General features: G+C 48.2%; 51 protein-coding genes (2 of these 51 cut by a window edge). 39 read left to right on the forward strand and 12 right to left on the reverse strand.

The features are described 5' to 3' along the window. A protein-coding gene (locus VK70_RS27075; RefSeq protein ID WP_046723051.1) for an S-layer homology domain-containing protein crosses the window boundary here: on the forward strand, positions 1 to 769 show its end. It extends 2,639 nt beyond the left edge of the window; 769 of the gene's 3,408 nt are visible here — the last part of the coding sequence; its start codon lies beyond the left edge, outside the window; the stop codon is at positions 767 to 769. Positions 770 to 838: 69 nt separating this feature from the next. On the opposite strand, the gene VK70_RS06980 is transcribed toward VK70_RS27075, so the two are convergent. Further along, positions 839 to 1,714, reverse strand: coding sequence for a LysR family transcriptional regulator (locus tag VK70_RS06980; protein WP_025700517.1), 876 nt, complete (start codon positions 1,712 to 1,714; stop codon positions 839 to 841). A gap of 134 nt (positions 1,715 to 1,848) precedes the next feature. Between VK70_RS06980 and VK70_RS06985 the strand changes: the two genes are divergently transcribed. Next, the gene (locus tag VK70_RS06985) at positions 1,849 to 3,006 is read left to right on the forward strand and encodes an MFS transporter (protein WP_025700516.1); all 1,158 of its coding nucleotides are present in this window, start codon (positions 1,849 to 1,851) and stop codon (positions 3,004 to 3,006) included. 113 nt (positions 3,007 to 3,119) lie between these two features. On the opposite strand, the gene VK70_RS06990 is transcribed toward VK70_RS06985, so the two are convergent. Further along, positions 3,120 to 4,496 (reverse strand): aminotransferase-like domain-containing protein, encoded by a 1,377-nt coding sequence (locus tag VK70_RS06990; RefSeq protein ID WP_025700515.1) that lies wholly within the window; start codon positions 4,494 to 4,496, stop codon positions 3,120 to 3,122. A 195-nt stretch (positions 4,497 to 4,691) separates the two neighbouring features. Between VK70_RS06990 and VK70_RS06995 the strand changes: the two genes are divergently transcribed. The 5 genes from VK70_RS06995 (at position 4,692) to VK70_RS26360 (ending at position 12,133) form a co-directional block, all read left to right on the forward strand. After that, positions 4,692 to 5,558: a DMT family transporter gene (locus VK70_RS06995; protein ID WP_025700514.1), complete on the forward strand. Its 867-nt coding sequence runs from the start codon at positions 4,692 to 4,694 to the stop codon at positions 5,556 to 5,558. A gap of 336 nt (positions 5,559 to 5,894) precedes the next feature. Then, positions 5,895 to 7,652, forward strand: a complete 1,758-nt coding sequence (locus tag VK70_RS07000; protein ID WP_025700511.1) for a sensor histidine kinase — start codon at positions 5,895 to 5,897, stop codon at positions 7,650 to 7,652. Position 7,653: 1 nt separating this feature from the next. After that, positions 7,654 to 9,264, forward strand: a complete 1,611-nt coding sequence (locus VK70_RS07005) for a response regulator (RefSeq protein ID WP_025700510.1) — start codon at positions 7,654 to 7,656, stop codon at positions 9,262 to 9,264. Positions 9,265 to 9,288: 24 nt separating this feature from the next. Further along, on the forward strand, positions 9,289 to 10,791 hold the full coding sequence (locus VK70_RS07010) for an ABC transporter substrate-binding protein (protein ID WP_025700508.1): 1,503 nt from the start codon (positions 9,289 to 9,291) through the stop codon (positions 10,789 to 10,791). Between the two features lie 283 nt (positions 10,792 to 11,074). Then, positions 11,075 to 12,133, forward strand: a complete 1,059-nt coding sequence (locus VK70_RS26360; RefSeq protein WP_025700505.1) for a nitrilase-related carbon-nitrogen hydrolase — start codon at positions 11,075 to 11,077, stop codon at positions 12,131 to 12,133. 76 nt (positions 12,134 to 12,209) lie between these two features. Here the strand turns inward: VK70_RS26360 and VK70_RS07020 are convergent, their stop codons facing one another. Further along, positions 12,210 to 13,601 carry an aminotransferase-like domain-containing protein gene (locus VK70_RS07020; RefSeq protein ID WP_025700504.1) on the reverse strand — a complete coding sequence of 464 codons (1,392 nt, stop codon included), beginning with the start codon at positions 13,599 to 13,601 and terminating at the stop codon, positions 12,210 to 12,212. Between the two features lie 108 nt (positions 13,602 to 13,709). Between VK70_RS07020 and azlC the strand changes: the two genes are divergently transcribed. Both azlC and VK70_RS07030 read left to right on the forward strand, forming a co-directional pair. Beyond that, entirely contained in the window at positions 13,710 to 14,426 is a 717-nt protein-coding gene (azlC, locus tag VK70_RS07025; protein WP_025700501.1) for an azaleucine resistance protein AzlC, read from the forward strand. Further along, on the forward strand, positions 14,417 to 14,749 hold the full coding sequence (locus tag VK70_RS07030; RefSeq protein ID WP_025700499.1) for a branched-chain amino acid transporter permease: 333 nt from the start codon (positions 14,417 to 14,419) through the stop codon (positions 14,747 to 14,749). The genes azlC and VK70_RS07030 overlap by 10 nt, the downstream gene beginning before the upstream one ends. A gap of 78 nt (positions 14,750 to 14,827) precedes the next feature. Here VK70_RS07030 and VK70_RS07035 read toward each other — a convergent pair whose 3' ends face one another. Both VK70_RS07035 and VK70_RS07040 read right to left on the reverse strand, forming a co-directional pair. Then, positions 14,828 to 16,555 (reverse strand): ABC transporter ATP-binding protein, encoded by a 1,728-nt coding sequence (locus tag VK70_RS07035; protein WP_025700495.1) that lies wholly within the window; start codon positions 16,553 to 16,555, stop codon positions 14,828 to 14,830. Then, a complete protein-coding gene (locus tag VK70_RS07040) occupies positions 16,552 to 18,366 on the reverse strand; it encodes an ABC transporter ATP-binding protein (protein WP_025700493.1) in 1,815 nt (604 codons plus the stop codon). The genes VK70_RS07035 and VK70_RS07040 overlap by 4 nt, the downstream gene beginning before the upstream one ends. A gap of 243 nt (positions 18,367 to 18,609) precedes the next feature. Between VK70_RS07040 and VK70_RS07045 the strand changes: the two genes are divergently transcribed. Together VK70_RS07045 and VK70_RS07050 are read left to right on the forward strand one after the other, a co-directional pair. Then, positions 18,610 to 19,602 carry an aldo/keto reductase gene (locus tag VK70_RS07045; RefSeq protein WP_025700491.1) on the forward strand — a complete coding sequence of 331 codons (993 nt, stop codon included), beginning with the start codon at positions 18,610 to 18,612 and terminating at the stop codon, positions 19,600 to 19,602. A gap of 169 nt (positions 19,603 to 19,771) precedes the next feature. Beyond that, positions 19,772 to 20,221: a DUF1259 domain-containing protein gene (locus VK70_RS07050; RefSeq protein WP_025700489.1), complete on the forward strand. Its 450-nt coding sequence runs from the start codon at positions 19,772 to 19,774 to the stop codon at positions 20,219 to 20,221. Between the two features lie 158 nt (positions 20,222 to 20,379). On the opposite strand, the gene VK70_RS07055 is transcribed toward VK70_RS07050, so the two are convergent. After that, positions 20,380 to 21,147: a radical SAM protein gene (locus VK70_RS07055; RefSeq protein WP_025700487.1), complete on the reverse strand. Its 768-nt coding sequence runs from the start codon at positions 21,145 to 21,147 to the stop codon at positions 20,380 to 20,382. Between the two features lie 457 nt (positions 21,148 to 21,604). On the opposite strand from VK70_RS07055, the gene VK70_RS07060 reads away from it, so the two are divergent. Together VK70_RS07060 and VK70_RS07065 are read left to right on the forward strand one after the other, a co-directional pair. Beyond that, the gene (locus VK70_RS07060) at positions 21,605 to 22,051 is read left to right on the forward strand and encodes a DUF1259 domain-containing protein (protein WP_025700486.1); all 447 of its coding nucleotides are present in this window, start codon (positions 21,605 to 21,607) and stop codon (positions 22,049 to 22,051) included. A 99-nt stretch (positions 22,052 to 22,150) separates the two neighbouring features. Beyond that, positions 22,151 to 22,522 (forward strand): hypothetical protein, encoded by a 372-nt coding sequence (locus VK70_RS07065; RefSeq protein ID WP_144415195.1) that lies wholly within the window; start codon positions 22,151 to 22,153, stop codon positions 22,520 to 22,522. Between the two features lie 63 nt (positions 22,523 to 22,585). On the opposite strand, the gene VK70_RS07070 is transcribed toward VK70_RS07065, so the two are convergent. Next, on the reverse strand, positions 22,586 to 23,764 hold the full coding sequence (locus VK70_RS07070) for an MFS transporter (RefSeq protein WP_233277779.1): 1,179 nt from the start codon (positions 23,762 to 23,764) through the stop codon (positions 22,586 to 22,588). 242 nt (positions 23,765 to 24,006) lie between these two features. Here VK70_RS07070 and VK70_RS07075 point away from each other — a divergent pair, with 242 nt between their 5' ends. The 22 genes from VK70_RS07075 (at position 24,007) to VK70_RS29465 (ending at position 46,607) form a co-directional block, all read left to right on the forward strand. After that, positions 24,007 to 24,801 (forward strand): SDR family NAD(P)-dependent oxidoreductase, encoded by a 795-nt coding sequence (locus tag VK70_RS07075; protein WP_025694166.1) that lies wholly within the window; start codon positions 24,007 to 24,009, stop codon positions 24,799 to 24,801. 144 nt (positions 24,802 to 24,945) lie between these two features. Continuing rightward, positions 24,946 to 25,179, forward strand: a complete 234-nt coding sequence (locus VK70_RS07080) for a ferredoxin (RefSeq protein WP_025694165.1) — start codon at positions 24,946 to 24,948, stop codon at positions 25,177 to 25,179. Between the two features lie 397 nt (positions 25,180 to 25,576). After that, positions 25,577 to 26,899, forward strand: coding sequence for a nitrogenase cofactor biosynthesis protein NifB (nifB, locus tag VK70_RS07085; protein ID WP_025694164.1), 1,323 nt, complete (start codon positions 25,577 to 25,579; stop codon positions 26,897 to 26,899). Positions 26,900 to 27,053: 154 nt separating this feature from the next. Further along, on the forward strand, positions 27,054 to 27,431 hold the full coding sequence (locus VK70_RS07090; protein WP_025694163.1) for a NifB/NifX family molybdenum-iron cluster-binding protein: 378 nt from the start codon (positions 27,054 to 27,056) through the stop codon (positions 27,429 to 27,431). Between the two features lie 30 nt (positions 27,432 to 27,461). Then, positions 27,462 to 27,791 carry a hypothetical protein gene (locus VK70_RS07095; protein ID WP_025694162.1) on the forward strand — a complete coding sequence of 110 codons (330 nt, stop codon included), beginning with the start codon at positions 27,462 to 27,464 and terminating at the stop codon, positions 27,789 to 27,791. A 557-nt stretch (positions 27,792 to 28,348) separates the two neighbouring features. Further along, a complete protein-coding gene (gene nifH, locus VK70_RS07100) occupies positions 28,349 to 29,176 on the forward strand; it encodes a nitrogenase iron protein (protein ID WP_025694161.1) in 828 nt (275 codons plus the stop codon). Positions 29,177 to 29,251: 75 nt separating this feature from the next. Then, on the forward strand, positions 29,252 to 30,661 hold the full coding sequence (vnfD, locus tag VK70_RS07105) for a nitrogenase vanadium-iron protein, alpha chain (RefSeq protein WP_025694160.1): 1,410 nt from the start codon (positions 29,252 to 29,254) through the stop codon (positions 30,659 to 30,661). 30 nt (positions 30,662 to 30,691) lie between these two features. After that, the gene (locus VK70_RS07110) at positions 30,692 to 31,030 is read left to right on the forward strand and encodes a Fe-only/vanadium nitrogenase subunit delta (RefSeq protein ID WP_025694159.1); all 339 of its coding nucleotides are present in this window, start codon (positions 30,692 to 30,694) and stop codon (positions 31,028 to 31,030) included. 28 nt (positions 31,031 to 31,058) lie between these two features. Further along, positions 31,059 to 32,441 carry a nitrogenase component 1 gene (locus tag VK70_RS07115; protein WP_025694158.1) on the forward strand — a complete coding sequence of 461 codons (1,383 nt, stop codon included), beginning with the start codon at positions 31,059 to 31,061 and terminating at the stop codon, positions 32,439 to 32,441. A gap of 84 nt (positions 32,442 to 32,525) precedes the next feature. Then, a complete protein-coding gene (locus tag VK70_RS07120; protein WP_025694157.1) occupies positions 32,526 to 34,067 on the forward strand; it encodes a nitrogenase component 1 in 1,542 nt (513 codons plus the stop codon). Then, positions 34,052 to 35,395, forward strand: coding sequence for a nitrogenase component 1 (locus tag VK70_RS07125; protein ID WP_025694156.1), 1,344 nt, complete (start codon positions 34,052 to 34,054; stop codon positions 35,393 to 35,395). The genes VK70_RS07120 and VK70_RS07125 overlap by 16 nt, the downstream gene beginning before the upstream one ends. A 42-nt stretch (positions 35,396 to 35,437) precedes the next feature. After that, positions 35,438 to 36,514 (forward strand): homocitrate synthase/isopropylmalate synthase family protein, encoded by a 1,077-nt coding sequence (locus VK70_RS07130; RefSeq protein WP_051504968.1) that lies wholly within the window; start codon positions 35,438 to 35,440, stop codon positions 36,512 to 36,514. Between the two features lie 34 nt (positions 36,515 to 36,548). Continuing rightward, a complete protein-coding gene (locus VK70_RS07135) occupies positions 36,549 to 37,403 on the forward strand; it encodes a beta/alpha barrel domain-containing protein (RefSeq protein WP_025694154.1) in 855 nt (284 codons plus the stop codon). 83 nt (positions 37,404 to 37,486) lie between these two features. After that, entirely contained in the window at positions 37,487 to 37,630 is a 144-nt protein-coding gene (locus tag VK70_RS27785; protein ID WP_155986864.1) for a hypothetical protein, read from the forward strand. Between the two features lie 289 nt (positions 37,631 to 37,919). Further along, on the forward strand, positions 37,920 to 39,008 hold the full coding sequence (locus VK70_RS07140) for a FecCD family ABC transporter permease (RefSeq protein WP_025694153.1): 1,089 nt from the start codon (positions 37,920 to 37,922) through the stop codon (positions 39,006 to 39,008). Next, the gene (locus VK70_RS07145; protein WP_025694152.1) at positions 39,005 to 39,787 is read left to right on the forward strand and encodes an ABC transporter ATP-binding protein; all 783 of its coding nucleotides are present in this window, start codon (positions 39,005 to 39,007) and stop codon (positions 39,785 to 39,787) included. The genes VK70_RS07140 and VK70_RS07145 overlap by 4 nt, the downstream gene beginning before the upstream one ends. Positions 39,788 to 39,813: 26 nt before the next feature. Beyond that, positions 39,814 to 40,947 carry an ABC transporter substrate-binding protein gene (locus VK70_RS07150; RefSeq protein WP_025694151.1) on the forward strand — a complete coding sequence of 378 codons (1,134 nt, stop codon included), beginning with the start codon at positions 39,814 to 39,816 and terminating at the stop codon, positions 40,945 to 40,947. 451 nt (positions 40,948 to 41,398) lie between these two features. Then, entirely contained in the window at positions 41,399 to 42,751 is a 1,353-nt protein-coding gene (locus VK70_RS07155; protein WP_051504963.1) for a nitrogenase component 1, read from the forward strand. A gap of 4 nt (positions 42,752 to 42,755) precedes the next feature. Further along, a complete protein-coding gene (gene nifN / locus VK70_RS07160) occupies positions 42,756 to 44,078 on the forward strand; it encodes a nitrogenase iron-molybdenum cofactor biosynthesis protein NifN (protein WP_025694149.1) in 1,323 nt (440 codons plus the stop codon). A gap of 105 nt (positions 44,079 to 44,183) precedes the next feature. Beyond that, complete coding sequence (locus VK70_RS07165) at positions 44,184 to 44,633, forward strand: hypothetical protein (protein WP_025694148.1); 450 nt, start codon at positions 44,184 to 44,186, stop codon at positions 44,631 to 44,633. A gap of 288 nt (positions 44,634 to 44,921) precedes the next feature. Then, complete coding sequence (locus tag VK70_RS07170) at positions 44,922 to 45,986, forward strand: homocitrate synthase/isopropylmalate synthase family protein (protein ID WP_025694147.1); 1,065 nt, start codon at positions 44,922 to 44,924, stop codon at positions 45,984 to 45,986. 465 nt (positions 45,987 to 46,451) lie between these two features. Next, positions 46,452 to 46,607, forward strand: a complete 156-nt coding sequence (locus tag VK70_RS29465) for an IS3 family transposase (protein WP_411431700.1) — start codon at positions 46,452 to 46,454, stop codon at positions 46,605 to 46,607. Between the two features lie 93 nt (positions 46,608 to 46,700). Here the strand turns inward: VK70_RS29465 and VK70_RS07175 are convergent, their stop codons facing one another. The 3 genes from VK70_RS07175 to VK70_RS07185 all read right to left on the reverse strand — a co-directional run bounded on the left by VK70_RS07175 (position 46,701) and on the right by VK70_RS07185 (position 49,401). Next, positions 46,701 to 47,336 carry an FMN-dependent NADH-azoreductase gene (locus tag VK70_RS07175; protein WP_025694146.1) on the reverse strand — a complete coding sequence of 212 codons (636 nt, stop codon included), beginning with the start codon at positions 47,334 to 47,336 and terminating at the stop codon, positions 46,701 to 46,703. Positions 47,337 to 47,514: 178 nt separating this feature from the next. Then, positions 47,515 to 48,441, reverse strand: a complete 927-nt coding sequence (locus VK70_RS07180) for a DMT family transporter (RefSeq protein ID WP_025694145.1) — start codon at positions 48,439 to 48,441, stop codon at positions 47,515 to 47,517. A gap of 84 nt (positions 48,442 to 48,525) precedes the next feature. Beyond that, positions 48,526 to 49,401 carry a DMT family transporter gene (locus tag VK70_RS07185; RefSeq protein WP_025694144.1) on the reverse strand — a complete coding sequence of 292 codons (876 nt, stop codon included), beginning with the start codon at positions 49,399 to 49,401 and terminating at the stop codon, positions 48,526 to 48,528. Between the two features lie 378 nt (positions 49,402 to 49,779). Between VK70_RS07185 and treC the strand changes: the two genes are divergently transcribed. The 3 genes from treC to treR all read left to right on the forward strand — a co-directional run bounded on the left by treC (position 49,780) and on the right by treR (position 54,402). Beyond that, the gene (gene treC / locus VK70_RS07190; RefSeq protein WP_025694143.1) at positions 49,780 to 51,489 is read left to right on the forward strand and encodes an alpha,alpha-phosphotrehalase; all 1,710 of its coding nucleotides are present in this window, start codon (positions 49,780 to 49,782) and stop codon (positions 51,487 to 51,489) included. 25 nt (positions 51,490 to 51,514) lie between these two features. Continuing rightward, the gene (gene treP, locus VK70_RS07195; RefSeq protein ID WP_046723056.1) at positions 51,515 to 53,581 is read left to right on the forward strand and encodes a PTS system trehalose-specific EIIBC component; all 2,067 of its coding nucleotides are present in this window, start codon (positions 51,515 to 51,517) and stop codon (positions 53,579 to 53,581) included. A gap of 104 nt (positions 53,582 to 53,685) precedes the next feature. After that, positions 53,686 to 54,402 (forward strand): trehalose operon repressor, encoded by a 717-nt coding sequence (treR, locus tag VK70_RS07200; protein ID WP_025700053.1) that lies wholly within the window; start codon positions 53,686 to 53,688, stop codon positions 54,400 to 54,402. An 85-nt stretch (positions 54,403 to 54,487) separates the two neighbouring features. On the opposite strand, the gene VK70_RS07205 is transcribed toward treR, so the two are convergent. Both VK70_RS07205 and VK70_RS07210 read right to left on the reverse strand, forming a co-directional pair. Then, entirely contained in the window at positions 54,488 to 56,266 is a 1,779-nt protein-coding gene (locus VK70_RS07205) for an ABC transporter ATP-binding protein (RefSeq protein ID WP_233277780.1), read from the reverse strand. A gap of 123 nt (positions 56,267 to 56,389) precedes the next feature. Beyond that, on the reverse strand, positions 56,390 to 56,821 hold the full coding sequence (locus VK70_RS07210; protein ID WP_025700051.1) for a MarR family winged helix-turn-helix transcriptional regulator: 432 nt from the start codon (positions 56,819 to 56,821) through the stop codon (positions 56,390 to 56,392). Between the two features lie 160 nt (positions 56,822 to 56,981). Here VK70_RS07210 and VK70_RS07215 point away from each other — a divergent pair, with 160 nt between their 5' ends. Further along, positions 56,982 to 57,671: the 5' portion of a cell wall-binding repeat-containing protein gene (locus tag VK70_RS07215; RefSeq protein WP_046723058.1), read on the forward strand. The gene runs 504 nt beyond the window's last position; the window shows 690 of its 1,194 coding nt (coding positions 1–690); the start codon lies at positions 56,982 to 56,984; its stop codon lies beyond the right edge, outside the window.

A 57,671-nucleotide genomic window follows, 5' to 3' on the forward strand; every position in this document is an offset into this window, starting at 1 on the left:
TGACAGCGGCAAGCTGACGGCATTTACGTATGAAATTGATCAGAATGTAGACAACGCTGCTCCATATCTGGTTGACCAGTTCGGTATTCAAAAAATCTCCAGCACCGGTAATAGCGGTGACACTCCCAGCAATACTGGAGGTGGAGGAACGAAACCAGCGGTGCCAACTACGCCGCCAACGGCACCTGCCGCACCAACAACGCCAACAGCGCCAGCGCCAACCACCCCGGCAACAAAGCTGAAGGATATTGATGGGCACTGGGCAGCATTTGCAATCAACAAGGCCGTGGAGCTTGGATTTGCCAAAGGGTATGCGGACGGAACCTTCCGTCCGAACCAAACGGTCAACCGGGCAGAGTTTATTACTCTTCTGATGCGTGCTGTGAAACATGCGGACACCGGGAAAGCGCTGGACTTCAAAGATGCGGGCAAAATTCCGGCTTGGTCGCAATCCTTTATCGCGCAAGCTTTGGACGCGGGTATTATTGCTGGCTACAATGATAACACCTTCCGTCCCGAACAGGTCATCACGAGAGCCGAAATGGCGGCGTTGATTGTCCGTGCTGGCGGGGTCCAAGTGAACCCTAAAGCGGTGCTGTCTTTTGCAGATGCCAAAGATGCTCCGAAATGGGCGGTTCCTTACATTGCAGCGATTAAGGATGCAGGGCTTGTGAATGGAATCGGTCAGAACCGGTTTGCTCCAAATCAAAGTGTTACAAGAGCGGAGGCTGTAACCATCATTCTAGGGCTGCTGCAGCGAGCGCAATAATAGCAGTTTATCTATAAACAGGGCGTCCCATAAGCCATGCAATTGGCTAGGGACGCCTCTTTCGTGTATTCAATCCATGACAGCATGAATACACGTATCTAATATTCGCAGACTTTCTACAGCGCTTGACCTGGGGTTGCGCGGTTGAATCTGATAGCAAACCCGCTCAGGCGGAGGGGATTCCAGTTGATAAATAAAGAATTCGCCTGTTTGTTCATACCGGCGTGCCAGAGACATCGGAACAATCGCCCATTTTTCAGGACAATCCATGAATGTTTCTATCAGTGAAGCCGCATCTAAACGGATAGGCGGATAATTTCTGTCCCCAATCCACCTGTCATACCATGCCCGAAAGGAGGGGTTCCACTCAAAAAACAGCTGATTTGACGTATCTAACTCGTGATCGATTAAGGTGTTGTTTGCAACGGGTAATTTTCCTTTGCTTATCACTATCATTTGCTCGGTAAGAAACTTTTTTACAAGCATATTAGGCATAGGCTGTTCCAAATTGGCAAAAGCAATATCGATCTCACCACGTTCCAACAATTGGTACAGTTCCGTTGATTGCTGAGTGCGAATGCGAATCTCGATTTCTTTTGAATATTTGCTCAGTTCCTTGTAAATGGCAGGGAGGACGTAAGTTTGGATGCTATCTGCCGCTCCGATCGAAAGGGTCAAGTTTTTGGTGCGGGTGCGGATCTGGCTGGTCTCCTGAATAAGGGCCTCCCATCTTCTGGCCAGCGCTAAAAATTCCTGCCCGCTGGAAGTTAACGATAATGTTCGGAGTCCTCTTCCACGGTCGATTAAGCTCATCCCGACTTCCCGTTCCAGTTGAGCTAACCGGTGACTTAGAGTCGACTGGGATATAAATAAGGAGCTGGCGGCGTCGGTTAAACTACCGTGTCTTACTATAGAAAGAAAAGCTTCGATTCCTAATGTGTCCATGGCGTAACACGCTCCAAAATATCAACTTTATTAATATTAAATCACGATATATTGTATTTTACAATTATTCATGAAGGCTCTAAGATTCAATTTAAGAATGAATTTTAGCCCAAAAGAAGGAAGTGTCCTTTTTCATGAGATTGCTCATTATTTTTCTTTCCGTGACCAACGCTTTTATCATTATTTACGGTCCACAGCCCATTCTTCCTTTATTCATGCGGGAATTTGGCATATCGATTTCAACGGCCAGTTTGTCGATTTCGTTAACGATACTCGGCATTGTGTTTTCATCGCTGTTTTTGGCTGTATTTTCCGATAAATGGGACCGTAAAAAAGTGATACTATTCTCAAACCTTCTGCTGACCATTCCCAGCCTGGCCTTATTTTTTACCCATTCGTTCAGTTGGCTGCTTGTGTTTCGATTTGTTCAGGGAACCTTGATAACCGGAGTAACGACGATCCTGATGACCTACGCGGCCGAAGAATTTCCTGTCAAGAAAAAAGGAATGGTACTGGCCACGTATGTTAGCGCCACCTTGGCAGGAGGACTGCTTGGCCGGGTATTATGCGGATTGATTACGGAACACTTTAATTGGGAATTATTCTTTCTTATAACAACGGTTATGACAACTCTCGTCAGTCTATTGATTTATTTCTTTTTATCGGAATCGACTGGGCAGGTGAAAAGCGGTAAACAAAACTTCACGGATCATTTCAAAAATCTGCCTTTGCTTTCGATTTTCTTTATTGGATTTTCCCACTTTTTCGCTTTTGTCGGATTCTTCAATTACTTGCCTTTTTACGCCAGTCAGGCGCCTTTTAATTATTCCGTCACTCAAACCTCGCTTCTCTATCTAACATATATTTGGGGAATTGTATCTTCGCTGATTACGGGGATGGTCTCTAGCCGGTTTGGCCGAAGAGCAACGATTGCCACCGGACATCTGGTGGGAGCCACAGGGATTTTGGTTACGTTGATTCCTTCTCCATATACGCTTATTTTAGGCGCTTCGATACTGACTTTAGGCCAATTTTGTTCCCAATCTTCAGCCACCGCCTATATTACGGATGTTGTCACTCACTCCAAGGGTGCGGCGACTTCCTTGTACCAGTGTTTCTTTTATTTGGGAGGAAGCCTCGGGGCGTGGATACCTGGAATCCTGTGGAGACATTTTCATTGGTCCGGTATCGTCGTTACGACGGTAGGTTTTATTTTATTGGCTTTAAGCAGTAATTATTTTCTTGGGGGAAAAAGAAATCGTGTTGCTCAATCTAAGCGCGTGGCTGTATAAACTAAGTTCAAGAACCGTATCCATAATTTTTGAAGATTTATCCAGCTTAATTGGGACCTACGAATCTACTGTACTTTACGCCCCGTGGCAATGCGGGTCTTCTGCATAATTCTTCATAACCGAAAAAATGGCTTAGGGGAGCTGCTTGTATATTGGGGGCGCTCCAGTTCTTCGGCAATGATGCGCATGCCCTCTTCAATATCTTGCTCATCGGTCCGAATGATGCTAAGGCGAAGCAAATTAAGCTTAGGAAAAGATGGAAGGAACTGATTATCGGTTGCCAATACATCAACGCCACGATCCTCCAATCGCTTGACCAAATCTTCAGTATGAATGGAGTCCGGAAGGTGTATTGAAGCGAAAAGCCCTCCGCATGATTGGATGGTATATAAGCACTCTTTGGGCAATAATCGCTGTGAAATTTCTCTTAGATGTTTAATGCGCTGATTGTACAAGGATTTCATTTGCTTCGCATGATGAGCATACATCCCGGACTTCATATAAATCTCGAGTACACCTTGAGAAAGCACCGAGGTGCTCAGATCCGCCGCATGTTTATGCCATTGGAGCAAAGGAATAAACGAAGTTGGTACTGCTGCCGCAGCAAGCCTTAATCCGGGCAGCATCACTTTGGAAAAACTTCTGAGATAAATGACATGACTGGCTCCATTATAAGCGTGAATAGGATCTGCTTTACTGTTTGTTTCCAAATCAGCAAGATAATCATCTTCAACGATGTAAACGTCATTGGCTTTGGCGAGTTCTACCAGTCGCTGTTTGTCTTCCGCTGTATAAGAAGTGCCTAACGGATTATGGAAGCGCGGGATTGTATAAAAAAACTTGATCATATTACTTTGAAAATAGCGCTCCAAAGTCACCCAATCAATCCCGTCAGGAGTTCTTTCGATGCCGATTACGGTTCGTCTTTGTGTCTTAAGCGCAGCCAGCATTCCCCAGTACGTTGGTTGCTCGACCAGAATGTTAGTTTTTCCATTTGGAAAAGGCATCCCGGCTAGAAGATGGAGAGCTTGCTGGGCGCCGGAAAATATAAAAACTTGCTGAGCTGAAGGAAAAACCTGTTGCTGCTGAAAAAGCTTCACGATCTCCTGGCGAAGAGAAAGTAAACCCTGTGGATCGGGATATGTGAATATGGACGCCTCAAATAATTCCATCGCTTTGTTCAAGCATTGACGAAAGTCGACTTGCGGTATCGACGAGGGATCTGGAGCGGCTGATGCAAAATCGATTCGTTTTGTTTGCAGCAGGGGGAGGAGCGCTTCTTTGGCTACGACAAAATAACCGCTTTTCGGGCGTGAATAAATGAGATATTGTCTTTCGAGTTCCTGATAAACACGAATGATCGTGTTGAGGCTGCAACCGAATCTTTGACTCTGCTTACGGATGGAAGGCAGCTTCTGACCGGGCTTGATGATACCATTGACTATATCCGAACGGATGATTTGTTGAATGGATTCCTGTTTGTTTTTCACAAATAAGCCTCCAACTAAAAGAATTTAGTTTCTATATCTGTATCCTTACAGATGAATAAAAGGTCAATATACATAGTATTTTGTATCTATTATAATACAAATAATTCATACAGAAGTGTATTTTAAAGTTATTTTCATACTTTGTTATCTCAAAGTGTCGAGTGCATTTTTGTAAATTTTTTAGAGGTGATTGTATTGAATAAAACGACAAGCGGCTGGGTCAATGGGTTCCTGGGCGTACTCATCTTCAGCGGCTCGCTACCAGCCACACGGTTGGCTGTGATGGATTTTGATCCGTTGTTTCTCACCGTATGCCGTGCCGCAATTGCTGGGGTGCTAGCGGGAGTACTTCTCCTCATCTTCCGGCAACAACGGCCTGTCCGAAGCAACATTGTTCCGTTATTGCTAGTATCACTCGGCGTGGTAGTAGGTTTCCCGCTGCTGACAGCCTTGGCGCTTCAGTATGTCACATCCGCGCATGCAATTATCTACATTGGACTTTTGCCGCTTGCGACGGCGATTTTTGGTGTACTGCGTGGTGGTGAACGTCCCAGACCAATCTTTTGGATTTTTTCAGCTCTAGGCAGCTCCCTTGTAGCAGGATTTGCCCTAACACAAGGGGCTACATCTTCGCCGGTCGGTGATGTGTTAATGCTGGCTTCTATTATCGTGTGCGGTTTCGGTTATGCGGAAGGAGGACGACTCTCACGGAGGTTAGGAGGCTGGCAGGTGATCTCCTGGGCACTCATTCTGTCGCTTCCCGTTATGTTACTGCTTTCGTTTTATTACATGCCGGTTTCGTGGGAGGGTATCAGTGCTTCCGCACTTTGGAGTCTTGCTTATGTCTCCCTGTTCAGCATGCTCATCGGCTTTGTGTTCTGGTATCGTGGCCTTGCCCAGGGAGGTATAGCAGCGGTCGGGCAGTTACAACTTCTCCAGCCTTTCTTTGGGCTGTTACTTTCGGCTCTCGTTCTTCACGAGTCAATTGGTTGGCCTATCTTTATAGTAAATATCGGTGTCGTCCTGTGTGTGGCGTTCGCACGGCGATTCGCAACAAAATAGGGGAGGAAATATGGAAAATTAAAAATCTAAATGTGGCAATCCCTACTCCATTCCTGGAATCCTCTGGAGATATTTTCATTGGTCCGGTATCGTCGTTACGACGGTAGGTTTTATTTTATTGGCGCTATTAAAGTAGGCAGCCTGGTGATTAATTCACTCCAAGGCTGTCTTTTTTTGTTAAAATCTCTACACGTGATTGGAGTTAATTAACGATTGAGTTAAGATTGACTTTGCAATGAAGTCAGCTATAATAACGTGTATTCTATAATGTGTTAAAATATCTAACATAATTTAATCGGATGTTTTCTTGGGAAACGGGAAAGGATCGTTTTGTTAATGAGATTAAGCAGTTTTCATTTAACTAAAAACTCCATTGCCTTTAAACTAATCATTTGTATACTGGTCGTTCTAATTCCTTTGAGCGGGCTTCTGATTTATAACAATTATCAGGCCATGCAGGTTGTTCGGCAAGAGGTAGCGGAGACCAACCGGGAATTTGTGTCCGTCTATATGGAGCATATTGACAGCCGACTGGATAATTTGGAGTTTACTTTGAAGAGTTTGATGGCCCAAGACGAAGATTTAACGATCATGATGGATGAAACGAGCGGAGATCAATATCAAATGGCGAAATCCAGATTATCTCAAACTTTGGAGAAGGAGAATGACCCGAATCTGCTCACCGATATGCTGTTTGCGTATTCCATCCCCAATCAGGAATTTATTGAGGTCTTCGATAGCGAGAAAACTTCATATCAGGAAAGGCAGCAAGTTCGGGATTACATTTCGGCTTTAAAGCCAAAGGGTTCCGGTATCAATGAATTATTCCCGAAACAATGGGCGGTTCGTCAAATCGGCGGACAATATTATCTTCTGTATATTTTAGAATCAGGAGATATGCTCCTGGGTACGTGGATCAAAGCGGACAATCTCCTTAAACAGTTCAACTTGGTCATTCTAGGAGAAAATGGAAAATCATTATTTGCGACCACAAGTGGAGAGCCAATGCATAAATTTTCGTGGTTGAACGGGAATGGTGTTGATCTCTCCCGGAAACCGGGTTCTTTTTATCTATCAGGTAATCCGGTAAAATATCTGGTCGTAGGCAGTCCTTCATCAAACGGCGCTTTCAGTTTAATCGCACTTATTCCGGATAGTCAAATACGAGAGAATCTGCCCAATGTCGGAAGGCTTTCCGCTTTTATTATGATATCCTTTCTGATTGCCTTATCCGTCGTTCTGCTGCTGTTACAGAAGGTCGTTCTGGCACCTTTAAATCACATTCTCAAGGCGATGAAGCGTATTCGGGAAGGCGATATGAAAGCCAGAATCGATTCGTTTGATACTTCAGACGAATTTCTGGTAGTGAACGAAACGTTCAATAGTATGATTACCCAAATTCAAGAGCTTCGTATTAGCGTCTATGAAGAACAACTGAGCAAGCAGCAGATTGAACTTCAGAGGCTCCAACTGCAGGTCAATCCGCATTTTTTAATGAATACTTTGAATATTATTTATAACTTATCCCACTTGAAGGACTATAAGTTAATTCAGGAATTCACGCTTTGCCTGGTTCAATATTTCCGCTTTATGCTGCGCAGCAACCAAGCTTTTGTACCGCTTAACGATGAGCTGCATCACGTCAAGAATTATATTCGGATACAAGAATTGCGTTTCCCGGGAAGCTTCTCGTGGGAGATCGAGATTCCGGACTTTGCGCTTCATGTCCCTGTGCCGCCAATCTTGATTCAAACCTTTGTGGAAAATACGTTTAAATATGCCATCTCCAGCGACAAACCGATCCATTTATCCATTTCAAGTCAATTTGTTTATTTCGAGCATGTGCCATGGCTTCAAATTACTGTTCAGGATAACGGGATTGGCTTCCCAGGCAACGTCCTTCAGGCGATCCGTGAGGGAAAACCGGTTATAGATGAGATGGGCGAGCATATCGGCATTTGGAACGCACAGCGCAGGGTGGAGTTATTGTACAATGGACAAGCTTCCCTTTTGTTCGAGAATAAGGATCCATCGGGAGCCGTTGTGACAATCACCATCCCAATCTTGGATCACAATCACTTGAGAGGTGAGTGAGATGACATCATTGTTGATAGTGGATGATGAGAAACTGGCGGTAGCGGGAATAATAAGTGTCCTGAACCGTGAAAAATTGCACATTACCCAAATTCATAGCGCCTATAACATAAATCAGGCTAAAGAAATTTTTCTCAAGCAACCGGTTGATGTGATGTTATGCGATATTGAAATGCCTTCCGGATCCGGACTTGAGCTCTTGGATTGGGTAAACAACAATTATCCCAGAACGGTATCGGTGATTTTAACCTGCCATGCCGATTTTGAATATGCCAAAAGAGCGGTTCAACTCAAAAGCTTGGATTATATCTTAAAGCCGGTTCCTCCCCATGAACTGGAGGCGGTTGTAGAGAAAGCCATAGAAAAGCTGCATGAAGATCAAACGCAAGCGCAGCTTAGCATTTATGGACATTACTGGTTCCAGAATCAGCCCTTGCTTATTGAGAAGTTCTGGCTGGATGTGCTTAATCAGAATATTGAACCGGATGCAGGCGCAATTTCACGGGCGGCTACAGAGCGAAATATTCCTCTTCATGATGCTGTTGTCCCGATTCTAATCGTCTTCCAAAGGTGGCATAATGAAGTAAACCATACCGGGGAGCAAGCCATGAAAGCAGCCATAAGGAATGCTGCGGAATTTTTTGTGAATTCGATTCAGGAAAATAGCGTCCTTCTCTCTCTAGGAACAGATAAATTTTTAGCCATTGTGCCGGCCACCTCAGATGCTAAGCCAGTCATTCGTCAACTATTGAAATCCTGTGAGCGATTTATAGGTGATTGCCACCGTTATTATAAATGTGATCTGTGTATTTATTTGGGAGAAGACGTCGTTCCACATAACTTAGCTGAAATGGTCAAGAATCTTAAGGGGTTGGAAGAGAATAACGTAGCCTACTATAACAGGGTGATTCGCTTCAATTCAATCAAACCGGCAACTGGGCAGTTAGTGCCGCCTAATATGCAGCTTTGGTCGGCCATGCTTCTCGGTAACGCTGTGGAGGAAGTCATACAAGAAGCCATCCATTATTTGAATGGCTTGGTTGAGCTCTCCGCAATGAATGTTGAGAACCTAACTCACTTCCACCATGATTTCCTGCAAATGATCTACTATCTGCTAACGGAGAAAGGGGTAATGGCGCGTCAGCTGCTTAGTGACAAGCAGTCTTTAGCTTTATCCAAGAAAGCCAATCGATCTTTAGCGGATATGATCGACTGGATTCGCCATATCGTCAATAAAGCAATGCGTTGCTTGGGGACAATTGAAGAAGCTCAATCCGTTGTTGAGAGAACGAAGGAGTATATATTGAGGAATATCAATAAAGAGCTGACACGGGAAAGTATCGCAGGACATGTGTTTCTTAACCCCGATTATTTGGCAAGAATTTTTAAGAAAAGTACCGGTGTTACAATTAACGATTTTATTCTAAATGAACGGGTGATCATAGCCCAAGAACTGCTTGCCAAGACCGATATGCCAATCAGCGCCGTTGCGGCTCATCTAGGTTATCTGAACTTTTCAAAATTTTCGCAAATGTTTAAGAACAGAACGGGTTTTAATCCTGTCAAGTATCGGGAAACATCTAAAAGATTACAAGCTAAAAAAGTTAAATAACCTCTAATAAAGGGGGAGGGGTTTATGAAGAAATTTGGGTGGATGTGTTTGGTATTTCTGATTTTGTTGACGGCTTGCAGAAATTCCAAGGATAAAGCAGCCAACATGAATTCAGGTGGTGGAAATGCGGGACAGGAGACTGTGGAATTAACAATGGCCTTTCATTATTTTGGTTCGGTTCCGCAGGATTTGGGTCTTGTTGAGGAAGAAGTAAACAAGATTACGGAAAAAAAGCTTAATATTAAGGTGAAGTTCCTTCTAATTGGATTTAGCGCTTGGCAGCAGCAGATGAACTTGATGTTAACGGGCGGTGAAAGTCTCGATTTGATCGTGACCGGCACAACTCCTGTCTTCAGTTTTACCCCCCAAGTAGCCAAAGGCCAGCTGCTCCCGTTAAATGATTTGATCGGACAGTATGGGAAAGGGATTAGGAAAGTGATGGATCCTGCTTGGCTTAGTGCGGGTCAGATCCGAGGAAATATATATGGTATTCCATCATTAAGGGAAATGGCCGGTCAATCTGGTTTTATGATGCGAACAGATTTGCTTCAAAAATATAACATTGATGCAAGCAAGCTAAAAACGGTTGAAGATGTTGAAAAAGTATTGGCTCTGATTCACGAAAAAGAATCGGATTTGATTCCTTTGGCACCACATGTCCCGGACGAAGATTTCGTAAGCACCCTCTCCAATTGGGACACGTTGGGCAATGGTTTGGGTGTTCTGATGAATTACGGTGATAATCTACATGTTGTTAACCTGTACGAAACCCCAGAGTATAAACAACGAGTTGAATTGTATCATAAATGGTTTCAAGCCGGGTATATTCTCAAGGATGCCGCGACTTATAAAGAAATCACGTACGATCTTGTGAGAAATGATCGGGTGTTTGCATATGCCAGTAATATAAAGCCCGGTATCGAAATGGAGGCACTAAAACAAACTGGCAAGCAAATGACACCAGTGTCAATGACTAAACCATACACGGCCTCGGACAAGTTAGGAACGCTGATGTGGGGAATACCTGCAGAATCCAAACATCCTGTAGAGGCGATGAAATTACTTGATCTTATGTATACGGACAAAGAATTAGTTAACTTGCTGGATTGGGGTATCGAGGGTAAGCACTATGTGAAAGTATCGGATAACGTAATCAAGTTCCCTGATGGAATCAATGACTCGAACAACCGATATAGTTTGAATTTAAATTTCCTGTTTGGCAACGAAACTCTATCCTATGTGTTTGAAGGAGAAGACCCGAAACTCTGGGAGAAAATGAAAGAATACAACACAAACGCCACAAGATCTAAAGCGCTAGGTTTTACGATGGACCAAACACCGGTTAAAAGGGAAATTACCGCCGTTTCAAATGTAATTAACCAATATGCTCTGGGATTGGGAACAGGATTACTCGACCCTGATAAAGTGCTGCCCGAGTTTATTTCTAAGCTGAGAGCAGCTGGAATCGACAAGATTATAACGGAAAAACAAAGACAGCTTGACGAATGGGCAAAACAAAATAAGTAAACATTATCAATGACCCGAACCAGGTTTTTTAGGTTTGGGTCATTTTTTTGAAGTGGGAATGCAGGGAGGAAGTTTCGAAGGACTGCCAAAAGGTCCGGTTTAGAGCATTTACAAATCGGTTTTGGAGTGGGAGAGGGATAGTATCGGATATATGATTATCTTGTTAGAAAATCTATCATATCTGGGGGGAATAAAGAAATTTCGTAGATTCGCCAGCAATCAATGTCATAAAGTCTTACATTTCTAAAACAAAAATTAAAATCTGACGAAATGGGGTAGAAGGATGAAGAACGGTTGGAAGAAAATTGTTGGAACAATGATGGTTGGTTGTTTAGCGGCAGCTACAGTAATAGGTGCTGCAGATGTTATAAACAAACCTGAAACGGTATCTGCTGCTCAAAGTAATCCATTCCAGAATGAAAAGCTTGTTGATACGACACCTATTAAAGTGGCGGCTGTAAGTGCTGATACAGAGCGTTTTAATTTGAAAGCTGGGTTGATAAAAGCAGATAAAATTACGAAAGAAGCTAAGAAGGCTGGTGCAATATTAGTTGCCTTCCCTGAAGTTTGGCTTCCAGGCTTTATTAATGGAGAACCAGATCCAGATGGAATGCCGCCTAAACCTTTCCAAAAATATATTGACAATTCGATTGAAGTAGGAAGCAAGGAATGGAAGGCTCTTTTAAAAATTGCAGATGATAATAATGTTTATCTCTCTATGAGCTTTTCTGAAAAGAATACGAAAACGAAACGTCTTTATATGACGCAGGTACTTATTAATCCTGAGGGGAAAGTAATCGATAAAAGAAGCAAAATCAATCCTTCAGGTGGTGAACGAACCTATTTCTCTGACGTACCAATGAAAGATAATCTGAATGTTGTGAATACAGCATTAGGCAGAATTGGTCAGCTTTCTTGTGGTGAGCATTTCAAACCGATGATGACTTTTCCAATGATGGCTCAAGCAGAAAATATTCATATAGCTTCTTGGCCGCTTAATAATCCAGATAATGACGGAAATTTTTGGTTTAATTATCACTTGAATATGGTTAACTCTTCTTATTATGCTCAAAATTCCGGTGCATGGGTGATTGCGCCTGGTATAGGAAAAGCGGCTATTTTTAATGGTGGTGGTGAAATTGTAGCTGAGTCAGATAATAGGAATAGTGATTTTGCTATTGCAGAAATTGATCGTGCTCCATTTAAAAAATATGTTCAATTTCAGAATGAGTGGTACTCTTATAATGTTCTCGGCTTAATTGAACAGAATTATAAAGGACCTCATAAACCAAAAAAACCGGTTGAAACCCTGAATCAACCTAATTATACAAAATTTAAATAATGAAGTTTGGAAACAAAGGAGGTCTGTCATTTGCAGACCTCCTTTGTCTACGAATAAAATTAAAAAAGTCCGTATGTTAATCAAGATTTTCCTTCAAAATCTCTAACCCTTTTGTTAATCTCTCCAACGAATGAGTAGATGCAAGCGCTATTCGCAAAAACTTGTCAGGTGTACTGGCCCCGCTTAAAAAGCGGTCGGAATGAAAAACTCGAATCCCTTTGCTCTGAAAGGACTTCTCTAATTGTAATGCATTGCTGTTTCCCGAAATGGGAAGCCATCTATAAAAGCTAAGCGGATGGCCTGTATGGGAAACCTCAGGGAAAACCTCTGAAAAAATCACATTTGCTGAGTCCGCCAGCTTCTTTTTTTTCTTCACAATCTTGTTCGCATCCCCGGATAAAATGAGTTCGGTTATGATTTCGGCATCCAATGAAGAAGTCTTCACATTGACATTAAAAACAGCCTTCAAAATTCTCTCTCTGAAGCTGTCGCCAAATACCATATACGCCACTCGAAGTCCCGAGCATATGGACTTGGAGGTGCTGCAAATATAGACGGTTTGTTCCGGCAGAAGCTGAAAAATGGGCTGCACATAATCGTCAATAATGCCGGCTGTTAAAAAGGCGTGAATATCATCTTCAATTAAAATCAAATGATGCTTTCGAATCATGTCGGCCAACTCTTTTTTTCGGGTTTCTGACATCATTACAGTAGTGGGATTGGCACAAGAAGGCATTAAGAAAATACCGTGAATGCCAAGAAGAAGACATTGATTGTCAAGCTCATTCGGCAGCATTCCATGCTCGTCACCCGTGATCGGAACCAGCTTAATCCGGTACATTTTGGAGATTTCAATAAAATTGGCGTAAGTAAACCAATCGACGGCAATCCGGTTTCCCGGCTCAAATAAAGCTAACAGCGCTATGGCCAATGCATTTTGCGCTCCCGAAACAATGGCCATATTTTCCGTATCCGCTTGAACGCCAAAAGCCTTCATCCAATTGAGACCCGCCGTTTTGTGATGCGGCATTCCTGTGGGATCGTTGTAATTCAAGAGCTGCTCCAAGTAGCTTTTCTCCATCACTCTTTTGGCAGCCGCTGCCACTATGGAATTGCTTTGCTCAAAAGAGGCAACAAATCCAAGGTCAATACAATCTTCTGAAGCATTTTCTTTGGAAATGGTGATGCTGCGTGCAGCATTGGGCGAAACAAACGTACCGCTCCCGGTGACTGCATAGATCAATCCTTTTAATTCGCAGAGCTTGTAGGCGCGGGTAATTGTCGTAAAGTTTATGTCCAAAAAATCGGCCAGCTCCCGTTGGGGAGGAAGTTTGGTGCCAGGGGCTAGGAATCCGTTTGCAATATCCTGTTCCATTAATGAAGCTAGTGAAAGATAAATCGGACGTTTCAATGCGTCTTTGTCAGGCTTCCAAGACATGGGGTAATCTGTGAAGGAATTAATCGGCATATTATGACCTCGCAAAATTGTAATCCATACAATTATACCATTGATTGTATGGATTTGCATTGTTACAATGGCTTGGAAGTCATTGTGATGAGGAGATGCAAGCTGGATATGAAACATAAAAATAAACGGCTATTGGCACTGCGTACAGCCTTTCCCGCTACTACCCCCATTTTGGCGGGTTTTCTATTCCTGGGAATTGCTTATGGAATTTATATGAACGTATCGGGTTTCGGCGCGGTGTATTCCATTCTGATGAGCTTGACTATTTTTGCCGGATCGATGGAATTTGTTACTGTCACTCTGCTGCTTGGCGCATTTCATCCACTTGGAGCACTGATTCTCACTTTAATGGTCAACGCGCGTCATCTGTTCTACGGGATATCCATGCTTGAAAAGTACAGGGGGACGGGACTGAAAAAGTTTTACTTAATCTTTGGTCTTTGCGATGAGTCCTTCTCCATTAATTACACAGCCGTTATCCCGAGTGGGGTAGACAGAGGATGGTACATGTTCTTCATCACTCTGCTTAATCATGCTTATTGGGTGCTTGGAGCTGCAATTGGCGGGATTTTCGGTTCTCTTGTGCAATTTGACATGGAAGGGCTTGAGTTTGTTATGACTGCTTTATTTGTTGTCATCTTTATTGAGCAGTGGATGAAGGAGACAACGCATCACAGCGCATTACTCGGTTTAGGGCTGTCGCTTTTATGTCTTTTTATTTTTAACACTAGCAGCTTTATTATCCCTTCCATGATCGTCATTCTGTTCATTCTTACTGTATTGAGGAAGCGATTGGAGAAAAGAGGCGAACCTGCATGTCAATGACATTATTGGAGCGCATGATTACAATTGGAATGGTTGTTTTGGGAACCATGATGACCAGATTTATTCCTTTTCTTATTTTTCCGTCAGGCCGGCCTACACCAAAGTATGTAAAGTACCTTGGAAACGTATTGCCTTCAGCGGCTCTGGGGTTATTAGTAGTCTATAGTGTCAGGGATGTAAACCTAATGTCCGGCAACCACGGAATACCCGAACTGATTTCGATTGCTGTGGTTGCTTTGGTCCATATTTGGAGGAAAAATATGCTTTTTTCTATTGTGAGCGGTACGGTCGTCTATATGGTGTTGGTTCAATTGTTATTTTGATTAGGTCCGCAAATAGACCTGATGCGGAAACTCTCTATCAGGTCTGTTTTTCCCATGCTCGATAAAAGAACCTGCTTCTTAAGCACTCGCCAAGTCCTTCGCTTCTCTTTCGAAGGTTCGAACCAGTTCCGGATAAAGGTCGCCTTCCCGCAGCAGTTCCTCATGGGTGCCTTCCTCGACGACCTGCCCGTCTTTCATGACGAAGATGATGTCGGCATTCATTACCGTGGACAACCGATGCGCAATGATGATCGTTGTCCGTCCCGAACGCTTGTCATCCAGGAGCTGCTGCACCTTCCTTTCCGTCTCCATATCAAGGGCGGAGGTCGCTTCATCCAGGATGAGAATATCGGGATCTCTCAGCATCGCCCTTGCCAAGGCAAGACGCTGACGCTGGCCACCGGAGAGCTGAATGCCCCGTTCCCCGATGGTTTCATCCAGCTTGTTCGGCAGCTTCATTACCGTATCCAGAAGCTGCGCGTCCTGCAGCACACCGATAAGCTGTTCATCCGTGTCCTCCCGGCCGAACAGCACGTTCTGCCGGATCGTATCGGCGAGCAGGTAAGGCTCCTGGAATACGATCGCAATCCTGCTCATCCAGTCCTGGCGCCGAATATCGGTAAGCGGAATGCCGTTCACCAGAATTTCGCCTTCGCTTGGATTGTAGAAGCGGGTAAGCAGTTGGGCTACCGTCGATTTGCCGCCGCCGCTTGCTCCGACGAATGCGATTTTCTTTCCAACAGGCAGGGCGGCGGTAAGGCCGTTAAGTATATTTTTGTCCTCATAAGCGAAGCTGACGTTCCGGAAATGAATGGATTGAACCTCGCCGCTGAGCGGTTTCGTCCCGTAATCGATTTGCGGTATTTCATTGAAGTCTTCGATGCGGTCGATTAGAGCGAATCGCGCGATCATCATCATGACGTAACCAAACAGCCAATGGATTTTCTCCATAATTTGCAGCACCAGTTGCAGGACAACCACGAAGGTGCCGAGGCTCAGTCTGCCTTCCATCAACTGATATCCGCCTACGGCTACAACCGCAACGGAAACTCCCCACCGCAGGGGCTCGCTGAACAGCATCTGAAGGTTGACGGTCCGCCCTTCCTGCAGGATCGCGTCAAAGTATTTTTTAAACAAGGCTTGATAGCGGTTTGACTCCCATTCGGTCCTGTGAAAGGCAACGACCTCCCGTGTCGAGGAGATTCCTTCCTCCAGATGAACGGTCAGATCGGTCCGCTTTTCCAGCACGACGGCTGCCGCTCTCTTGATCCTTTTTGCAAAGAAACAGGCATTTCCGATATACAGCAAGCATACGGCCAGGATGCATACCATGACCCAAATGCTGGAGTAGCCAACAATAGCAAGCATGATGAGCGCTTCAAACATACTCCTGATCCCGGTGGGTGTAAGGTAGCTGACCAGAGAACCCGTATCCAGCACATCACTGTTCAGGTTCTGGACAAATCTGGCGGCTCTCTCCTTTTGGAAAATAGAGATGGGGAAGCGGAACAACCGGCTGAACATGTTTTTGGTCATGACTTTCGTAATGATATATTCATTTCGGACAAACGTATACGGCGTGGCGACGAACAAGATGGCACTACAGATGAAAATAACGGCGTAAACACTGAGCAGAACGGGCAGAAGCTCGAACTTTTGCTGCATGAAGAGATCGTCGATGATGTACTTTTGCACGTAAACGGAAGCGACGCCGAAGAAACTTTCCAGAATGAGCAGGACGATGGCCAATTGAAAGCCGCTTCTGATCATCATGAGATGATTCCATATCCATTTGATATATTTCATAGCGTAACCTCCGAATCAACGGTAATTGCTTCCGCCTGATCCTGTCCCTGGGCCAAATTATAGAAGACGCCTTCCCGGGCCATCAACTCTTCATAGGTACCGATCTCTGCGATTGTCCCCTCATCCATGACTACAATCCGGTCAAAATCCTTGATGGTTGATAACCGGTGTGCAACGGCGATCATCGTACGGCCTTCGAAGAGGCGATCCAGCGCCGTCTTGACCTCTGCCTCGGACACGTTGTCCAGTGCGGAAGTTGCTTCATCGAGCAGGACAATTTTCGGATTTGAGATCAGCATGCGGGCAATCGAGATTCTTTGCTTCTGTCCGCCAGACAGCTTCATGCCGCGGTCTCCGACCAAAGTGTCATAGCCCTGCGGAAGCTGAAGGATGAATTCATCCGCAAAGGCATCTTTCGCGGCCTGCTCAATCTCTTCGTCCGATGCCTCCGGCCGTCCAAACCGGATGTTCTCTCTGACGGAGAAGCCAAACAGATACGATTCCTGGAATACATAACCAATACTTCCTCTTAAATCTTGAAAAGACAGCCGGGTGATGGGGACGCCATCCAGCTCGATCCTGCCTTCCTGAGGATCGTAAAAACGGTTGATCAGCTTGAGTAAAGTCGATTTTCCGTTGCCGCTCGTACCGACAATGGCCAACCGCTCCCCGGGCCGGATGTCCAGCGTGAAATCCCTGATGACCGGCGGGCGATTCGGGTAGCGGAAACCAACTCCTTTGAAAGTGATCTGGCCGCTTATCGTTCCCACGGCAATCGGATGTTCCGGTTCCTCCACAAGGGGGTCCAGCAGCATAAGCCTGCGAATCGGATGGGCCTGCTCCAGCATCATGCCTTGCTGCGCGAGATTGCCGATCAGACTGGATAATTTAAACATGACGACAGAGTAAATGAGAAAAAAGGAAAGGAACGCGCCTACAGTTAACGTCTGATTACGGATAAACCAATATCCGAATATGAACAGCGCGACCGCTCCGGCGTCGAAGAACACCCTTCGGATGCTCCAGCGGGTATGTATGAAGAACACCCATTTCAAGGTGGTGTCCGTGACAGTCTGATAGAGCTGAAGCCCTCGCTGCAAATCCCAATGCTCTGCGGAAAAAGCCCGAAAGTCGCGGATGCCTGACACCGATTCATGGATTTTGCGGTTATAATCCATCCGTTGTTCATTCATGCGTTCATTCCACTTGGCGGTCTTACGATCAAGGCTCGGCCCTACAGCATAGTAGATCAGGAAGAAGGGGACGGCAACCAAGGTTAGCTTGAGACTGCCCGACACCATGACGGAAACGGCGAGAATTACGAACAGGGCAAGCTCCAGCATATCGGGAAAAAAGCTGGTGTACAGCTCCTGCACCGAATGCACCTGATTGTTCATTAAAGAGAGCGTTTCGCCTACAGGACGCTGTTCATAGTAAGAAAAGCCAAGCTTACGCAGCTTCTGAAGCACGGAGAACTGCAGGTCACGCGCGGCTTTGCTTCCAACAGCTCTCTGAAGCAGATTACGAAGCAGGGAAGCGCAGACGGAGAGCGCCACAATTCCAATGAGCAGGAGAAGCATCCTTGTAAAAGCGTCTTTGTTCTTAGCCGGAATGATGTTGTCAACCAGATGTTCGATCATCTTCGGGATCACCAATTCTCCCGCAGCGGCAATCAGTCCGCACAGCACGATCACCGTAAGTTGGCCCGCGTAAGGCCGAAGATAGGATACGACCCACAGATAAAGCCTGAAACGGCGCTCCTGCGGATGATCGGCCTGATTTACGGCCACAGCTTCAGAAACTTGACTCAAGCATCAACACTCCTTACCCTGATAAAAATGGCCTCAAATAAAAATCCTTCCAAAATTGGTTGCGCATACATTGAGCTCAATTACACAATATCCAATAGATTTTTTGTTCACAACTACTTTTATTGGTTATTTTGTTTAAATTTCATCGGATTAGATGATGGACTATTTCGTATATGTTATAATGACCCGGTTAGATTATTTGGGTAACTTTCCCATACAGCTCACAGAAAGGATGAAGACAAAATGGAATTTGTACAGGTATCCAATACCGGGCTTGAAGCCTCGCGAATTGGTTTAGGCACTTGGGCAATCGGCGGCTGGATGTGGGGCGGTAGCGATGACGCGGAGTCCATTCGCACCATTCACGCCGCGCTGGATCGCGGAATTAATGTGATCGATACGGCGCCCGTATACGGTTTTGGCCATTCTGAGGAAGTGGTTGGACAAGCGATTCAATCCTATGGGAAACGGGATCGCATCCTGATCGCGACAAAAGCGGCGCTGGAGTGGGTCGATGGCAACGTACACCGCAACGCGACGAAGCAACGTATTTTGAAAGAAGTCGACGACTCTCTACAGCGTCTAAAAACCGATTATATTGACATTTATCAAATCCATTGGCCGGACCCATTAGTTCCAATAGAAGAAACAGCGGAAACGATGCGGCAACTATTGGAGCAGGGGAAAATTCGCGCGATTGGTGTCAGTAATTTCACAACCGCTCAAATGGAAGCATTCCGAAAGATCGCGCCGCTGCATACGGACCAGCCTCCCTATAATTTATTTGAGCGTGAAATTGAAAAGGACGTATTGCCTTACTGTGCGGAACATCAAATCACTACGCTGCTTTATGGAAGCTTGTGCCGAGGTTTATTAAGCGGACGCATGAAGGCAGATGCGGAATTTACAGGCGACGATCTGCGCAAAGTAGATCCGAAGTTCCAAGCCCCGCGTTTTGGGCAGTATCTCGACGCCGTGCAGAAACTCGATCAATTTGCTCAGCAAAATTACGGAAAACGTGTCATTCATCTGGCTGTCCGGTGGATTCTAGCTCAACCCGGCGCCGGCATCGCCCTTTGGGGGGCGCGTAAACCCGAGCAATTGGCCCCAGTGGACGAAGTGATGGGCTGGTCACTGGATCAAAGTGCTTTGGCAGAAATCGATCGTATTATCGAAGAAACGGTGAAGGAACCGGTCGGACCGGAATTTATGGCGCCTCCCAGCCGGTCTAAATAAGGATATAATTCCGCAAGGCTGCTTTTTCGTCAGTAACGACGATAGAGCAGCCTTGTGTCTACATTTTATCCCGACAGCCCAATTTGCTTTTATACAATAAACGCCAAACGCCGTTTCCGAAAGTGTCACCTTCCCATATTATATTTTCAAAAGAGGAGGGTGATATAAATTGAGTATAAGTCCACTTTGTAGACGGTTCGCGGAGATTTTTGGCGCAGAACCTCAAGTCATTAATGGGGTATGTATAGCAACTAAGTTACGCACCAATATTAAGGTGAAAATATTAGGAAGACGTTCCAAAGGCTTGTTTACCCTTCCATTCGCTATTTCTTTCGAGAGTGTTGGCAAAGATGGCAGGGCATTATGTCTTGGGGAATCCGTTATTCTTACTCGGGAAATTAACCCATTTATCTCCAGGCTCCGTAAAGCAGGTATTAAAGTAACAGCCCTTCATAACCACTGGTTATTTACTAACCCGAACATTTGGTACATCCATTGGGAAGCTATCCAACCGCCGCTGGTATTCGCCAGAAATGTGCGGAACGCATCCAGTGTCCTGACGAACAAACCCGTAGGTCCATTTGTGTGTAAGCCTTCTGGTAAAAAAAGAAAATCATAGAAGGCCGGCAATGGTAGGCTGACTTGTTTCATAGAATACTGACTAAATTGGCTGCGGGACCGCCACACACTTTAAGATGTTTGGCGGTTTTTGCATATACCTAAAAAAGAACTGGCAGCGCTAGCCCGTTTCAAGCTCCCCTTATGAGATATTGTTTATTAGGAGCAATCCATATGATGAGACTGAAGGGCGTCCTGATACGCGGCCATTTCCACCTCGGATAACGGTGAAGCGTTGTCTGGAGTCTTCTGCCGCCCTGACGGGGCTGCCTGGTTGATGAAGGGGAGAAGCTGAACCTGTTTTACACCAATACGCTGAAGCAGTCTGGAAAATCCTTCCGCATCTTCCGGACGGTCGTTCAATCCGGGAATAAGGGTAAGCCGAACCTCAACCTCGCTTGGACTGTTGAGAGAATTCCGTAAATTTTCAATAATTAGATCATTGTAAACTCCGGTTATTTTTCTGTGCATTTCACGTTCATAGTGTTTTACGTTGAAGATCAGATGATCGATTAAGGGGAGCAGCTTGGTAAATTGACTTTGTATTACATATCCGGTAGTTTCAACTGCGGTATGAACTTCCCGTTCCTTCAAGCGTGACAGCAGTTCATAGACAAAGGAATGCTGCATCAAGGCTTCTCCGCCAGTCAACAGGACCCGTTCTGCTGTCTTTCCCAAGGAATCCGGAGTGTCGAGGCATAGCTCCAAAACTTCCTGAACGGAATAAATTCTTCCGTCTTCGAAATGTCTGGCTCTGATCGGGTCCCACACCAGCCTGACTCCGGGATTGCGGATTTCCGGATCGGGGCACGAAATACAGTACAGAGGACAGCCCTTTAGATGGACGACCGTTTGGGTACCGGAACCGTCCTGGAAGCGGTGTTTCTGTATATCACGAATGCAAGCGTTTACGTTTCTCGTTATCACAAAACTCCTCCTTAAAATGATGACAAGTGGGGTGTGAAATTTAGAAGAGCAACGATTGTTTCCGAACTATCAAATAAACTTTAGTAAGTCACATTCGTCTTTCTAGATATATTCACCAGACTGTGAAAATATAATACAAACGCCTTTAGGGCTTTTTGAGAATTTAGATGGTGTTTCCCTTGGTTCTGATGCATTTTTCCCTCAAAGGGACAATATCGATCGCGCCCAAAAAAGCGGTGTAAAATACATTGTCCAACCAGGCGGCTCAATTAGGGACGCTAAGGTTATTAACGCATGTAACGAATATGGTATGGTGATGGCGTTCTCCAACACTCGGTTATTTCATCACTAAGGTTGTCAGTATCTCACGGACAAATGGGGGAGATAGATGTCAAAACGCCGTTACTGAAACTATCGCCATTCCATACGATGTATTCGAAAGGGAGGGTGATAGAAAATGACTATAAGTCCACTTTGTAGACGGTTTGCGGAGATTTTTGGCGGAACACCTCAAGTTATCAATGGGGTATGTGTAGCAACTAAGTTACGTACTAATATTAAGGTAAAAATCTTAGGAAGACGTTCCAAGGGTTTTTTAACCCTGCCGTTCGGTATTTCTTTTGAGAGTATGGGTAAAGATGGCAGAGCATTATGTCTTGGGGAAACGGTGATTCTTACCCGGGAAATAAACCCGTTTATCTCCAGGCTCCGTAAAGCGGGTATTAAAGTAACCGCTCTTCATAACCACTGGTTATTTACAAACCCGAACATTTGGTACATTCATTGGGAAGCCATCCAACCGCCGCTGGTATTCGCCAGAAATGTACGGAACGCGTCGAGCGTTCTGACGAACCAACCCGTAGGTCCATTTGTTTGCAAGTCCTCTAGAAAAAAAGGTAAATGATAACAGCAGATCAACTATGGGTGGCTGTAAAATAAAGTATATTATAGAAAGTGATGCTGCCACACCTTCTAAGGTGTTGGCGTTTTTTTATGCGCTGAATTGACTGGGCAACGAATCGTCAAAGAGCATCTGGAGATGCAGGCGGCTTTTCGCAAGCGCGGGATCACGGATTTTGGCCGGGTGATGGTGGACCCCTGGTCGGCGGGGAACTTCGGAATCGAAGAAGAAATCGGGGCCGGCTCGTTCGCGCCATCTGCTACTACAAAACTTCGGATTACGACAATGGTTATGCGCGGCCTCTATCTTGGACTGTATGCGATTTTTGACCTGAACCGGCTGGAAGTCATGAAGGTGGTCGACAAAGGCCCGGTTCCGCTTTCCCGTCGGCTCGTATGCCAAAGAGATAGTCCCGGCGGCTATAGAACAACACATCTGGAAAGCGTTAGGGGGCATCCCGGAGGCAGTTATTAACCACTTCCTGGAAAGCCCCCTTTTTGCAGGGAGTTTATAAGCAGCACCATGATGATTCTTCAGTTATAAGTTCTGCACATGCTCAGCAGGCATCGAAGGCGCAGCCTCCCGCTGATCCAGCGACCAGCTGATTAAGGTAACCAGGAGCCCAGCGGCGGTAACGGCTGCAGCTACCCATGGCAGTGAGCCAAGCCCCGGACCGCTGTCGATCACCCATCCGCCCAGGTAAGCTCCTCCGGCATTGGCCAGATTAAATGAGCTGATGTTCAGAGCGGAAGCGATGCTTGGGGAGCCTTGGGCTTTTGCCAGTACCCGCATTTGGAAAGCAGGAACGATCGTGAAAGAGGCAAACCCCCAGACTAATACCGTAAGTACGGCAGGGATTTTATAGCTGCTGGTTAGCGAAAACACTGCCAGAACTGTGGTCAAGAGCGCCAGCATTCCTGTGATTGACGGCATCAGCTTCCAATCCGCCATTCTGCCTCCAACGGTATTGCCGATCGTCATGCCGACGCCGAATAGGAGCAAGATCGGAGTAACCGCGCGAGCGCCAAATCCCGTGATATCGGTTAATATCGGAGCGATGTAGGTAAAGGCCGTGAATACTCCGCCAAACCCCAGTATCGTCATGAGCAGTGCCAGCATAACCTGCTTGCTTCTAAGAACGCGGATTTCTTGACGAAAATCGGAAAGCGTATCTCCTTGCATTCGCGGAACGAGAAGGGCAATCCCGATTAGGGACAGGATACCGAGAGCCGTTACAACCCAGAAGGTGGAGCGCCACCCCCATATTTGTCCGATAAAGGTGCCGAAAGGGACGCCGAGAATGTTAGCGAGTGTAAGCCCTGCGAACATCATGGCGATTGCGCTCGCTTGTTTTTCACGGGGGACGAGGCGTGTCGCAACGATAGAACCGACCCCGAAGAATGTGCCATGTGAAAAGGAGGCTAGAACGCGGGCAAGCATCAAAATGAGATAATTGGGCGCTACTGCTGCCAGGAGATTACCTGCGACGAAGATAAGCATCAGACTGAACAGCAGTGACTTGCGGGACAGACGGCCGGTACATACAGTGACCACCGGACCGCCGATGGCGACACCCAGCGCATATCCGGTAACCAGTAATCCCGCCGCGCTTAAAGTGACATGCAAATCACTGGCTACATCCGGTAGAATTCCCATGATAACAAACTCGGTTGTGCCAATGGCGAACGCGCTGATCAGGAGCGCAATAAGCGCCAAAGGCAGCTTGCTTCGTTGAGTTTCTGTGTTTATTTTAATTACCTCCTTGTTTGGGGATAGGATGATCGCTTTTCAATGTTATTATATATAGTAAATTCATTTTTGGAAGTAGTGTCTTTTTATTCATATAGTTTCCCTGGAGGAATTAATGTTCTATGATTGAGCTTATTGATTATAAGATTAGGCTTTCTGGATTTAACTAGTCGAATAGGTTATCCTGTGATGGAGGAGGGAGAGTAATTATGGAGCTCAATTTAAAAGGAAAAACAGCGCTTGTCACCGGTTCGACGGAAGGAATAGGCAGAGCGATCGCCGAGGCCTTGTCCAAGGAAGGCGTATCTGTACTGATCAACGGACGGAGTGCAGATAAGGTGTCTAAAGTTGTACAAGAAATAAAGGAATTGTATCCTAATGCAAATCCTCAGCCTGCCGCCGCTGATCTGGGGACGGAAAGCGGTTGTCAGGAGCTGATTAATCGGGGATTTGACATTGATATCCTCGTCAACAACTTAGGGATTTTTAAGCCGGCGGAGTATTTCGAGATTCCGGACGAAGAATGGTTTAAGTTTTTTGAAGTGAATATTATGAGCGGAGTCCGGCTGACGCGGCACTTCCTCCAGCAAATGCTGCAAAAAAATGAAGGAAGAGTCATCTTTATCGCCAGCGAAGCCGCGATTATGCCTTCTCAGGAAATGGCTCACTACAGCGCGACTAAAACAATGCAGCTTTCGCTCTCTCGGAGTCTGGCTGAACTGACTACAGGCACCCGCGTTACTGTCAATACTGTAATGCCGGGTTCAACGCTAACCGAAGGGGTGGAGACTATGCTCAATTCCTTATACCCGAATGAAGGTCTCAGCATAGAGGAAGCGGAAGTCAAATTTATGAAGGAAAATCGGCCGACCTCCATTATAGAGCGCCTGATCAGACCCGAAGAAATCGCTAATTTCGTCACCTTCCTGAGCAGTCCGTTGTCCTCGGCAATCAACGGTGCGGCATTGCGGATTGACGGGGGATTGGTGAGAAGTGTTTTCTAATAAAGTGACTTCAATGTGCTAGAATTAGGTGTACAATATAGTATTTTTTTGACTTTTCATAAAAACTATTAACAAAATCACATCCCTATTAGAAATTTCACTTTTATAATATGACTAATCATATATTATAGAGGAGTGGGATTTATGGGAAAATATGTAGTGGTTAAGAAAGATTCTTGTATTGCTTGCGGAAGCTGCGGTGCTTCGGCTCCGGATATTTTTGATTTCGACGATGACGGTTTGGCGGAAGTCATTTACGAAGGGGACAACAACCGCGGTGTGACGCTGATTGCAGCTGATTTGCAGGAAGATCTGCAGGATGCCGTCGACAGCTGTCCGACAAGCTGTATCAAGACTTCTGCTAATGCTTTTGCATAAGGTATAATAATCGAGGGTAAACATCCCGATTCTTATCCGAATGTTGCCAAAATATAAGAATGTATAAGCTTCGCGTATATTCTTAACCTTATTTTTCTGCGAGAAACGGATGCTGTCTCACAAAGACGGCATCCGTTTTTTTATGGAGTAATGTAAGAAAATAAAGAAAACATTAACATTTTCCATTGAAAGCGCTTTATGAAATTAATATGTCATATATTCTAACATCTATTTCTACAAAAGAGTTAAACAGAGTTTGAGGTAGTTGAACTACATTTTAATGATACTATAATTAAATAAAAATAGAATTTTTTAAGGTAAAGGTTTGGATGGTTATAAATATATCTAGTTATATTTAAATATAACTAGATATAAATGATAATTAGGAGGAATGGATATGGAGCCAGCATTGGCGCGTCACCCTTGTTACAATGAAGAAGCCCATCATCACTTTGCCAGAATGCATGCTGCGGTTGCGCCGCGATGCAACATTCAGTGTCATTATTGCAACCCCAAGTTTGATTGTGTCAATGAAAGCAGGCCGGGGGTCGTAAGTAAGATCATTACTCCACAGGAAGCCTTCGACAAGGTTAGTCAGATTGCGGCAAGCTTGCCCAATCTCTCTGTAGTTGGTATCGCGGGGCCGGGCGATCCGTTGGCGAATCCTGAGGCAACCTTCGATACCTTTCGGCTCATTGCCAAGGCCTTCCCTGATATTCACTTGTGCTTAAGCACGAACGGGCTGATGCTGCCGGATTATATTGATGAAATTTGTGAACTGGGCATCCGTCACGTAACGGTTACGCTCAACGCAGTTGACGCGAATATCGGCAGCCAGATTTATGCTTTTGTAAGGTACAACGGAACCTTATATAAAGGAAAGGAAGCAGCCGCTTTATTAATGAAGCGACAGTTGGAAGGGATTAAAGGGCTGACGGAAAGAGGGATTCTGTGCAAGGTAAATTCCGTTCTCATACCAGGCGTAAACGACGCGCATCTTGTAGAAGTTACCCGGGAAGTGAAGAAATTGGGGGCTTTTTCTCATAATATTATGCCGCTTATTTTGTCCCCGGGAAGCAGGTTTCAAAAGGATGGCTTCAGGACGCCGGCGTTGGAGGAAATCACCAAGGTGCAGCACGAATCGTCTCGTATCATGCCGGTCATGCGTCATTGCAGGCAGTGCAGAGCAGACGCTGTCGGGCTGCTTGGTTCCGACCTCAGCCAGAATCCTGAAATGCTTCCTCCTAAACAAGGATATTCGGCCAAGCAGCGCGAGAAGCTTCAGCAAGACATTCTCTCAAGAATGAAACAGACTGAAGCGGGTGCGGCTGCAGACTGGAGTGAAGACGAATGGAGCAATGCCGTGCGCATTGCCGTTGCCACAAGAGGCTCCAATGTAATCAATCAGCATTTTGGGCATGCCAAGGAATTTCTCATCTATGATGTTCTAGAACGCGACATTCGTCTCGTAGGGGTCCGCAAGGTGCAGGCCTATTGCAATGGAACGGCGGATTGCAGTTCAGGCGAAGAACCTTCCTCACCGCTGTCGGAGACGCTTGAAATGCTCAAGGATTGCAAGATGCTGCTTTGTTCGGGAATAGGTAAGGCTCCAAGCGAGCGGTTGTTGCAGGCGGGCATCATCCCATTAATCAAAAAAGGCAATATTGACGAGCAGCTGCTTGAGAGCACGCGTTATCTGGGCTATTTCAAGAAAGATTGAAGGAGCGGCGTTATCATATTCCCTTCGTGCCGCTGGGATTTCCGGTTATTAACCGGTTTGGAGCCGCTTCTGCCGTATGTGTGGGATATCGGGGGACGGCGGACCGGATCAATGCCGTTGGCAATGTATTAATCAATAGGGAGAGTGCATACCGATGAAAGTGGCGTTCGCATCCATAAATGGCAGGAGTCTTGATACTCATTTCGGACAGTGTCCGTCATTTTCTATATTCGAGTTTTCGGAAAAAGGTTACAAGTGGCTTGAATCAAGGTCTGTCCTGGATCGCCCTGTCAATGGAGAGGAACATGACAAGGCTGAACAGCGGGTTAAAGTCATTAAGGACTGCAAGCTGCTGTTTGTCAATAATATAGGAAACGATGCAACCAAGAAAGTAATGAAAGCGGGAATCATGATTCTTAAAGCTGAGGAGGGGTCTGAATTGATTCCACATTTGGAAAAGCTCCTTCAGATGCTTAAAGAGCGTCCTCCATTATGGTTAACGAAGGTTCTCTATCATTCGGAGGAACAATAAATCCATATTCTATTTGGGAGGAATTAGATCATGTCAGAAGTAGCGGATTCAGAAGAATTGCTGCAGGTGTTTAGTATTGAGTATGACCCCAAGCTGCTGGCGAATCACCGGGTTACCTTTGCTTTGCTGCTCAGACAATATTTAAACCAGGCCAACTGTCTGGATGAGGAGATTCTTGTGGGTCCTGATGGTAAGGCCGATTTGTCGCATCCTACGCACTCGATCATTCGCGTATGTCTTGAAAGTGCTTGGGCCGATTTGAAAAGTGGAGAAAAATGGGGCAAGTATGACAAAACGGGGGGCAGAGGGGGGCGTCAGTCCAAATCGTGCGGCTCCTGCAGTTCTTCCTGCTCGGATTAACTTGTATCCTACTGGAAAAGTTCATAAAGTCTTGTTCAAGTGCACTCCTTGGAATGTTCATTGGAACCCTTCTGGGCTAATCTCAATGAATTCTAAGGGGTGCATTTTGTTGTAGGGACGGCCTTTTCAGGCGAATTAAAGGGTTCGCGGATAAACCGGAGGGCAGCTGATCGAACAGGATCATATAGGAGATACTTAGGGAACTATCCAAATTATGAAAGCGATGCTAAAACTATCAATAACATGCCCGAAAACAAGTTATGTTAGATTAGTTAACATAAATTTTGAAGAAATTGATATGCAGGAGGGGAAATTCGTCGAATTCGTTGACCCTTCCGTGTTGCAAAGGCTAAGATAAGGTCAACGAAACAAAAACACATCACAAGATGTCAAACAAAATTACATCAATTGGGATGTAATGGGCGCTTTAACGGGTGGCTCTCAAGAAATAGTGGGAGGTGAGATAAACGGCGTCAGGAAAGGTGACCTGAACTTTACGGGTAGGAAAGTGGTTGTAAAAAAAGACTAAACCGAAAAATGAGAGGAGCTATTTTCAAATGACAAGAAAAATCGCAATTTACGGTAAGGGCGGCATTGGTAAATCCACAACACAACAAAACACGGCTTCGGCAATGGCTTATTTCCACAAAAAACAGGTGTTCATCCATGGTTGCGATCCGAAGGCCGACTCCACCCGGATGATTCTCGGCGGCAAACCGCAAGAAACATTGATGGATACGCTGCGCGAAACCGGTGAAGAATCCATCACGGTCGACAGTGTAGTAAAAACGGGTTATCAAGGTATCCGCTGCGTTGAATCAGGCGGTCCGGAACCGGGTGTTGGTTGTGCGGGACGCGGCGTTATTACCGCAATCAACCTGATGGAAGACCTTGGTGCTTACACTGAGGACCTCGACTTTGTATTCTTTGACGTATTGGGCGACGTTGTATGCGGCGGTTTCGCAATGCCGATTCGCGAAGGCAAAGCAGAAGAGGTTTACATCGTGGCCTCCGGTGAGATGATGGCTATTTACGCAGCTAACAATATTGCACGCGGTATGCTGAAATATGCGGATCAGAGCGGCGTCCGGCTGGGCGGTATTATCTGTAACAGCCGTAACGTTGATAAAGAATTAGAACTTATGGAAGAATTCACTTCCAAGCTTGGCACTCAACTGATTCACTTTGTACCACGCGACAACATCGTTCAAAAGGCGGAATTCAATAAAAAATCGGTTATCGAATTTGACGCTGCAAGTAATCAAGCTAATGAATATTCAGAACTGGCACGTAAAATTATCGAAAACAAAAGCTTCGTAATTCCTACTCCGCTGACCATGGACGAGCTGGAAGATATGGTTACCAAGTACGGTATTGTCGACTAATAGCAACAATAAAATGCGGATAACAACGGATAAAAGTGAAAATGGTAAGGCCATTTTGTTAAGGAGGTATGGAACATGCCATTAAAACTATTAAAATGTGACGTTACCATCCCTGAACGGGAAAGACACGTATACATCAAGGAACCGGGGGAGGATACCACTCAATACCTGCCGATATCCAACGCTGCCACCATCCCAGGGACATTGTCGGAGCGGGGCTGCAGCTATTGCGGAGCGAAGCTGGTTATTGGCGGCGTCCTTAAGGATACCATTCAAATGATTCATGGTCCGGTTGGCTGCGCGTACGATACCTGGCACACGAAGCGCTATCCAAGTGATAACGATAACTTCCAGTTGAAGTATGTCTGGTCCACCAACCTGAAAGAAAAGCACATCATATTCGGCGGCGAAAAGCAGCTGAAGCAAAGCATCATTGAGGCTTTCCAGGAAATGCCCGATATCAAAAGAATGTTCATCTACACAACCTGTGCGACTGCCCTGATCGGAGATGATCCTAAAGCTGTTGCCAAAGCCGTAGAGAAAGAGCTTGGCGATGTGGATATCTTTGTTGTCGAATGTCCGGGATTCGCCGGCGTCAGCCAATCGAAGGGCCACCACGTACTCAATATGGGCTGGATCAACGAGAAGGTAGGCACTCTGGAACCGACCATTACCAGTCCTTATACGATTAACTTTATCGGTGACTATAACATTCAGGGCGATTCTCAGGTGCTGGAGAAATATTTCCACAAGATGGGCATTCAAATTATCGCTCACTTTACCGGCAACGCATCGTATGACGATCTGCGCGGCATGCACAGAGCGCAATTAAACGTAGTTAACTGCGCCCGTTCCGCAGGCTATATTGCCAACGAATTGAAGAAACGGTACGGCATTCCCCGTCTTGATATCGACTCCTGGGGCTTCGAATATTGCCAGGATGCGCTTCGCAAAGTCGGCGCCTTCTTCGGTCTTGAAGATAAGGCTGAGGAGGTTATTGCCGAAGAGGTTGCCAAGTACAAGGAGCAAATGGAATGGTACCGTGCTGGCTTGAAAGGCAAAAAAGTATGTATCTGGACAGGCGGCCCTCGCTTGTGGCACTGGACCAAAGCTTTGGAGGATGACCTTGGAATGACTGTCGTGGCAATGTCCTCCAAATTCGGTCACCAGGAAGACTTTGAAAAAGTTATCGCCCGCGGCAACGAGGGTACCATCTACATTGACGATGCCAACGAGCTTGAATTCTTCGAAGTATTGGAAATGGTAAAACCGGACCTGGTTCTGACCGGACCTCGCGTTGGTGATCTGGTGAAGAAGCTGCATCTGCCTTATATCAATGGTCATGCTTATCATAACGGCCCGTACATGGGCTTTGAAGGCTCTGTCAATATGGCTCGCGATATGTACAACGCCATCTATTCGCCGCTGATGAAGCTGGCGGCAATCGACGTTAGAGAAAAGGCCGCTCTGGAAGTCGGCGTGTAATAAGACCTGTTGATAAGGAGGTAGCGAAGAATGAGCGAGAAAGTAGAACAATTAACGACATTCATTCAGGAAAAATGCTTATGGCAATTCCTCTCCCGTACATGGGACCGCGAGGAGGCCATATCCGGTGTAATCAAGATGATCGAAACCCTGCAAACCGGCGGTCAACCGGTAATCGAAACTCCTATTGACAAGTGTCATTATGCGGATGCCAAAGTGCTGCTGACGGATATTAATAAAGCTTTTTCTTGGTTCGGTGAATTGAATGCCGAACAGCTTGGCGAAGTTCTGCACGGTGTTGAAGCGCGGTTGAAGGAAATCACCATCACCGGTTCCTTGAACGGTGAACTGAATCATCAATTGTACTAATCGTGATAAAGGGAAAGAGGTGACAGATATGTCTTTGGAGCTTAAACAAAAAGAACGATGCGGTATTATTAACCCTATGTACAACTGTCAGCCTGCTGGCGCGCAGTTCGCCAGCATCGGCATTAAGGATTGCATTCCGCTGGTGCATGGCGGGCAAGGCTGCAGTATGTTTGTCCGTCTTCTGTTCGCGCAGCATTTTAAGGAAAACTTTGAAATTGCGTCTTCATCCGTGCATGAGGAAGCGGCTGTATTCGGAGCGGTCAAGCGGATTGAGGAAGGCGTCATGACGCTGGCACAGCGTTATCCGGACCTTAGAGTGATCCCTATCATTACAACCTGCTCGACCGAAACGATCGGAGACGATATCGAAGGAACTATCCGTAAGGTCAACAAAATGCTGAAAGATGAATTTCCAGACCGGGAAATTCACCTGGTTGCGGTCCACACGCCGAGTTATAACGGAAGCCATGTCTCCGGTTATAACGTAGCGGTTCAATCCCTTACGAAAACCCTTGCCAAGAAGGGTGAGCCCACTGGCAAGATTAACTTCTTCACTGGCTGGCTGAACCCGGGCGATGTGAAGCAAATCAAGCATATCCTGAGCGAAATGGGTGTGGAAGGAAATATTTTGCTCGATACGGAAACCTTCGACGCTCCGACCATGCCGGGCAAGGATGCCTTCGCCTATGGAAGCACAACGGTTGAGGATTTCGAAAACAGCGCCAACGCCAAAGGCTCCATCTCTTTGTGTAAGTATCAAGGGGCCAGCGCTGCAAACTTCCTGCAAACCAAATTCCAGGTGCCGTCCGTCGTGACCAATACGCCAATCGGCATTAAAAATACGGATTTGTTCCTGGAGGAAATCTCCAAGATGTCCGGCCAGCCTATTCCGGATTCTCTTGTGGAAGAACGGGGCAGAGCGATTGATGCGATGGCCGACCTGGCTCACATGTTCTTTGCCAACAAGAAAGTGGCGATTTTCGGCGATCCTGACCTGGTCATCGGGTTGGCTCAATTCTGTCAGGAGGTTGAGCTGGAGCCTACGCTGCTGCTGCTCGGAGACGACAACTCCGCCTATACCAAAGACGAGCGTCTTGCGGAACTGGAGAAGAACGCAGCCGCTCCTATGGAAGTCATTTGGAACGCTGACCTTTGGGAGCTGGAACGCCGCGTAAAAGAAGGTCAACAAATTGATCTGATCATGGGCCACTCCAAAGGCAGATATGTCGCTACGGATAACAAGATTCCTATGGTTCGCGTCGGCTTCCCGACCTTTGACAGAGCGGGCCTCTGGAAGTATCCGGTTATTGGATACAAAGGTGCTGAGTGGCTGGCGGAAACGATTGCCAACACGCTGTTCGTCGACATGGAATACAAGAAGAATAAAGAATGGATCTTGAACGTCTGGTAAGAAGATTTCAAGCTGGTTTGTCAAGGGGTACCTAGCGTACCCCTATTACTCATATTAAGAAACAAAGCGGAAGGAGCGGGGAAAATGTCTATAGAAACAACATTTTCGGATAGCATCGTCTTTCATGGGCCATTGAGCGAGCTATACCAGCTGGCTAAGGAAGGAAAGATTAAGACCAGCTTACAGGGCAGTCATACCCGTCCCTGCAAATTCTGGACGGCGACGAAAATATTGAGCGGTATCCAGAATTCCGTAATTATTGCCCACGGGCCCAGCGGTTGCGCCTTCGGCGTCAAGAAGGCTTACAAGCTGACGAATTCCCGTAATAGCGGCTCTCCCTATGAAGCGGTCATCAGTACGAATATTGATATGAAGGGAGTCGTTTACGGCGGAGAGAAGGAACTGAGAGGGGCAATACGTGAAGTTGATAATAAGTATCGTCCTGACGTGATCTTCGTTTCCACCAGCTGCGCCACAGGCATCATTGGCGATAATGTGGACGCCGTTGTGAACAGCTTGAAGGACGAAGTGAACGCAGAGATCATGACCATACATTGCGAGGGCTTTGCCGGCGAATACCGAAGCGGCTTTGACCTTGTGTTCAAGCAGTTAGTTAAACTGATGGAGCCCCGGACTCCAGAACGAGAAGCGGTATTGGCCAAATCCGTTAATATTGTCGGGGGTAAAATGGGTCCCGAACGGACGGAAGTCGATACGGACGTTAAAGAGCTGGTGCGTCTTGTCGAAGGCATGGGAGCTCATATCAATAGTGTCATTGCAGGAAACTGCACACTCGAGGAATTGAAGAATGCGCCGAGCGTTGCGGTCAACTGCACGCTTTGCCTGGATCTTGGCTATACCATAGGCAGAGAAATGAAAGAAACTTTCGGAACTCCGCTGAATTCTACCATACTGCCTTACGGAATAAGCGCGACAGAGCGCTGGCTGCGCGAAGCGGCGAAATATTTGGACTTAAAGGACGAAGCAGAAGCATTGATTGCCAGCGAATACGGAGCCATTCAGCAGGAAATAGAGGATGCAAAGGCGCAGCTTGAAGGAAAACTGGCTATTGTTGAAGCTCATGACGCCATTAAGGCCCTGTCGATTGCACATATGCTGGAGAAAGATTTTGGCATGCGGGTCGTTATCTATAATTTTCACCCATGGAGTACGGAAGCAAGGGAAACGAGCATCGACTATTTACTGGAGACGGGGATGGACCCGGAAGTGTTGATCACAAAAGGAACGCTTAAATTCGGCAAATACGAATCCATGAAGCAGACGGAGGAAGAGCTTCTGGCCTTTCTCGGAAGCGTGGACCCGGCGTCAACGGTATACTTCGGATCGTCGCTCAGTTATCCGGCCATTCCGGTGGTTGATCTGAACGCCATTCTAAATCGTCCGCGCTTTGGCTTTCGGGGCGCGTTAAAGGTTGCTCAGTGTATTCTGACATCCATGAGATATTCGTTCCGTCCGCGCAGTTGGCTGACCAAGAAGATGGTATTTCCCGAGCAGTCCCAAGGATTGGCCTCCGCTTCGTCCCTTACGCCTAAATGGAGCGAAGAGGCGCCGGATTGCACGCTGTATGCAGCGGAAAGGAGGAAGGGAAGATGTATGATGAATTAGAATTCAACCACTGTAGTCACAGCAAGGACCCGATTATCGGCTGTGCGCTTGAAGGCGTGGCGAATGTGATTGCCGGAATCAAGGATGTCAGTATCATTATCCATTCTCCCCAGGGCTGCGCATCGACTGTTGCGACGGCTTTCGATAAGCACGAAATTGATTTTACCAGACGAAAAGTGGGCTGTACCCGCTTGTTCGAGACGGATATCATTATGGGCGCTTCCGAGAAGCTGGCCGGCATGATCCGGGAAGCGGACCGAACGTTTAACTCCAAGGTTATGTTTATCGTAGGCACTTGTTCCGCTGACATTATCGGAGAGGATATTGACGGGCTGTGCAGGGAGATGCAGCCGGAGATTAAGGCCAGGCTCATTCCGGTTATGGCGGGGGGATTCCGGGGCGACAGCTTCGCCGGCATTGATATGGGGCTTGAGGCCCTGCTGCCCTTGATTCCGAAGCAGGAAATCAAGCTGATCAACAAGGTGAATCTCATTCTCCCTCAATCCAATCTGAATCCGACATGGCAGGCTGACCTCCTATGGGTCAAAGAAGTTCTCCGGGAGATGGGAGTCGATGTGCTGTCGGTGCTTCCCCACAATATGGCTATGGAGGAGCTCGAAGAAGCGGGATTGGCTTCCGCCAATATTTTGTTAAGCCATGATGCCGGTTATAAGTTTGTGCGCAAGCTGGAAGAGCGGCATCAGATTCCGTTTATCCTCGGTGATATTCCCCTGCCGATCGGATTATCCAATACGGCGCGCTGGCTAAGGGCGGCCGGCCGTTACTTTGGAGCGGAGGAGAAAGCGGAGGAGATCATTACCCGTGGAGAGAAGCTTGTCGTAGAAACGCTTCGGAAAAGGGCCTTGATGATTATTCCCCGTTACAGAAATTGCAGAGTCGCGTTATCGGCGGATGCGACTTTAGGTGTCGGCATGGTTCGGATGCTGTTCGAGGAACTCGAAATGATACCGGAAATGGTGCTGCTGCACTCGGGTACCCAAGAGGCCCGCGAGCTTTTGGCTAACGAGCTGAATGAACTTGGGCTTGCGACGCGCGTCGCTTTCTCTGTTGACGGTTATCAGGTAAAGCAAGCCATTACGGAAGCGAAGACGGATGTGGTGATCGGGTCGGCGTGGGAGAAATATATGGCGGAGGAAGCGGGGATCAAGACTTCGTTTGACTTGCTTAGCCCGACTAACCGGGATGTCTATTTGGATAGGGCTTATTTTGGATACGAAGGTATGCTCAATATGCTAGAAGTATTTGGTAATGATTGGGAGCGTTCCTATCGTTCCAAAGAGATCAATTGGGAGCAATTTGCGGGATGAGCCATGATGTCGGGAATTGATTAGAGGAGAGAGGTGCGGAAAATGGTTTCGCTTATTGATTATACACTTGACGAGGCCTTTCGCCGGCGTGTTCCCCAATCCGCCATTGCGGGAATACTGGATATTTTGCAAAAGTACGGTGTTGAAATGCATGATGTTTCGTTAGAGCATATGCCGGAATACCGGAATATCTTAAGCGATGCCAGTCTGTTGGAACGGCTCCGCTGCAGAGTAGCTCCTTCTATTTCCGAACTGTCCAAAGCGCGCGGAATGGGGTTCAAGAAGATGGCTGTTGTATGGTCCAATAGGCTGAACCCATTATCTATACCGAAGCTTGACGCCGCATTATATGCGGTACGCGATGCGGGAGCCGAGCCGTTCTTGTGTATAGAGGATGCTTCGCGATCCTATTATGCGGAATTTGACGTGTATTGGCCGATCATAGAGCGATATGATGTGCAAAGGCTGATTTACTGTGACAGCAGCAGCGCTATGGACCCGTTCATTGTTAGGCGCAGCTTGATGGAGCTGCTGGAGACGGCGATCTGCCCGGTTGAATTCTGCGCAAGCAATACGTTCGGTCTGGCAACGGCGAATGGTCTTGCGGCACTGAAAGCGGGGGTACAGCATATTGGCACATCCGTCAATGGAGTCGGACCGAAGGGAAGAACGGCCATGGAAGAATTACTGATGGCCGTGCGCCATTTGTGGAAAGGGCAGACGCCGCCGGGATATACGCTGGCCGATGACTGCTCTTCGATCTTGTCGGCAATGAAGATGGAGGTGCGGGTAGATAAAGCCATCATCGGCGCCAATGTGTTCGCGCATGAATCCGGAATTCACGTGGATGGAATTGCCAAAAATCCGGAGCTATATGAAATGATAAAGCCCGAGGAAGTAGGGCTTAAACGGCAATTGGTGATTGGCAAGCATTCGGGCACCGCTTCGCTCAAACACAAATTCAGGGAATGGCAAATGGACCTTGAGCAAAGTGACGCCACTCAGATGCTGGAACAAGTTAGGGATATTGCAGAAGAACAGAAGCGTCCGTTGACGGACTTTCAGCTTATGGATCTATATCGGAGACGGCTGATTTCGATACATGAATCAACCTATTAGTGCTAATTGGAAGAACGGAAAGGAGAGGATTGGAATGCAGTCGAAGGTCTCGTTCCAGCTTGTTGATACCACGATGCGCGATGGTGAACAAACGGCGGGTGTCGTATTCTCCCAGGAGGAAAAACTGCAAATGGCTTTGAAGCTTGATGAGGCAGGTATACCCTGGATTGAAGCGGGAATCCCGGCTATGGGCCGCCGCGAACAGGAGACGCTCAAAGAAATGCTGTCGCTGCCGCTTCGAGCGACTCTCATTGCCTGGAACAGGGCGGATGAAGCCGATATTCGCGCTTCCATAGCTTGCGGCTTCTCGCATATTCATCTGTCTCTCCCGGTATCCGACCTTCATATTCAGTTTAAGCTCAAGAAGAGCCGCGAATGGGTGTTGGAGCGCCTTCAGCATATTTTACAATTTACGAAAAGCTTTGGCTGTACGGTATTTGTGGGAGCGGAGGATGCTTCAAGGGCGGACCCTGAATTCCTGCTTCAATATGCGGATGTGGCGTCCCGCTTCGGAGCCGAGCGTCTGCGTTATGCGGATACGGTGGGCTGTCTGGACCCTTTCGAGACGTTTAGCAGAGTAAATCATCTTGTGAGCAGATCCGGCCTGCCGGTGGAATTCCATGGCCATAATGATTTTGGACTTGCCGCCGCGAACACGTTATCGGCGTTTCATGCGGGCGCGGCGCTGGCAAGCGTGACGGTTTCGGGTATCGGGGAAAGAGCGGGGAATGCCTCGCTGGAGGAGGTTGTTACTTCGATGTCGCATCTGTATAGATTCTCATGCGGCCTTCAGCTTCATGTGCTGCCTGAGCTAACGCATCTGCTCTCTAGAGCGAGCGGCAGACCTATTCAGACTTATCGATCCGTTATGACCGCGATGAACGGGTAGCCGCTGCTTCCATTGGGATTGAGTCTTGTGCCTTCAAGGCTAATGTGGACTTTATTCCGCTGGCCGAGGAGCTGCATGATCTAGTGATTCTAAGAACACCGCAGAATTTGAAATTAATCGGCGAGGTTGCGGATATCATCCGTTCAGAGCCGTTTCGCAAGGAACTGTCTGTTATCGGAGGATACGATTTGACGGAAAGCGGACGTGTTGTGTATGAAGCGATATAGCGGGCAACAGGAAGGATTGCATGCATAACCGGCCAAGCGGTATACCGCCTGGCCGGTTTGTTTGCGCTCTAAAACACGTGCTATTTTCCGATATAGGGGCAAAATTGGCAACGTTTACATTATAGTCGTGCAATCGATTACATAATGTCTATGTAACAATACTTGACATTCATGTTGAACTTAATAGTAACCCTTCCAAATTCCGTTGACTGGAAAAAGGAGTCAAAGTAACATTGAGAAAAAACACGGCTTTCGTGTAATGAAACTTAACAAATACGGAGGTGTTTATGTGGAGTATGTCAAAAAAGGTGTCATTGAATCAAGCGATGTGCTGCTGAAGTCGGATTCGCGCCGAACATCAAGCAGGAAGAAAGCGTCTATCCTTACCGTGCTCGCCGCTGTACTGATTGCCGTAATCTGTATTTCCGTTACGGTGGGCAGATATTCGGTTCCACTGTCAGAAATGATGCACATTCTCTGGGGAAAGCTGTTTGGAGTTACCCCTACATGGCCGCTTTCCGTAGAGACGGTGCTGCTGCACGTTCGAATTCCCAGAATTATTAAGGCCCTTTTGGTGGGGGGAGCTTTAGCGGTATCTGGAGCGGCTTATCAAGGGCTGTTCAAGAATCCGATGGTGTCTCCCGACATATTGGGGGTATCATCGGGAGCCGGCTTTGGCGCTTCACTGGCCATTCTGTTCTCCTACGGAACCATTGGAATCCAGCTTGCCGCTTTCGGCTTCGGTCTGGGAGCGGTTATGCTCACCTTCTTCATCAGCGCTATCATCGGACGCGGTAAAAGCTCCATCCTGGTGCTGGTACTTACCGGAATGGTGATCTCCACCTTATTCTCCTCGCTCACCTCGATGACGAAATACCTTGCCGACACGGAAAATAAATTACCCGATATCACGTATTGGCTAATGGGTAGCCTGGCTCGCTCAACCAGCCTGAAAGACATCATCATTCTTCTTGTTCCTGTTCTTGTAGGCAGTATACCGCTCTTTCTGATTAGGTGGAAGCTGAACGTACTCTCCTTCGGAGAGGAAGAAGCCCAGGCGCTGGGAATTAACACCAAAAGACTGCGGCTGCTCATCATAGGCTGCGCGACACTCCTGACGGCTTCAGCGATTTCCGTAAGCGGCATGGTTGGCTGGATCGGGCTTATTATTCCTCATGCGGCCAGGCTTATCGCCGGTCCCAATTACAAAATGCTCCTGCCTACGTCCATTCTGATCGGCAGCGCATTCCTGCTGCTGGTGGACGATATCGCCCGCAGCGCATTCGCTCTTGAAATTCCTCTTAGCATACTTACCTCGCTGATTGGCGCCCCCTTTTTTCTGTACTTGCTGTTACAGGGAAGGAAGGCATGGATATGAAGCTGGAAATCAAGAACGTCTCTTGCGGCTACGGTTCAAAGGTTGTGCTAAGCGGCGTATCCATGGAAGTGAATTCCGGAGAAATCCTGAGCCTTCTGGGACCAAACGGGGTTGGAAAAACGACTTTATTCAAAACGATTTTGGGATTCCTAAAGCTTATTGACGGTAAAATCCTGCTGGACGGCCAGGATGTGAGAAGTTGGTCCAGGAAGAAACTGGCGGGCGCAATCGGTTATGTTCCCCAGGCGCATACGCCCCCGTTTCCTTTTTCCGTAATTGATGTGGTGCTTATGGGGCGGGTGGCTCACTTGGGCGCTCTCTCCTCTCCCTCCGGCAAGGACGTAAAGATCGCCGACGAAGCGCTGGATTCTTTGGGAATTTCTTATCTGAGGGACCGGATTTATACGGAAATCAGCGGTGGTGAACGGCAGATGGTGCTGATCGCCCGTGCGCTAACCCAGAAGCCTGACATCCTGGTCATGGATGAGCCTACCTCGAATCTCGATTTTGGCAATCAGATTAAAGTGCTGAAGCAGGTTAACCGCCTGGCCGAGCGGGGACTTGGCATTGTGATGACGACCCATTTTCCGAACCATGCCTTTCAATGTCCTGGCAAAGTGGTGCTGCTGCAGCGAAATAACCGGTTTGTTTATGGGAAAGCGGATGAAGTCGTAACCGAGAATCACCTGCGCGCCGCCTATGGCATTGATGTCGTTATCAAGGATATCATGCTGCCTGGCGGGAATGCCGTTCGCTCATGCGTACCATTAATTGATTAAAAATATTAAAAGCGGGGGTAATGCAAATGTTGAGATTAACGCAGGAAGTTTTGAAAAAGCTGGCTATTGCAGGAGTAACAGGCGGATTGGTGCTTACGGCAGCGTGCGCGTCTGAGACAACGAATCCATCCGGAGCATCCTCATCCCAACCTGTGAATTCGGCGCAACCGGCCGCTGTCAGCTCTGCAACTAGAGTTATTAAGGATGCAACTGGAAGAACCGTAACGATTCCTAAAGAAATCAATCGGATTGCAGCAGCTGGAGCGTTGGCTCAGATGGTATGTATGCTGGGCGGCTTTGATAAGATTGTCGCTACCTCGGAAAGTGTGCAGACCGGAATGTTTGCCAAGCTGTTTCCGGGAATTAAAAATCTTCCTCTTGCCTTTACCGGAACGGGCCCCAGCAGCCGCGTCAACATGGAGGCGATTTTGGAGGCGGAGCCGCAAGTCGTGTTCAGTGCTTTTAACGAGGAAGATGCAGCCACTATGCAGGCGGCGAATACGGTTATGCTGGGGACCCTTCTCAATACTCCGGATGATATTATGAATACCCTGAAGATGGTAGGTGAAGTCATAGGTCCCGACGCGGAGAAGAAAGCCTCCGATTTTGCCGCGTATTATAAGGGGAATATCCAAGAAGCTTCCAATTTAACCCGATCAGGGTCCAAGGTAAGAGTATTTCTTGCGGGCGGAGACGGTTCCAAGGGCGCCATCAACACAACCGTAGGCAATGATATTAATACGTCCTATGTGGAGGCGGCAGGAGGGATTAATATAGCGGCAGCCCAATTTCCCAAAGCTCCCGGAAACGGGGCAGCAGCCGTCGATTTTGAGTATTTAATTGCCGAGCAGCCGGATGTCATCATCGCGTCAAGCAGAGCTGTGTATGATTACATCATTGACGCAAGCAACGGGAGCAAATGGCAGTCGTTAACGGCCGTAAAGAATAAAAAAGTCTATTTGAATCCAAAAGGCGTGTATTTATGGTCGGTAAGAAGCGCCGAGGGAGCTTTACAGCCGCTATGGCTGGCAAAGATTCTGCATCCCGAAGAGACTTCCGGGCTTGATCTGGACAAGCTTGTGAAGGATTTCTACAAAACTTATTATTTCCATGATCTCAGTGATCAGGAATTACAGGAAATTTTGTTCCCGAGCAAATAACAGACGGAGCGGGTAAAGGAGGAGAAACGGGTGATGGGCAAGCCATTGATAGTGAAAGCCTTTTATTTTCGGCATGGAAACGATTTATGTTAGTGGTAAGTGATAAAACTTAACATTGAAACTGACAATCCTCTCAATAAGGTTAATAAAAGCGGCCCAATTCATTGACCTCTTTCATTTAATGGAAGTATGATTGTAGAAAATTAGCAATTAGAGGTTATGAAAAGTTACGGCATGCCGACATCCTGTCGGTCATCTGCAAGGGTGCTATTGAACAGCAATTGAAGCAAAATGTCCGGTTTTTAAACTATTTTACCCGATAAGCTGCTCATTAACGATTAGTGAGTTAACTGCATGCAGGTACTTGGTACCCTGTTGTTCCTTTTTATAGAACTGTATCCTAATCCTTGTATTCCAAAAAGCGGCGTATGCCGAAGAAAGGGGGATGTACATGCCGAAGGGAAGGAACAATCTTTTTGTGGAGCCCGACTGCGAGCATAACAATCAGGAGAAAAAGGGCTGTGTGCGTCCCAAGCCGGGCGAGGTGTCGCGCGGCTGTCCGTTCGCCGGTTCGCTCGCCGCGTTGATGCCGATTGCGGATGCGGCGCATCTGGTGCATGGAACGGCCGGCTGTCTGGAGAGCGGATGGGGGTATCCCGGAAGCCGTATTGATTTCGGGAACTTGTCCGGCTACGGCTTTTCGACTCATTTAAACAATCGGGACATGACGATGGGCGGGGAGAGGAAATTGCTCCAATCAATCGGCTATATCGCTGACAGCTACCATCCCCCGGCCATTTTCGTCTATGCGACATGCGTAACGGTGCTGCTGATGGAGGACATTGATTCCATTTGCAAAGAAGCTGAGCAAATCTGGGGCTTGCCGGTTATTCCGGTTCATAGTCCCGGGTTAACCGGCAGCAGCAGCAATATGGGCAGAAAGCTGGCCGGCGAGGCGCTGATGGACAGGGTTATCGGCAAAGGCGCGCCTAAGCGGGAGGAGCTTACGGAATTCGATCTCAACCTGATCGGGGAATATAGTGGCACGGAAGAAGGACGCAGCATCAAGAACCTGCTTGTCAAGGCGGGCATACGGGTGCTTGCGCAGATTACCGGGGAGAGCAGCTACGATGAAGTTAGCCGCTCGCATTTGGCGAAGGTTAACATGGTGGTCTGCAGCCGTTCGATGATTACACTGGCCCGGAAAATGAAGGATAAATTTGACATCCCTTATTTTGAAGGCTCCTTTTACGGAGAGCGCGAGATCCGGTTCGCTATGCGGCAGATCGGCTTCCATTTTCACAATCCCGACCTTGATAAACGTCTTCACCGCTTCATTCGCAAAGAAGAACAACGTTTACGGGCCGAGCTTGCCCCCGTCCGCAAGGCGCTAAAAGGGAAGAAGGTCGTGCTGTACACGGACGGGGTAGACAGCTGGACTCATTTGACGATGCTTCAGGAGCTTGGACTTAAGATAGCCGCAATCGGAACGAACCGGAACGCCCAGGAAGATATCTCCCGGATCAGGGAGCGGCTGACCGACGGAACGCTGATTATCAATGACTGCGACGACCAGCAAATTGTGAAAATCTATCGGGAGCGCAAGGCCGATCTGATGATCGTCAGCGGACGGAACGAATTTGTTCCGCTTAAAGAGAGAATCCCTTTTCTGAACGTAGCCCGGAGCCGGCACGCTTCCTACGCCGGATACGAGGGCGTGCGGAATTTCGCGCAGGATTTGCTGGGAACGCTGGAGCAGCCGGTCTGGGCCATTAGCGGCAAGAGCGCTCCCTGGGAAGGTTGAAGCTATGAATCCGTACAGGGAGAACATAAGCAAGCTGCTATCGGTAAACCCGTTCCGGGTAAGCCAGGCTGTCGGGGGCGTGCTGGCTCTGCAGGGATTTTTCCGCTCACTGCCCGTGATATACGGAGCACATGGCTGTGCAGAGGCTATAGGGCAGCTGTTGTCGCAGCATTACCGGGAACCGGTCGCACTGGAAAATGTTACGATACACGATTCAAATCTCGTTTTCGGCGGAAGCGACAGCGCCCGGGATGCGCTTGAATTGGCCATGTCCCGCTACAAGCCTGATTTGACCGTATTGATCGGCACTTCGCTGACAGAGATGGTAGGCGAGGATTTAGAGAATGATGTAAAACAATTTGTCCAAGAGCGAGAGGGTGTTTTGAGGAAGAAATTAGTACTGTCGCTTCATATGCCAGATTACGAAGGGTCGCTCGAAACGGGATTTGCGCGGATGACGGAGCGGGTCTTGGAAGCAGTGATCGGGCTTTACGGCCGAACGTCCCGCAAGAAACGCCGCAACCGTATCAACCTGCTGCCCGGACCGCATTTGACGCCAGGGGACGTGATGGAGCTTAAGGAAATAATCTCATCTTTCGGATTGGAAGTCATTACCCTGCCGGATCTGTCCTCGTCGCTCTGCGGCCATCTGCTAATCGGGAACACGAAGCTGTCAAGGGGCGGGGTACCGCTGGATTATCTGGATAAGATGCTGACGTCGGGCTGTACGGTTGCGGTAGGGACATGTATGGAAGGGGCGGCCCGCCTTATCGAGCAGGCAGCCGGGATTCCTTATCGTGTCTTCCCGAGCCTGACGGGACTGCAGGCCACGGATGATTTCTTTGAATTTCTGATCAAGGAAAGCCGAAGCGATGTGGAGGTAAAATACCGCTGGCAGCGCCAAATTTTGCTCGACAGCATGCTGGACGCGCGCTGCGTCTACCATGGAAAGGCGATTATTGCCGCGCTTGAACCGGATCATCTGCTGGGAATGTCCGAATGGCTTGGCGAAATGGGTGTCAAGTCCTTTCGCGCCGTTGCCCCGTCCGCCTCGCCTGTACTGCAGCAGATCGAGGATGGAGCGATCATTGGAGATTTGGAGGATATGGAGCGGCTGGCCGGAGAAGGCGCGGACCTGTGGATCGGCAGCTCCCATGGCGAACCGGGCGCGCAGCGCGCGGGAGTGGAGTTCGAGCCGATGGGATTTCCGGTATTCGGCAGGCTGTGCACCTCCCTGTCGGTCAGCGTCGGCTACCGGGGGACGACGGAGCTGCTGGGCCGGATCGGCAATGCGCTCCTGACAGCAGAGAGGGTGGCGCGTAAGTAGGCCGCCTTCGCTTTCAGCTAAAGGAAGCATGAAGCATGCCCGTACACATATGGACAATGCCGCTCTTTTATCCGGCAGAATTATATTTTATGGAGGGATTCTACGATGGCTTATACGGTTATAGAGACCGGATTCGAGAAGTTCCGGGACAATTATCGGGATGCACTTGGGTATCACCGCAGAGCGGAGCAATTCCAGCGTGAGGACCGGGGCTATAGTCTGGTATTTAATGTCGCCTGCGTGGCGCTTGAACGCTACCTTGTTGCTATGTGTTATTTGTACGACGCTCCGCCTTTGAATCATAATTATATTTGTCTGATGAATGCCGTGGAGACTGTGGTCGATTTCCCCGCTGATTTAAACAAGGAGATCCGGTCGCTGGATTTTATATTCGGCATTTGCTCGCTGGAGGATTATTTTCACGAAACGCCCGAGCTGGTGGACGTGACCCGTGTGCTTGCCATGTGCGAAGCGGTGCGGGCTTTGTTCGATCAGGAGAAAATACAAGCGGTCAGCGACGCTTTGAACCTTGAGCAAGCCGGGCAAACGGGTTAGTAATGAAGCCTGCCGCCCATGTGCAAACACCGGAGGAGGTACTGGGCCACCCTGAATATATTGCTCAGAAAAACGCGTGGATGGCTGAATTTCTTACTCGGCTGGAGAAACAGGAAAGGGGGCGTGCAATCGGATGATGGAACAAATTAGCTATAAGGCAAGGGGCTGCTGCAGCTGGGATATAATGGATCAATTTCCGTCCGAATTCCGGGAGGGGATTATCGGAACCGGTGGAAATGAACACCTGCAACCAGATCATTCGGGGCAGCCTCCCATAGCAGGTGCTTAATGGCTGAGCTCATTGATTACACCGTTGACGAAGCGTTTCGCCGTTCTGTGGATTTGGAGGAGATCAGTGCCATGGCGTCGCTATTGCAGCGCTACGGACTGAATGTCTTCGACGTGTATGTCAGGTACATTGATGCGTACCGGAGCGCTATTGCAAGCGCAGAGCTTACGGACCGGATTCGCTGCAGGGTACGCCCTACCGCCGACGATTTGTCCCTGGCCCGGTCGATGGGTTTTTCCAAGGTTGCCATTCTGTGGTCGAACACATCCGGCCCGATGGCGTTATCTAAGCTGGAAGCCGCTCTCGAAGCAGCAAGAGCGTTTGCGGAGGAAATCTATTTATATATTGAAGATATATCGTTAACCCAACCTGCAAGCTTTGACGTCTATTGGCCGCTCGCCGAGCGGTATGGGGTCAAGCGCGTGATTTACTGCGACAGCAAAAGCAGACTTGATCCCTTAATTGCCCACAGCAATCTCACTGAGCTTCTGAAGAGCGCCACTTGCCCCCTTGAGTTCTGCGGCGCTAATCTGCTCGGTCTGGCGACGGCGAACGGACTTGCCGCATGGAAGGCGGGAGTAAAGTATATTGGCGTTTCGGTAGCAGGGGCAGGTTCCAAAGGCAAAGCGGCTATGGAAGAAGTGTTGATGGCCGTTAAGGTGCTGTGGAAGCAGACGCATGGTCCTTCCGCCCACACGCTAGCGGACGATTGCGAGGCTATTCTATCTGCGCTGAACATCAAAGTGCCTGTGCACAAAGCTCTGATAGGCCGTAATGTCTTTGCGCATGAATCCGGCATTCACGTGGACGGTGTTGCCAAGAATCCCGAGCTGTACGAGGTTATCCGGCCGGAGGAAGTGGGGCTGGCCCGCAAACTGCTGATTGGCAAGCACTCGGGAACCTCTTCCTTAAAGCATAAGTTCCGGGAGTGGGATCTGGAGCTGGCCTCGGATGAGGCGGTACTGCTGCTGGAACAGGTAAGGGAGCTGGCGGAGCGCCGGAAACGGCCGATCCAGGACAACGAATTAATGGAATTATATAAGCGGCAGAATGAGCTTGAATAGAGACAGCCGTTAATCCGGGCCGGATTAACCGTACACAAAGAAGCAGCGGAAGCTAAAGGAGCAGAAATAAAGTCTGGACGCTCATGCCGCTGAATGTATTAAACATAACAAAGGGTGTCCCGGGCAGCGCCCTTTATTTTTGAGGCGGGAATCAGGCGGGGGGAATACGGGGGCCGTCCGTTATTCAGACAATCCAGGTGCGACGATGAAGCGGATCATGTAGAAAGCCTGAAATTGTGCATCTTTTGGCCGCGTGAGAAAACCCATTGTATCACACACCTGCGAATATACAGTTTTTCCCTATGTCCAGTCTTGCATCCAGTTGATACGGCCTTAAATTCCTGCATAAATTAAGGATTTCTCTATGTATGAAAGATTTGGATTTAAAAAACCTGCACTTTTAGCCCATTTGCCAAATGCTGAACTTCAATTACAGCTACAGCCGCGTGGCCTCATCCCTTGATTTTGGAGCGTCAAGAAGTACGCATCCATGCTCGCAGCAGTACATCTCAACGGCGGGGTCAGGATATGGAGGACTACATCCGTTTTTACAATAACGAACGGCTGCAAGCCAAATTAAACGGCCCTAGTCCCATGGAATTCAGGACTAAGGCCGCCTAAATGCTTTTTATTTTTATCTTGTCTACTTGACGGGGTGCAGTTCAGGCAGCCATGAAAAGCCTAGGGCGCCCCTTGTTGTTTTGTTGATCAATCTTAGAACTTAGCGGCTGCTTCCTTGGCTTTGACAATTGCCTTTTCTTTGATGGTCTGAGCTTGGTCCGGTGCTGCAGCCATACCTTCTACAAAGATCCCCTCAAAAGATGCAAAGCCATAGAATTGGGAAATTTTCTTCAGGTAGCTAAAGCCGCTTTCAAATCCGGCAGAAGGGCCTTCGGAGTATACTCCGCCGCTGGCCTGAATGTGAAGGCCTTTTTTGCCGGTCAACAGACCAACTATACCATCTGCGGTGTATTGGAAGGTTTTACCTGCTACAGAAACGGCATCAATATAAGCCTTCAACACAGGCGGGAAAGAGAAATTCCACATTGGAGAAACAAAAACATACTTATCGGCAGCCACGAATTGATCCACGATTTCACCCAAACGCGCTACTTTTGCCTGTTCGGCAGCAGACAGCTCCTCAAATCCGCTTCCTGACTGTAATTTGCCCCAACCGCTAAATACGTCGGCATCAAGTACCGGAATATCCAGTTTGTACAAATCCAGATGAACGACTTCATCGTCCGGATTGGCTGTACGGTAAGCATCAATAAATTCTTTCCCTACAGCTAAGCTATAGGAGGTATGATGATCGTTAGGGTGGGCAGTAATGTATAATACTGTTGACATGTTTAATCTTCCTTTCTCTTATGGAAATGTCTTTGAACTGATTATATCATTATTATAGTAAATAGCAAATGTTAATTCACTTACATAAAGTGTATAAAAAGCAATTTGGATTCTAATCCTGTCAACAAGGCGCTGACGCTTGATGGGATGCGGTCTATTTTGCGAACATGACTGCCGGTTAGTTGAGCAAACTCCCCTTTTTTCTATCGCCCAGTAAATTTCCAATCTTCTGAACAGGTACACTGAATAATATGAGTACAGCCGCCAGACAATCCGTCACGGTTAATCTTTCACCCAACAGCAGAACAATGAAGAGCAGAGTAACGAACGGTGTGAAAAACGTAAAGCTTGCAATCAAAGAAGCCGAGGAATATTTCAGCGCCCGAAAATACAGGAAGAATCCGAACACGATATTGCTCATGCTAAGCCAAAGAACGCCGTAAAAGTCTGCTCTTTGAGGAATAATAAAATGGGATGAAGCCAGCATCGCTCCAATAGATAGAATAAATGCTGCAGCGGTTATAGAAAAGGTGCTGATTAGCATATCTTTTTGATTCTTCTTAATGAGGTTAGTGAAGAACCCCCAGCTTATTGCGGCTAAAATGGCAAGCATATCCCCCTTGAAGTTGGTGAACCTGATATTCGCAAAATCACCTTTCGTCACAAGTAGAATTGTTCCCATGAAGCCCATACCGATTGAGATCATATTATATAGATTTAACTTCTCTTTGTGGATCGGGATAGCAAGCACAATGATAAAAATGGGAAATAAATAATTAAGCATGGACGCTTCCACAGCCGGAATAAGTTCAAGTGATTTCAAGTATAAAAAATCATATAGAAAAGTAAAAACCCCGCATGAGAGCAGCAATATAATTTCCGATCTTTTCCATGAAAATATTGCACGTAATTGGCCTTTGAGCATGACAATAACTAAAAATACGGCAGCTCCAAGTCCATACATGTAAAACAATACTTGATAGCTGTCTAAATGGTTTAAGAGCAGTTTGCTTACCGCCGCCAATGAACCCCACATTAGTAATAAAATCGGCATCAAGATGAAGGGGTTTTTAGAAGCCTCTAACTTATTATCGCGCTTTTGCATGATTATCCTCATTCCTTTATACTATTAACCTGCTGCCCGTATGAGCAAAACCCCTCCAGCCGCAGCTGAAGGGGTAATTGAAGCTTATTTTTTCTCGTAGATAACGAATAGAACCCCGCTGAGAATCAGGATAGAGCCGATCCAAAACGTCACACCTATGTTCTCGCCTAGAATGAGCCATCCGAGCAATGTTCCAACCACGGGTTGAAAGAAGAAAAATAGCCCCCCGCTTGAGGCATTAAGCATTTGTAATCCGCGGTTCCACAGCAGGAATCCGCCTGCCGTTGAGACAATGCCCAAATATAACACTCCTCCCCAGATCGCAGGATGTGCCAGCTGAGAGACGGGAAGGGCGTGCAGCCGTCCCAAAACAAAAGGAGTCAACACAATTAGGGCCACCAGGATGGAATAGGCCGTCACTACAATTTGTGAATACTCGCCCGGCACACGTTTGACAAGAACAGACATGAGCGCCCATGTTAAAGCTGCTATAAGCAGTGCAATGCCGCCAAGTTTACTGGACACATCCACATGATCGGCTCCAACAATGAGAAAAACTCCAATGGTCGCCAGACCAACGGAGAGTCCCTTTTTTACAGTCAATCGTTCCTTAAGCAGCAGCCAGGCAAAAATAACCATAAATGCCGGTGTCGAAGAAGTGATAATGGCTCCCGTCTGTGCTGAGGACAGCATTGTACCGGTTTCCTGGGCAACTATCGAAATCGCATTGCCAATGACCCCTATAGCTATGATGAGTAAAAAGTCGCGTTTATGAATTCGCCATTGTTGCCGTGTGATCAAGCCGATAACGAGAAGGGCAGCAATCGCCACTAAATAGCGTATCCATACAAGTTCAAGCGGCGGTATGACCGCTACGACAATTTTAACAACAACGTACATACCACCCCAAATACTGGCGGCTAAAGCTAAATAGATAGAACCTAACCAAGTGTTTTTCATTATAGTACCCTCCGTTTTTATTTAGGCAGCGAAATGCCCCTAACGGAGAGGTGCAGTCACCTTCACTCCACTAAGGGCGGAAAGGTGCTGCAGGAACATCGTTTTCAAATAATGGAGCCAAATACATCAGATTCACCTCTAATCTAAATGCAGATATACATTGTTTCATAGTAGCAGACGATTCTGTTCTTGAATAGACACATAAAAAAATTGAACGCTTTCATTGACAACCTGTATATACAGGATTAATATAGGGGTATCAACAATCACTTGTATATACAGGAGGAGAAGAGAGGTATTGATCATATAAAGCGTTTCCTGAAAACGCTATATTAAATGGTTATAGGAAATTAGGTAAGTACTGGGAGGGATTGAGCCGTGAATAAAGTGAAGGGACAGGAGTGGTGGCGGCGCTCCGCAGTTTATCAGGTATACCCCAAGAGCTTTAAGGATACGACAGACAGCGGACAGGGCGATATTCGGGGGCTGCTGGAGAAGCTGGATTATTTGCAGGATCTCGGAATCGATATTATTTGGCTCCAGCCGGTATACGTTTCTCCGCAAAATGATAACGGTTACGACGTGGCTGATTATTGCGAAATCGACCCGCAGTTCGGCACGATGGAGGATTTTGACGAGCTGGCTGCCGAAGTCCGGCGCAGAGGCATGAATCTGATGCTGGATATTGTCGTCAACCATTCGTCGACGGAGCATAAGTGGTTTCAGGAGGCCAAGAAATCGAAGGACAATCCGTACCGTGATTATTATATCTGGAGAGATCCGAAGCCGGATGGAAGCGCCCCTAACAACTGGCAGTCCAAATTCGGCGGCTCCGCTTGGCAGTTCGATGAAGGCACAGGCCAGTATTTTCTCACCCTGTTCGACAAGACGCAGGCCGATCTCAACTGGGAGAATCCGAAGGTAAGGGAAGAGATTTACAACCTAATGAGCTTCTGGGCGAACAAAGGGGTTTGCGGGTTCCGGATGGACGTCATCAATCTGATATCCAAGGATCAGGGTTTCCCGGAGGACGACGGCAGCGTTCTGCCGGGAGACGGTCGGAAGTACTATACCGACGGACCAAGGGTTCACGAATATCTCAAGGAAATGAACCAAAGAGTATTCGGCCCTGATACGGTAACGGTGGGTGAAATGTCTTCCACAAGTCTGGAGCACTGTATCCGGTATTCGAATCCACAGGAACGGGAGTTCTCGATGACCTTCAACTTCCACCACCTTAAAGTAGACTATCCCGGCGGGAAAAAGTGGGAGCTTATGCCTTACGATTTCGAGCAGCTGAAAGCGCTGTTGTCGGAGTGGCAGACCGGCATGCAGCAGGGGGGCGGCTGGAATGCCCTGTTCCTGAACAACCACGATCAGCCCCGGGCCTTGTCCAGATTCGCCGATGACGGCGAGTACCGGGTGGAAAGCGCAAAAATGCTAGCAACAACGCTGCACGGTCTTCAGGGAACGCCTTACGTGTATCAAGGGGAAGAAATCGGCATGCCGAACCCGCACTGGAACCAGATCGGCGAGCTGCGGGATATCGAATCTCTGAACATGTACAACATCCTGCAGGAGCAGGGAAAGACCCCGGAAGAGGCGCTGGATATTATCCGCGAACGGTCCCGTGACAACTCCCGTACACCCATGCAATGGGATGACAGTCCGCAGGCAGGCTTTACGACCGGAACGCCGTGGATTAAGGTGGATGAACGCTACCGTGAAATTAATGTGCAGAACCAATTGAACGATCCGGATTCCGTTTACAGCCATTATAAGAAGCTGATTGCGCTGCGCAAGGAAATCGGCGCCTTGACCGATGGGAAATATGTGCGTCTGGATGAAGGCCACCCGCAGGTGTTCGCTTATGCGCGGATTACCGATGGGGAGACTATTGTGGTCGTTTCCAATTTTAGCGGCAGCGGCGCTGTCTTCGATTTCCCGGAGGAATTTGCGGAACAGCATATTGGCGGGGGCGCAGCCGAGCTGCTGGCCGGCAGTACGAAATCCTCTCCGGCGCTGGAAGCGCGGATTGAACTAACCCCGTACTCATCTTATATGTGGATCATTCGCCAGACCCGATAACATAAACGAAGGGAGCAACAAGCGTATGGCTTTAAATAGAGCAAGCGTAGAAGAGATCGTCCGGGCCGTCGGCGGAGCAGACAACATTGAAGCTGCAACGCACTGTGTAACGAGATTGAGATTCTCCTTGGTTGACGAGAAAAAAGTGGATAAAAAGCTGCTGGACCAGAACGATCTTGTAAAAGGACATTTCTCCTCCCAGGGACAATTTCAGGTCGTCATCGGACCGGGGCTCGTTGACAAGGTGTATGATGAAATGATCACCATTACCGGAGGGCAGCGTTCCTCCAAGGATGACGTCAAGACGTTGGCGGGCAAAAAGCAAAATCCGCTGCAGCAGGCGATCAAGACGCTGGCGGATATCTTTATTCCGATTCTGCCGGCTATCGTCACCGCAGGTCTGCTGCTCGGCATCAATAATATATTGACGGGTCCCGGCATCTTCTTCGAAGGGCGGTCCCTGGTGCAGGAATACCCGGCGTGGACGGACTTTGCGGGCATCATCAACCTGATTGCCAATACCGCGTTCACCTTCCTGCCGGCGCTTATCGGCTGGTCCGCCGTGGGCCGCTTTGGCGGCAGCCCGCTGCTTGGGATTGTGCTCGGCCTAATCCTCGTCCATCCGGATCTGCTTAATGCCTGGGGCTATGCCCAGGCCGCGCAGGAAGGCACGATTCCTCACTGGAATCTGTTCGGATGGCAGCTCGAGAAAATCGGCTATCAGGGACAGGTTCTTCCCGTACTTGTATCCGCTTACTTGCTTGCCCGGATCGAAAGATTCCTAAATAAGAAGGTGCACGATTCCATCAAATTGCTCGTCGTCGCTCCGGTGGCGCTGCTGGTAACGGGCTTTCTGGCCTTTACCATTATCGGGCCGGTCACGTTTGCAATTGGAAACGCAATCACGAACGGACTGGTGCATGTATTCAATACGCTTCCGGCCCTTGGCGGTCTGCTGTACGGCGGATTTTACGCGCTGCTGGTCGTAACCGGGATGCATCATACGTTTCTGGCCGTCGACGTGCAGCTTATCGGCAGCAAGGGAGGAACCTTTCTGTGGCCGATGCTGGCGCTCTCCAATATCGCCCAAGGTTCGGCGGCACTGGCTATGCTGCTTGTGTTCCGCGAACAGAAATCCAAAGGCCTGGCCGTTACTTCTTCCATTTCCGCATTTCTTGGCGTAACCGAACCGGCGATATTCGGTGTTAATATCCGCTATAAATATCCGTTCATCTTCGGTATGCTCGGTTCCGCTTTGGGCGGACTGGTGCTGACGATCAATCACGTTCTGGCATCATCCATCGGTGTCGGCGGCGTTCCCGGCTTTCTGTCCATCTTCCCGAACCAGTGGGGCGTCTTCTTCGTCGGAATGGCCATCGTGCTTGTCATTCCGTTCCTGCTGACTGCGGCTTATGGAAAAGTTGCTGCCCGGAAGAACGGGAACGGGGGCGGAGAAACAGACAATGAATTAACGTCAGCAGCAGTTTCCTCCGGGACCGCAGCGGCAGCCGCTGCCACCACTGAAGCAACGGTAACTTCAGCCGCAGCAGGTTCGACTGTGCAAGCCTCTGCTCCGGCTGCCGATTCCAAAGTGGCTTCGGCTCTCCGGGCCGGGAATACTGTCAAGGAGCTGGACATTTACGCACCGCTTTCCGGCAAGGCCGTACCTCTGGAGCATGTGCCCGATCCAGCTTTCGCCGAGCGGCAAATGGGCCAGGGCATTGCCATTGAGCCTTCGGATGGCCGGGTCGTCGCTCCGTTCGATGGCAAGGTAGTGCACATTATCAAGAGCAATCATGCGGTTGTTCTGGAGCATCCGAGCGGCGCACAAATTCTGATTCATATCGGCATCAACACCGTATCTCTAAAAGGAGCACCCTTTACCATGCATGTCGGCATCGGCGATGAAGTTAAGGCCGGGCAACTGCTGATTGAATTCGACAGGGAAGCCATCCTTCAGGCCGGACTTCCGGTTATTACTCCGATCATCATTCCGGACGGGCAGCAGATTGTGGAACAGGTGACCGAGGAGCCTATTGAAGAAGCAGTCGCAGGCCGCGACGCAGTATTGAAAATCCGCTTGTCCTCCTAAATTCTCTAGCAGAATGGACTGTGGACAAAATGAAAAAGCGCAGTCCAAGGGGGCTGTGCTTCTTTCTATCTTCGGGTATGCTATAAATAGGATGGTGATAACCCGTGAACGCCAATATTTATTGGAATATTTATGATGATTATGCAGAGAAAATCCAGAACGGCGGCATTCCAGCCGGCGCCAAAATCCCATCGGAGAGCGAGCTCGCCGAAACCTACGGAACATCAAGGGAAACCGTTCGCAAGGCGCTCGGCCTGCTGTCCCAGAATGGCTATATTCACAAAGTGAAAGGCAAAGGTTCATTTGTGCTCGATTTGGGCCGGATGAAGTTTCCGATTACGGGATTGATCAGCTTTAAGGAAATGTCGGAGAAAATGGGCCGAAAATCAAGAACGCTCGTCCATAAGACGGAGCGGGTTCCCGCCTCCCGGGTCATCGCGGCTCATCTGGACCTCAAAGAAGGGGCGACGGTGTGGGAGGTGATCCGTTCCCGCGAAATTGAAGGGGAGCGGGTGATTTTGGACAAGGATTATTTTTTGCCGGAACGGGTTGAGGTCCTGACCCCGGAAATCGCCGGGAAATCCATTTATGACTATTTGGAACATACCTTGAATCTATCGATCAGCTACGCCAAAAAAGAGATTTCAGTCGAGCCGGCGACTCCCGAAGACCGTAACCTGCTCGATCTAAATAATCTTTCCCATGTTGTAGTCGTACGCAACTACGTATATCTGGAAGATACAACGTTGTTTCAATATACGGAGTCGCGGCATCGGCTCGACAAATTCCAGTTCGTCGATTTTGCCCGCCGGGCGCGTTAGGGTTAGCAGGAAGAACGGCGTACAGGCGCGGAGCCTCCGCCGTTTTCTTATTATATGAGGGGCTCAAGCAAGGCCGGTAAACCCGTTACGCGAAAGCTTTTTTTCCAAACTGCTTGTCGTACAGATCCTTGAACACTCCGTTCTTCTCCAGAAGCTGCTCATGCTTGCCTTCCTCAACGATCTTCCCTTCACTGACGACAAGGATATTGTCTGCCGCCAGAATCGTGGACAGACGGTGGGCGATGACGAGACTGGTCTTGTTCTTAAGCAGCACCGCCATGGCTTCTTGGACATAATATTCGGAGACCGTGTCGAGCGAAGAGGTCGCTTCGTCCATAATGATGATCGCCGGATTCTTCAGCAGGACTCTGGCGATGGAGATTCTCTGCTTCTCGCCGCCCGACAGCTTGATCCCCCGATTGCCCACCACCGTGTCATAGCCATCCGGAAGCTCCATAATAAAATCATGAATGTAGGCCGCCTTGCAGGCTTCAACCATCTTGTTCTCGTCCGTTTCGCTGACCGCATACAGCAAATTTTCACGGATTGTTCCGTTAAACAAGTACGTATCCTGGGTGACCAGGCCGATGCTCGACCGTAACGACTTTAGAGTGAGCGAAGCGATATCCGCGCCGCCGATCCTAATGCTGCCCGAATCGGGTTCGTACAGCCGGGGAATGAGATTCGTAATTGTTGTTTTTCCCGCTCCGCTCGGTCCGACCAGCGCAGTCATCGTTCCAGGCTCCGCCTTGAATGTGATATCCCGTAGAGCCGGCTTGCCTTGCTGATAGGCGAAGCTGACATTTCGGAATTCGATGCCGCTGTTCGTATCGTTGAGTGGAGCTGCCTGAGGACTGTCCACAATCTGGGGATCCATGTCAAAATAATCGAAAATGCGCTCGAACAAAGCGACCGACCGTTTGATTTCCACATACAAATTCGTAAGCTGCCCCACAGGGCTGTAAAGTCTGCCAAGCAGCGCCACAAAGGCGATAATGGCTCCGACGGTAATTTCCCCCTGAATAAAAAGATAGCCGCCGTACAAATAAATCAGCATAGGTCCGATGGAAGCGAACGTGCTGACCAGCATCATGAACCATCGCCCGGCCATGGACTCCCTGATTTGCAGGCGGGTTGCCGCCAAGCTGACTTCTCTGAACCTGGACCGCTCGGTGTCCTCCCGGGTGAACAGCTTCATCAGCATGTAGCCGCTGAGGCTGAGCGTTTCTTCAATAATATGGTTCTGTTCGGAAATTTTCTCCTGCGTTTGCTTGGCGAGTTTCCAGCGGACGCTGCCCATTTTGCGGGTGGGAGCGACGAACAGCGGGACTACCAGCACACTGACTAAGGCCAGCTTCCAGTTCATCAGAAACAGCGTCCCCGCCGTGCTTATCAGTACCAGCAGATTGCTGGCAAAATTCACGATCGTGCCGCTGAATACCCCCTGAATCCCCGAAATATCGCTGGTCATTCTGGTGATGACTTCACCCTGCTTCACATTCGAGAAGAACTGCAGCGGCATGTCTTGAAGATGACGGTACATCTGATTTTTCATATCATAGACGATATTTTGCGAAATAAAAGAGTTCAAATAACTCTGCAGCACGCCCAGCAGGCCGGATGCAACCGTTGCGCCCAGGGAGGCTGTGACCAGGAAGATCAGCATCCGCAAATCTTTGCCCGGGAGCGCATGATCGACGATTTGCTGAATGAGCAGAGGCGGCAGCAGTCCAAGCAGGGAAGTGAGAATCAGGATCGCCAGCACGACCAGCGTCTGTTTCCAATAAGGAAGGAAATAGCGGTAAATCCGCAGCAGCATGGCTTTGGAGAAATCCGGCTTCTCCAGGGAGTCGTCGAATTTCATTCTCCCCATAGTGGGTCCGGCAGTTCTTGACATATTGTATCACCAGCTTTGGTATGAATTGTAAGAGCCGGAATCGGCATCCGGCAGGCGTTTCGAAGACTTGCACATCAGCAGCGGCAAAAGTTACAGTTCGTTCAACAGCCGTTCATGCATTGTCAGCAGCCGCTCGATCTCATCATGTGAGAACTGGCGGAGAGCTCCGGCCAGTGCCTTGCGGGACAGGTCTTCCCGGTCATATTGTTCGCACAAGGCTCCCCCGGCCGGGGTAAGATGCAGCAGCGTCTCCCTGCGATCCTGCGGGGAGATTTCGCGAACCGCGAATTCTTTTTCAACGAGGGCGTCAATATGCAGGCTTACCCTGCTCTTGGGCATCCGCAGCCGCTCGGTCACTTCTTTCTGGGTGAGTCCGGGAACCGTACGGATCAACCGGAGAATATCGAGCTGATGCACGGTCAGTCCGGCCTCGGCGGCGCTTTGGTGGGCGAGTCTTTTAAGCTGCCTGGCAACGGAAAAAAAGGACCGGTAAACCTCCGCCGTATGGCAATGATCGTCCATTAGCTGTACCCTCCTCATTAGTTATCAATGAAAACAGTTTACAATAATAACTAAATAAATGCAAACAGACAGGAGAAATATCCCTTCATATTTTCCACATATTTTTCCGGTACACTGGACTTAAATAGATAAGAGACATTCTCAACACGGGAGGAAACTGATGAAAAAGCTATTGAAAATTGGAGCTGTCGCTTTGCTGTTCGGGTCGGTTCTGGCAGGATGTACACTGGGCGGCAAGGCGGATGAAGCGGCGAACAGTAATCCTGCGGATACTTCTGCTGTTGCAGTACCTTGGATCGGAACGAAAAATACGACGCGTATCAACACCTCCGATCCGGCAGCGGCGGCGGTACTTGTCTCACAGACCCTTTGGACAGCGCAGTCGGATGCCAGCCGCCCATCCAGCGTCGTGCTGACGGACGTGGCCAATTGGCAGATCGCCGCAGTCGCGACTGACCTGATTCATCATCCGAGCAACGGTCCGGTGCTCTTTTTTGACAAAGACAATGTACCTCAGGCTACGCTGGACGAGCTGAAGCGGCTGAATCCGAAAGGAGCCGAGAGCAATGACGGCATCCAGATCGTTATCGTCGGTCCGGTATCGGATAATGTGAAGCGGCAGCTGGATAATTTAAAAATGAAGATCGATCAGATTGCAGGCGATGATCCGGCTGCCGTGGCTGCGGCTATTGATGCGTATTACGCCAAGGTCGCCGGCGAGCTGCCGCAGGGCGTTGTCATTGGCTCGGCCGACAGCCCGGAGTATACCCTGCCTGCCGTCAACTGGATCGCGCACATGCCAGAGCCGCTGCTCTATGTCACCAAAGACAGTGTGCCGGATGCGACGGCG

This window comes from Paenibacillus durus ATCC 35681, from assembly GCF_000993825.1.
GTDB classification, from domain to species: Bacteria; Bacillota; Bacilli; order Paenibacillales; family Paenibacillaceae; genus Paenibacillus_AQ; species Paenibacillus_AQ durus_B.

What these genes read in the sequence shown, in the direction of transcription:
- VK70_RS06980 (WP_025700517.1), bottom strand. Translation starts at nt 1,714, where the DNA reads ATGGACACATTAGGAATCGAAGCTTTTCTTTCTATAGTAAGACACGGT.
- VK70_RS06985 (WP_025700516.1), top strand. Translation starts at nt 1,849, where the DNA reads ATGAGATTGCTCATTATTTTTCTTTCCGTGACCAACGCTTTTATCATT.
- VK70_RS07000 (WP_025700511.1), top strand. Translation starts at nt 5,895, where the DNA reads ATGAGATTAAGCAGTTTTCATTTAACTAAAAACTCCATTGCCTTTAAA.
- VK70_RS07005 (WP_025700510.1), top strand. Translation starts at nt 7,654, where the DNA reads ATGACATCATTGTTGATAGTGGATGATGAGAAACTGGCGGTAGCGGGA.
- VK70_RS07010 (WP_025700508.1), top strand. Translation starts at nt 9,289, where the DNA reads ATGAAGAAATTTGGGTGGATGTGTTTGGTATTTCTGATTTTGTTGACG.
- VK70_RS26360 (WP_025700505.1), top strand. Translation starts at nt 11,075, where the DNA reads ATGAAGAACGGTTGGAAGAAAATTGTTGGAACAATGATGGTTGGTTGT.
- VK70_RS07020 (WP_025700504.1), bottom strand. Translation starts at nt 13,601, where the DNA reads ATGCCGATTAATTCCTTCACAGATTACCCCATGTCTTGGAAGCCTGAC.
- azlC (WP_025700501.1), top strand. Translation starts at nt 13,710, where the DNA reads ATGAAACATAAAAATAAACGGCTATTGGCACTGCGTACAGCCTTTCCC.
- VK70_RS07030 (WP_025700499.1), top strand. Translation starts at nt 14,417, where the DNA reads ATGTCAATGACATTATTGGAGCGCATGATTACAATTGGAATGGTTGTT.
- VK70_RS07035 (WP_025700495.1), bottom strand. Translation starts at nt 16,555, where the DNA reads ATGAAATATATCAAATGGATATGGAATCATCTCATGATGATCAGAAGC.
- VK70_RS07045 (WP_025700491.1), top strand. Translation starts at nt 18,610, where the DNA reads ATGGAATTTGTACAGGTATCCAATACCGGGCTTGAAGCCTCGCGAATT.
- VK70_RS07060 (WP_025700486.1), top strand. Translation starts at nt 21,605, where the DNA reads ATGACTATAAGTCCACTTTGTAGACGGTTTGCGGAGATTTTTGGCGGA.
- VK70_RS07075 (WP_025694166.1), top strand. Translation starts at nt 24,007, where the DNA reads ATGGAGCTCAATTTAAAAGGAAAAACAGCGCTTGTCACCGGTTCGACG.
- VK70_RS07080 (WP_025694165.1), top strand. Translation starts at nt 24,946, where the DNA reads ATGGGAAAATATGTAGTGGTTAAGAAAGATTCTTGTATTGCTTGCGGA.
- nifB (WP_025694164.1), top strand. Translation starts at nt 25,577, where the DNA reads ATGGAGCCAGCATTGGCGCGTCACCCTTGTTACAATGAAGAAGCCCAT.
- VK70_RS07090 (WP_025694163.1), top strand. Translation starts at nt 27,054, where the DNA reads ATGAAAGTGGCGTTCGCATCCATAAATGGCAGGAGTCTTGATACTCAT.
- VK70_RS07095 (WP_025694162.1), top strand. Translation starts at nt 27,462, where the DNA reads ATGTCAGAAGTAGCGGATTCAGAAGAATTGCTGCAGGTGTTTAGTATT.
- nifH (WP_025694161.1), top strand. Translation starts at nt 28,349, where the DNA reads ATGACAAGAAAAATCGCAATTTACGGTAAGGGCGGCATTGGTAAATCC.
- vnfD (WP_025694160.1), top strand. Translation starts at nt 29,252, where the DNA reads ATGCCATTAAAACTATTAAAATGTGACGTTACCATCCCTGAACGGGAA.
- VK70_RS07110 (WP_025694159.1), top strand. Translation starts at nt 30,692, where the DNA reads ATGAGCGAGAAAGTAGAACAATTAACGACATTCATTCAGGAAAAATGC.
- VK70_RS07115 (WP_025694158.1), top strand. Translation starts at nt 31,059, where the DNA reads ATGTCTTTGGAGCTTAAACAAAAAGAACGATGCGGTATTATTAACCCT.
- VK70_RS07120 (WP_025694157.1), top strand. Translation starts at nt 32,526, where the DNA reads ATGTCTATAGAAACAACATTTTCGGATAGCATCGTCTTTCATGGGCCA.
- VK70_RS07125 (WP_025694156.1), top strand. Translation starts at nt 34,052, where the DNA reads ATGTATGATGAATTAGAATTCAACCACTGTAGTCACAGCAAGGACCCG.
- VK70_RS07130 (WP_051504968.1), top strand. Translation starts at nt 35,438, where the DNA reads ATGGTTTCGCTTATTGATTATACACTTGACGAGGCCTTTCGCCGGCGT.
- VK70_RS07135 (WP_025694154.1), top strand. Translation starts at nt 36,549, where the DNA reads ATGCAGTCGAAGGTCTCGTTCCAGCTTGTTGATACCACGATGCGCGAT.
- VK70_RS07145 (WP_025694152.1), top strand. Translation starts at nt 39,005, where the DNA reads ATGAAGCTGGAAATCAAGAACGTCTCTTGCGGCTACGGTTCAAAGGTT.
- VK70_RS07150 (WP_025694151.1), top strand. Translation starts at nt 39,814, where the DNA reads ATGTTGAGATTAACGCAGGAAGTTTTGAAAAAGCTGGCTATTGCAGGA.
- VK70_RS07155 (WP_051504963.1), top strand. Translation starts at nt 41,399, where the DNA reads ATGCCGAAGGGAAGGAACAATCTTTTTGTGGAGCCCGACTGCGAGCAT.
- nifN (WP_025694149.1), top strand. Translation starts at nt 42,756, where the DNA reads ATGAATCCGTACAGGGAGAACATAAGCAAGCTGCTATCGGTAAACCCG.
- VK70_RS07165 (WP_025694148.1), top strand. Translation starts at nt 44,184, where the DNA reads ATGGCTTATACGGTTATAGAGACCGGATTCGAGAAGTTCCGGGACAAT.
- VK70_RS07170 (WP_025694147.1), top strand. Translation starts at nt 44,922, where the DNA reads ATGGCTGAGCTCATTGATTACACCGTTGACGAAGCGTTTCGCCGTTCT.
- VK70_RS07175 (WP_025694146.1), bottom strand. Translation starts at nt 47,336, where the DNA reads ATGTCAACAGTATTATACATTACTGCCCACCCTAACGATCATCATACC.
- VK70_RS07180 (WP_025694145.1), bottom strand. Translation starts at nt 48,441, where the DNA reads ATGCAAAAGCGCGATAATAAGTTAGAGGCTTCTAAAAACCCCTTCATC.
- VK70_RS07185 (WP_025694144.1), bottom strand. Translation starts at nt 49,401, where the DNA reads ATGAAAAACACTTGGTTAGGTTCTATCTATTTAGCTTTAGCCGCCAGT.
- treP (WP_046723056.1), top strand. Translation starts at nt 51,515, where the DNA reads ATGGCTTTAAATAGAGCAAGCGTAGAAGAGATCGTCCGGGCCGTCGGC.
- VK70_RS07205 (WP_233277780.1), bottom strand. Translation starts at nt 56,266, where the DNA reads ATGAAATTCGACGACTCCCTGGAGAAGCCGGATTTCTCCAAAGCCATG.
- VK70_RS07210 (WP_025700051.1), bottom strand. Translation starts at nt 56,821, where the DNA reads ATGGACGATCATTGCCATACGGCGGAGGTTTACCGGTCCTTTTTTTCC.